The organism is Agromyces cavernae (assembly GCF_021044935.1).
In the GTDB taxonomy this organism is placed as follows: domain Bacteria; phylum Actinomycetota; class Actinomycetes; order Actinomycetales; family Microbacteriaceae; genus Agromyces; species Agromyces cavernae.
The window spans coordinates 1-52616 of sequence record NZ_JAJNMP010000006.1 but is presented as its reverse complement, the minus strand read 5'-3'; the positions used below and the strand labels follow the sequence as shown (position 1 = coordinate 52616).

The window sequence follows — 52616 nt, the reverse complement described above, 5'->3', positions numbered from 1 at the left end:
AAGCACGGCAACCGTGGCGTCACGCCTCAGCAGAAGGACGTGACTCCGGTCACTCCCGGCAGCCGTGGCTGGTCAGGCGCCGGCCGCGGCGCCAGCACCTACGTGCAGACGCCGCGGGAATGGCGCGGCACCACCGTTCAGGTTTGCGGCCTCTGGCCGTTCGCGGTGGGTGCGGGTACTCCGATGGTCGGAGTGCCGCTCGGCCGCCACATCCAGACGGGTGCCACGCTCTGCTGCGATCCCATCTCGTGGTTCCAGCGCGCCAAGCTCATCAGCAACCCGAGCGCGTTCGTGCTCGGCAAGCCGGGTCTCGGGAAGTCTTCGCTCGTCGCGCGAATGGCTGTCGGCCTCTCGGGCTACGGTGTCATGCCGCTCGTCCTGGGCGATCTGAAGCCCGATTACGTCGAGCTCATCCAAGCGCTCGGCGGTCAGGTCATTACCCTCGGCCGCGGCCGAGGGCACCTGAACGTTCTCGACCCCGGTGAGGCGTTGGAGGCCGCACACCGACTCCGGGATGCGGGGCACGAGAAGGAAGCGTCGCAGGTGCTTGCCGATGCCCACGGCCGTCGGCACACGATGGTCTCAGCTCTCCTGACGATCCTCCGGAAGTCGCCGCCGACCGACCGCGAAGAGACGATCATCGATCGTGCGCTGAAGTGGCTGGACGACAACTTCGTCGGCATTCCCGTGCTGGGCAACCTGCTCGAGGTCATCCAGCAGGGGCCGGTCGAAGTGCGTCAGGCAGCTCTCGACCGCGGCAATGAGCAGCGGTACCGGGAGATCACCGAGAACCTCGAGGCCTCGCTGATCGGCCTCGTCGGCGGCGGTCGCCTTGGCGAAACCTTCGCCCATCAGACCACCGCACCGATGAAGCGCGACCGGCCCGTCGTGTACGACGTGTCCGCCATCGACGACTCAGACATGGACCTGCAGGCGGCGACGCTGCTGGCCTGCTGGTCGGCGGGCTTCGGAACGGTCAACGTCGCGAACGCCTTGGCCGACGCAGGCCTCGAGCCTCGGCGGCACTACTTCGTCGTGCTCGACGAGCTGTGGAGGGCGCTCCGCGCTGGACGCGGCATGGTCGATCGCGTCGACGCCCTGACCCGGCTGAACCGTCAGCGCGGTGTCGGTATGGCGATGATCTCTCACACCATGAGCGACCTTCTGGCGCTGCCCACCGAAGAAGACCGCATGAAGGCCAAGGGCTTCGTCGAGCGCTCGGGCATGGTGATCTGCGGCGGTCTTCCGTCTGCGGAGATGCCGTTGCTGACGTCCGCGGTGCCGCTCTCGAAGGCCGAGCAGGATCTGCTCATCGGATGGCAGGATCCGCCCGCATGGGACTCCACGATCGGCGCCGAGGCGGAGCCTCCCGGACGTGGCAAGTTCCTCGTGAAGGTCGGTGGCCGACCGGGCATCCCGGTGAACGTGCAGCTCACTCAGGTTGAGCTGTCGCTCCACGACACGAACCGGCTGTGGAACGAGCAGAGCCGTGTCGGAACGACTCTTCAGGAGGCATCGTGAGTGTGCCCAACAATCGTCGCCGCGACCCCGGTGGAGCCGATCCTGGAATGCTCGCCCTCTTCGGGGTCGCCGGGCTTGCCGTCGTCGCCGCCCTGGTGGTCAACGTTGCTGTGCGTCTCGGCTACGAGCTTGAGGGAACGCCTCTCGAGCTCACCTCGAACCCGGCGACGCTCGTGTTTCAGGTCATCGGCGGCAAGGTCGCATGGCCCGAGAGCGGTACCTGGATCGCCGCAGCCCTTGGCGCGGTGATCTTGGCGTTGATCGTCGTCATCGCTGTGCTCGTCGGTCGCTACCGGAAGTCCCGCACGCGCGTCGACGACAAGTCCGCGTTCATGGGGCGCGGCCGCGACGTCGAAGGACTCTCACAGCGCAACGCGAAGGCAACGGCGATGCGCCTCGGCGTCGAGACGTCGACCGGCGTGCCGATCGGCCGGACGGTTGCCAGCAACCAGCCGATCTTCGGCTCGTGGGAAGACATGCACATCGATATCTGGGGCCCCCGTACCGGTAAGACGACCTCGCGCGCCGTTCCGGCGATCTTGGACGCACCGGGCGGCGTCATCGTCACCTCCAATAAGCGCGACGTCGTCGATGCAACGCGGGATGTGCGTGCGAAGTCCGGGCCGGTCTGGGTGTTCGATCCTCAGGGCATCGCGCTCGAGGAACCGACCTGGTGGTGGAACCCGCTCAGCTACGTCACGGACGAGGTGAAGGCCGCGAAGCTCGCGGAGCACTTCGCCTCCGGCTCGCGGGACCCTGGCGCGCGCACGGATGCCTTCTTCGACCCTGCGGGTCAGGACCTTCTCGCCGGGCTCCTGCTGGCTGCTGCGCTTGACCAGCGGCCGATCACGGACGTCTATCGGTGGTTGACTCGTCCCACCGATGAGACTCCGATCGACATCCTCGCGCGGCATGGCTTCACGCTGACGGCGGATCAGGTGTCGGGCGTCATCTACGCCCCGGAGAAGCAGCGCGGCGGCGTGTATGGCACCGCGCAGCAGATGGCCTCGTGCCTGACGAACCGGCAGATCGTCCGGTGGGTGACGGCGATGGATGTCGTGGACACGCGGCCGCAGCTCGACCCTGCCGCGTTCGTGCGCGATGGCGGCACGCTCTACTCGCTCTCCAAGGAGGGCAAGGGCACTGCCGGCCCGCTCGTGACCGCGCTGACGGTCGCCGTCGTCGAGGCAGCCGAAGAGCTGGCGGCGCGCTCGGCCGGCGGACGGCTGCGCACTCCCATCGTCGGCGTTCTCGATGAAGCGGCGAACGTGTGTCGGTGGCGCGAGCTCCCGAACCTCTACAGCCACTACGGCTCGCGCGGAATCGTCCTCATGACAATCCTTCAGTCATGGTCGCAGGGTGTGGAGGTGTGGGGCGAGTCGGGCATGAAGAAGCTTTGGAGCGCCTCGAATGTGAAGGTCTACGGCGGCGGCGTCACCGAGGTGGCATTCCTCGAGGACGTTTCGCGCCTGATCGGCGACTACGACCGGCGCACCTCGTCGTTGTCGACGGGCAAGAATGGCCGTGGAGTTTCGTATCAGAATCACCGCGAACGCATCCTCGATGTCGCGGACCTCGGCGCCATGCCCAAGGGGCGCGCCGTGGTGCTCGCGTCGGGCTCTCGCCCGACGCTCATCCGGTCGCAGCCCTGGATGACTGGCCCGTACGCCGAGGACGTCAAGGCCTCCATTCGTGCGCACGATCCTGAGGCGGCACGCACCCTCGATCAGGCGATGAACGAACTCGCGGCCGTCGCGGCCGCGGAAGGACAGGAGGCATCGTGAGCGACGACTGGGGAACTGACGACATGGAGGAGAGCACCCAGACCCCGGCAGGCAGGGCTGCTCGGTCGACGGCGTTCGGCGTCGACATCAGCGACCTTGCTGCGCAGCTCGTCGATGCGCAGGTCAAGGCATCCGTGAAGGCCGCTGTCGCGGATGTCGCCGCCGAAGCTGTGAAGGCCGCGCTGACCGAAGACGTGATGAATGCGTTGCGCGAGAAGGCTGCCGCCGACGCCGAGGCGGCAATCACTATGCAGCTCGAGGCGGAGGAGGCCGTCGAGGCGGAGCTCGACGGCGCGGGCGCGGCCGCGGAGGCATCGCCTGAGCTCTACTACGGTTCTGTCGACGAGTTCGTGCGCACCTACCTGCGCTTCGTCTACAAGCGCCGCGTCGGCACGAAGGAGTTCGTCTGGGCGGCTGATTGGTGGCGGTATGACGAGGCGGTGATCCGCCTCGAGGCGCTCTGGCGGGCGTGGGAGCATCTGCGGCTCGATCCCGCGACCGGGATGAGTGTGTGGTTCCGCGACCACGCGGACCACCACATGTCCGTGCTGCTGAGCGAGACCGGCCCCTTCGGCGCCGCCGAGGGCCTGCACGACGTGCGCCCTCAGAAGGGCGATCCGCTGCCGTACACGGACCCACCGGAGGGCATGTTCCCCGACGTCCGCGTGCCAGTCGCCGAGCCGGATGCCGCGTAGCGAGCAGCAAAGGCGAGAAGGGCCGCACCCGATTGGGTGCGGCCCTTCTTGTGTGCGTCGCCGAGCTACCGATTCAGGCCGGTCTGCTGTCGGCCGGCGCCGCGACCGCGCGACGGTCGCGCCTTGGGGGCACGCTTCGCAGTGTCCCGCGTCGCCTCGGTGGCCGGCTGTCCCTGGCTCACGTCGGCGCGCATGCGCGTGGCGATCGTTTCAGTGTCGAGCCCCTTCGTCTCGAGGTCGCGAGCTGTCGCCTCGCGGCGCTCAGCCGAGTCATACATCGGCGTGGCATCTGCCCTGAGCTGCTCGGCCCGATCTTCCTGCTCCTTGGCCATCCGCTCGGCGTCGGCACGGTCGAATGGATCCGGCTCGAACTCGGCTGCTTCGCGCGCCTGCTCGGCCGCCCGGTCGAGCAGGTCGGCCTCGGCCGTCAGGATGACCGCCTCGGCACGGTCTTCTTGTGCGCGCCGCCGCTCGGCATCCGTCTGAACGCGCAGCCGTTCGGCTTCCTCGATGGCGTCACGGAGTGCGACGGGATCGGGGTGGAGCTCGCTTGCGACCACCCCGTAGCGATCGCGCACCTGCTCGGTGATCGTGTCCTTTGCGCGCTGCGCTTCGGTATCCTCCCGAGCCCAGGCATTCGCAAGCTGGTAGCTGTCGCCGATGTTCTGCGGCGTCGCACGATCCCACCACTCGGAGCGGTTGACGTTCGCGAGCTCGGCGCGCGCGGCGAGCTGTTCGGCGTCGAACCTCGCGCGCAGTTCGCTCGCCTCTCGGTCACTCTCACGGCGGGCGCGATCAAGGGCGCGATCGCGCGCCATAGCGAACCGCTCTCCGACCTGTGCAGCCGTGGTCAGCGCCAACCGGAGCTGCCCCTCGAATGCGTCCTCCAAGCCGTCGTTCTCGTCGACCATGAGTGCCTCCCTTCCTATCGTTCCGTGCCGCGATCTGCGGTCGGTTTCGTCTCTCGTCGCGGCTCGAGCTTCGCTGGCACCGGCGAAGTCACGTCCGTCGCCGGCCGCTGGCCACCCTGGATGCGGAGCAGCATCTGCTCAGCCTCGGAGTCGAGCTTCGCCAGGGATGCGGCCGCGGGCGCGGTGGCATCCACCGTCGTCTTGGCGGTGGGGGTCAGCTCGTCGCGGATGCGGGTGAGTCGCGCTCGCACGTCCTCGACGATGTGCTGAGCCTGCCGGAGCTGCCCAGCCTTCATCTCTGCGTCATAGACCGCCTGCGCGAACCGAAGGAGCGAGCGCAGCAGTGCGGCCTGCGCGACGGCGCCCTGACCGCCGCGCGTTGCGCTCGCGAGTAGCATCGCGGCACCACCGATTGCAGTCAGGCTCGGCGAGTCCGGACGCCGTTCTTGCTTGAACGTCTGAGCTGACTTCGCCATTGCATCGGCTGCGGCGGCGAGCTCTCCGGGCTCGGTCTCGATCGCGTTCGACCACGCTGCGAACGCACCCGCGGTCTGTCGGGCAACGCGCGACCACGTCTCGCGATCCTCGAGCGGGACATCCCGGAGTTGCTGACGCAACTCGGTCAGCTCGGCGCTGTACCGCTCCCACATCTCGGGGGCCGGCTCGGCCGCCTCACGGCCAACCACCGCGACGCGGCGGCCGCGCATCGCGGCGTTCCATTCCTCCGCTGCGGCAAGTGCGTGCTGCGGACTGTCGGGCCAGCCATCACGGAGGCGCGGGAGCGAGAGGTCGCGTCCTAGTCGGAAGCCGCCGTACCAGATGGGGCGCTCACCGTGGTGGGGTCGCTCGGCTACCTTGTAGCCCTCGATGACGTCAGTGGTGCCCTTCGCGTAGTGCGGTCGCACGAGCAGTCCGTTGCGGCGCATCCGACGCACGAACTCAGCTTCGGACTCACTGGCAGTGGCACACCCGCGAACCAGACGTGCAATCTTGTGCCGTGGTTCCTCGACCGGCGTGGCCGCGAGGATCCTGGCTTGCCGATCGGCAGCAGGAAGCTGCGACCACAACGGAGCCGATGGCCCGAGCAGTGCGCGCTCCGCCTCGTACTTCGCGGTTGCCCGAGCGCGCGCGATGGCCGGCCGCTCGGCGGGCTGATATCCGCGGGTTGAGCGCTCGGCGCTGACAGACTCCAGTCGCTCGAGACCGTACTTCACCTCGAGCGCGCGCGACGCGCTTTGCGCTCGTCGGAAGTCCTGGTGGACGTTGGCCTTCGTGCCATCTTCGCGAACGAGGTTCACGGCGATGTGGATGTGATCGTTGCCGTTCTTCGAAACGCCGTGCCGCACCGCTACCCAGCGAGTCGGCGCGCGCGAACGGTCCTGGTCGTCGAACCCCATCGCGGTGATGAAGTCGCGTGCGATGGAAGCCCACTCCTCATCGGTGCGGATGCCCTCACGCACATGGGTCGAGAGGGAGCAGTGCCACACGTGGCCGCCCGAGACTTCGACGCTGTACGCAGTGCGCGGCTGGTCGAGATGGCGCGCGATCGCGAGCGCGCTCTCGTGGTCAAGCTGGCCGTCGTCGAACCACGCCATGATCGCCGGATCGCCCGCGACGACGTGCTGATCCTCGTGCTCGTTCGATCGACCCGGCCCAGCCAGGTACGTCATGAGGCCGGCCATACGGTCGCCCCGCTCGACGTTAGGAATCACTGCAGTCCGAGCCCGTCGATTGCGGTCGTCACGTTGGCGGCGATGCGGCGATGCGCCTTCAGCGTTTCGAGCAGCTCCGCCTGAATCTCGCCCGTCGCGTTCGTCGCCTTCGCGATCTGGTTGATGTTGTTCGACGACGCTGCGAGCAGGCGATGAATTCGGAAGAGCTCAGCTTGCGCGTCGCGCCGCTCGGTGACGGTCGTGCCGGCATTCTGCGCGAAGGTTGACTCGACGAGAAGGCGCGGGATCGTCACGCGCTGAGCCGCCGCCATAGCGGCGAGCCGGCCCTCTTCCTCGGGCGTCACCTTCACCTTGTGAAAGTGATGACGGCCGCCCTCGGCATTCGCACGTCGGCGACGACTGCCGGGCGCCTTCGGAGACGTCTCATCGGTCACTCTGTTGCCGCCTTTCATGCCTAGCGCAGCGACCCCGACAACGCGGGGCCACACCTCCAGTGTGCCGCATCCGCGACGCCAAGTCGAGGATGCAAGCCATTTAGGGAACCTAAATATATAGCTTGCTCCGCCTCCGGCGGTCATCCGCTCTGCCATCGGCATGAGCGGGGTGCTGACAGCGCTATGCGCTGGAAGCCGCCGCGTCACCGTGACGGGGTGCTGACAGCGCTATGCGCTGGAAGCCGCCGCGTCACCGTGACGGGGTGCTGACAGCGCTATGCGCTGGAAGCCGCCGCGTCACCGTGCGCAAAGCGCGGTCGTTCGTTGGCGGTGCCGCTTAAACTAGCGGCATGGCAAAGGAACCCAGTATTGAGGAAGCAGTCGCCCGAGCACAGCGCGGGCTCGACGAACGGATCGCGGTGATTCGGACGCTCGCAGAGACCCGGCAGAACCTCGCGGACGTGCACGCCCGGCGTGCTGCGCGCATCGCCCAGGTCGAGCGAGAGACGGCCGCAGAGGTCGCCGAGGCGGAGCGCGCCGACACTGTGGAGTACGACCGCGCGATCACTGCTGGGTGGACGGCCGCCGAGCTGCGCAAGATCGGATTCGGCGAGCCGGACAAGAAGGCTCGCGTGCGTAAGCGCGCCGCGGCGGCGAAGCCGAAGCTGGCTCCCGCCGTCGCGGCGGACGACTCGGCGACGAACGTCGCCGAGTCTCAGGAAGAGCAGCTCAGCGCCTAACGCATCCCCCTGACCACCTGTGGACGGCACGAGCTATTTCCTTCGGGCTCGTCCCGCCCACAGGTGGACAGCGGGACCCCGATCGTCCGCCCGCACACAGGTCGCACCGTCGCCTCTCAGGGGCACGCTGCGGTGACGCTCAGTGCGACCTGTGCACGGCCTCGTGAGGTGCGTGGTCGCCTTCCCCCATGAGCCGTGATCGTTACACGCTCCGAGCCCCCGTCAAGGGCGCTTCGCGTCGCTCTGCGATGCGGCTGCACCGCACCTTTGACGGGGGCTCTTCGTGTGTTCGGCGGCAGCTATCAGGGGGAAGGAGAGATGTGGGATCGAGTGCCGAACGAGTGCGCTCCTATCGCTCCGCCTCGGCACGCTCGTATGGCTTGCCCGGCCCATGCGTCGTGCGCGTCGTCTGCGTCGAGACTCCGCCCGTCGTCGGCCCGGACGGGAACGAAGCCGAGAGGATGCTGCTTCGCGTGGGGGCCGGGTCGGCCGGCTCCTCTTCGGCCGGCTTGTTCGACGCTTCCAGGGCGGCGTCGACCTCGGCGACGCGCTGCTGTGCGGCCTTCAGAGCGTCGGCGTGGGGGAAGGCTTTGCCGAGGCGTGCCTCGGCTTCTTGGGCTTCTCCCACCGAGCGCTCGATGCGCTTCTCAGAGTCTGAGATGTTGCGTGCGATCGCGGTCGTCTTGTTCTCGAGCGTGCGCACGAGACCGATGCCGGCGCCGCCGAGTTCGTCGAAGCGGACGTTGCCGCCCGAGTAGGGAACGCCCTCGAGCGCGAGGTGCGCTCGAACCTCGGTCTTCCACTCGACGGTGACCTGCTCGGAGCGCACGGTGATGGTGTGGCCGGCGATGGTGCCGAGCGTCAGCGGCCGCTCGGAGTTGGCGCGGATGATCGCGAGCTCGTTGCGCGATGCCCAGGCGGCGATCGCGTCGCCAGCGTCCTGTCGGCTGTCGTAGCTGCGGCCGTCGACGACCATCCGGAAGGCGTCGCCGCTGACGTCGACGGAGCGCGCGGACGCAGTTCGTAGTGCGGTCAGCATCTGCTCGTGCACGCCGATCGACTCGCGCGCGTTGTGCGCTCGGTGGCGGAGGGCTGCCTGTGCGCGGTGGTGCGCGGTCTCTTGACGTCGGAGCTTCTGGAACTCGGAGTCCGCGTTGGCCTTGTCGAGCACGAGCGGGTTGCCCGAGGCGAGCGCTTTCGCCTCCGCTGCCGAGAGGGCGGTGTCGCCGATGTCCTCGATCTCGCGGGTGTCGAGACGGCCGCGCATGATCTGCGCGATGAACTTCGCTTTGCGCCCCACGGTCTGCCACGAGTAAGCGTCGAAGGAACGCTCGACGACGTAGCGGTAGATGCCCACCTCGGCGTTCTGGTTGCCCTGGCGGATGCCGCGGCCGTCGCGCTGCTCGAGGTCGGCCGGCCGCCACGGGCAGTCGATGTGGTGCAGCGCAGTGATGCGCGCCTGCACGTTGGTTCCGACGCCCATCTTGCCGGTGGAACCGATGAGTACGGAGACGTGGCCGGCGCGCGCGGCCGCGAACAGCCGGCCCTTGGCCTTGTCGTCCTTCGCCTCGTGGATGAACCGGATCGAGTCGGACGGCATGCCGGCCTCCACGAGCTTCGCCTTGAGCTCGTGGTAAGCATCCCAGCGCTTCTCGTTCGGGGTGCCGAGGTCGCTGAAGACCATCTGCATTCCGCCGCGGATGGGACTCGTCTGGCCACTCACCTCGTCGCGGTACTCGTTGTTCCTGGTGCGCTCCCACTCCTTCACGATCTGCGTCGCTACAGCGTCGAGCTTGACGACGCCGGACTGCTCGGTGAACTGGTCGACGAGGCGGAGGTCGAGGGCCGCTTTGCGGCCGTCCGTGCTGATGACGAGCATGTTGTCTTCATCGGCGGTGACGGTGCGGTTCTGCACCGCTTCGGCGCGGTCGGCGATCTGCTTGATGTACTCGTCGAGCTCGGGCGTGGGGTCGAGCACGATCGTCTCGATTTCGCGCTTGCCGTCGCTGGGCCGCTCGCGGATGAGCGGGACGGGCAGCTTCAGGTCTTCGCCGGTCTTCACGTCGGCGAAGGTGTGCCACATGCGCAGCATCTCGGGCACGTTCTGGAAGCGTGCGAATCGGGTCTTGAGCCGGAACCCTCCGGCCGGTCCCATCTCCATCTCGGTGACCTGAGATCCGAACGTCGCGGCCCACCCGTCGAAGCTCGTCACGCCTGCCGCCTCGAGCAAGTCGGGGCGCAGGTAGCGCTGCATCACGTAGGCCTCGGTGACAGAGTTCGCGAGGGGCGTCGCGGTCGCCATCGTCGCCACGCGGTCGCCGTGGCGGCCGCGGAGGTACTCGAGCTTCATGTGCAGGTCAGACGCCTGCTGGCTGCCCTCGATCGCCGCGTCCTGGATGTTCGATGCGGTGGCGAGGTTCTTGTACATGTGGGCCTCGTCGACGACGAGATAGTCGATGCCCATGTCCTCGAACGAGACGCCGTGATCGCGCTCGATCGCGAGCATCTTCTTCTGCCGCTCCTCGAGCGAGAGGATCCGCTTCTCGATGCGCTTGACGCTCATCGCGTCGGCTTCCTTCGCCTCGACGAGCGCGGCCCGCATCTCGCTGATCTGGCCGTGGATGTACTCGGCTTGGAAGTCCGGCGAGATGCCGATCTTCTTGAACGCCGACTGGGTGAGCACGATGCCGTCCCAGTCGTTCGCGGCGGCGCGGGCGACGAACAGCCGGCGCTTGTCGCCGGTGAGCTCGTTGGTCGACGCGGCGAGGATACGGGCCTGCGGGTACGCCTGCAGCCACTCGCGCGAGAACTGCTCGAGCATGTGGTTCGGCACGACGATCGCGGGCTTGTTGATCAAGCCCATGCGGCGCATCTCGGTCGCGCCGACGATCATCTCCAGCGTCTTGCCCGCGCCGACCTGGTGGAACAGGCCAACGGCCGGTTCGGCGATCATGCGGGCGACAGCGGCGCGCTGGTGGGGGCGCAGTGTGAAGGTCGCGGCGAGGCCGGGAAGGGTGAGGTAGTCGCCGGCCTGCGAGTAGTCGCGCAGCACGATCGAGTTGAACCTGCGGTTGTACACGTCGGAGAGCTCGGCGGCGCGCGCCGGGTCTTCCCACACCCACTCGGAGAATCGCGCCTGCAGGGCGTCGGCTTTCTCCTGGGCGGCGGTGGTCTCGACGGGGTTGAGCACCTTCCGCTTCTTCCCGTCCGAGCCCTCAACCTCGTCGTGGACCTCGATGCGCCGCTGCTCCATGACGGCCTGCGCGATGTCGGCCGCGGGCCGGCGCATGGTGCCCCATTCGTCGGTGGCGAGCACGCCGGCACGGTAGCCGCGAACCTCCCACGCGCCGGGCATCGGGTTCTCGACGCGGATGCTTCGGTCGTTGAGCAGCTCGCGGAGGAACTGCTCGTGGATCTCGGGCGAGATCCACACCGATCCGAGACGGGCCTCGATCTGCTCGATCCCGATCGGGTCGGGAATCACCGCCTGCAGGGCTTCGACGTTCACGGTGAAGCGCGCCTCGGTCTCCGCAGCCGCGGCAGCGGCGTCGAGCTTCGTGCGCACCTCGCCCGAGAGGTACTCGGGTGCGTGCACGAGTTCACCGCTCGTCGGGTCTTCGTAGACCAGAGTGCCGAGCTGCGCGCGCGCTTCCTCGGCGTCGACGCCGAGCAGATGCGCGACGACCTCGAGGTCGACGCGGCCGGTCTCGTCGAGCGAGAGCGCGATCGCTTCGGCGGGAGTCTCCGCGCCCTGCTTGGCGGGGCGGGGCACGACGACGCGACGCAGGAGAAGCGACGCCGGTGCGCTGGTCTGCTCGGTCTCATCGAACCGCTCGAGGGCTCGCACGAGCGCGCTCTGCGGGTCCTGCTTGAACGTCGCGATGGCTCGCGGCGTGATGCGGGCGACGCCCTCCTCTCCTCGGGCCGGCTGGCCGGTCTGAGGGTCGATCACGACCGCGCCGGTCAGCTCGTCCAGCACTGGCTCGAATCGGCCTGTGCCGCGCGTCGTGAACCGGTTGATGGGCCCGAACTTGGCGACGTAGCCGCGATACTCGGCCAGCAGGGTCGCGCGCTGCGCGTCGAGCTCGCGGGTGTCGTCGAGTGTGCCTGCCTCGGCGTCGAGCAGTGCGCGGGCGCCGTCGCGAAGACTCAGAAGCGCGCGCAGCTCGACGGCCTGCGTCTTCGGCACTGCGAAGTCGCGGAGCGCGCCGCCGTGGGCGATCTTGAACTCGGCGCCGGCCGCGACGATCGTGCCGTCCCAGAAGCTGGTCTGCGCCGCGGCGGCCGCCGCGCGCTCCTGGACGGCGGCCGCAGATGCCTTGGTGAAGACGTCGCCACGCTCGATCGCGCGGCTGGTGATGTCCGTGAGTGCGCCATGCAGGCGCTCAGGGGTCGCGGCGAGGTCGTCGGTGCGAACCGAGACCGTCTCGCCGCCGTACATGCCCTGGCCGACGTGCAGCTCGCCGAGCACGTGCTCGGGGTGGATGTCGAAGTAGGTGTTGGTCCTGATGATCGTGCCGTCGACCTGCTGCGCGGTGACGGTCTCCCAGGCGACGTCGCGCGGCGGAACGCCAGCCTCGCGGCGGCGGAAGATGAGGAGGTCGGTGAGCGCTTCAGTGCCCGCGGCGCGGCGGTGCGCGCCCGAGGGCAGGCGCACGGCGCCCACGAGGTCAGCCATGCCGTTCATCTCACGCCGGGCGAACGGGTTCGTGGCGTCCATCGTGAAGCTGCTCGTCAGCACGGCGACGACACCGCCCGGACGAGTGAGCGCGAGCGACTTGATGATGAAGTGGTTGTGCATCGAGTGCCCGCCCGCGTTGTGCAGGGGGTCATGCAGCGCGACGTCGGCGAACGGAACGTTGCCGACCACGGCGTCGAAGTGGCCGCGCGGCATCCGGGTCTCGGCGAAGCTCTCGGTGCGGATGTCGGCGTGCGGGTAGAGGCCGCGTGCAATGACGGCCGTCGTGCCGTCGAGCTCGACGCCGAGCATCTGCGCACTTGCCGGCGCCATGCCGATGAAGGTGCCCGCGCCGCTTCCGGGCTCGAGCACGGTGCCGCCGTCGAAGCCAAGGCGGTCGAGGGCGGCCCAGACCTCGGCGACGTAGGCCGGGTCGGTGTAGTGCGCGTTGATCGTGGTGCGGCCGGCCGCGTCGTAGGCCGCATCGTCCAAGAGCGCGCGGAGCTGCGCTCGCTCGGTAGTCCAGTTCGATTTGGCCTCGTCGAACACCTCAGGGATCGCACCCCAGCTCGACCACCGAGCGAGCGCCTGCTGCTCGGCCGCGGTCGCAGGCCGGCCTTCCTGCTCGAGGCGGCGCGAAGTCTCGATCGCCTCGACGTTGGCCGCGAACCGGGCCTTGGCGCCAGACGGCGCGAGGTCGTCCTGCGACTTCGGCCGGAACGCTACTGCGCTGGGCTCCAGAACTCCCGCAGAGCGAGGATTCTGTTCGTCAGCTCCGTCTCGTCCATCTCGGCCGGCTCCCGGTCGAGCGTCACGAGCGGGAGCATCTTCTGCAGTCGGCTGCGCCGTGCTTCCTGCTCGTCCGACAGGATCGGCTCCGAGAAGCCCTCCCGCTCGGCTTCCTCGGTCGCGTCCTCCTGGATCGACTGCAGCTCGTGCTCGATCATCGTCGCGCTCGGCAGCTCGCCGAGCATCGTCTCGAGCTCCTCCGCGAGGCCGCTCGGCTCCGCCGTCACCGAGAAGACCAACTCGCTCAGCACCACGTCCTCGGCCTGCTTCCGGACCGCTTGAAGCTGCGCCACTTCCTCGAGGTACGGCAGATCGCTCGGCACCGTCTGCTCCAGGCGGGCGCTCAGTGCTTCGATCTGCGCGGCCGCGCTCTCCCCCAGCTCCGTGAAGAACTCCTCCGGGTTCTCCAGCGTCGCGTACCGGCTCGGTGCGTGCCGGCGCCAGTGCTCCTGAGCCATCAGCCCGTAGTGGTTCATGTTCGGCCTCATCTCCGCGATCCATCGCAAATAGGTCGAAGCTGAGCTGGCCACCGGCCAAGCTCTGCTCCGTAGCGGTCGCCGGGGCGCGTCGTGCAGCCTCGAGCTGTGCGTCAGCGTCCACTTCGGGGGCACCCCACAGATCGAACGAGAGCTGTCCATTCGGCACTTGCCGTTTACGTCTCGCCATGAGGTCCCCTCTACCGGCCGTTGCGCCATTGAGGCTAACAAGGCTCGGCGGAGCGGGTTGGGCACATGTGAGTCGTGTGTCACTGTTCGCTCCCCTCGGCGTTCTCCGGCTGCTCGAGCGCGCGGCGCACGGTCGTCGCTCCGACGTGCAGGACCGCGCCGATCTTCGCGTACGAAATCTTGTTGGCGCGCATCAGGCGTGCGGTCGCGATCTTGTCCTCGTCCATGACGGTGGGCCGGCCGCCGAGACGGCCCTCGGAGCGGGCGTACTCCAGTCCGCGGCGGGTGTTCTCGCGGATGGTGTCGACGCGGAGCTGCGCGAAGACGGCGACAACGCCGTAGAGGGCGCGGCCCATCGCAGTAGTCGTGTCGATCGGGGGCTCGGTCAGGCTTCGGATGAGAACGCCTCGCTCGTCGAGGTCATGGATGACCTGGATCGCCATCTTCTCGGTGCCCGCGATGCGGTCGAGCGCTCGGATCAGCAGAGTGTCGCCGCTGCGGAGGTAGTCCAAACAGGCAAGCCATTGAGGACGATCTGCGACGCGGCTCGAATCTCCGTCGTCGACGAACACCTTCTCGGCGCCGGCCGCGTGAAGTTCCGCGACCTGCGATTTGGGGTTCTGCTCGCGAGTGGAGACCCGCGCGTAGCCGATGATCGCCACTGCTCCCCGTCCCTAGTCTCGCCCGAGCCCGACGCTCGTGTCCGGGCCTCGCTGGGCGGGGCGAGTCGACGTCGACGCCGACGCCGTGAGCGCGGCCGTTGCCGCACGCGGATACGACGCCTGCAGGATGCTCGAGCGCGCGATGGCGTGCAACACCGAGGAGGTCGAAGCCTCCTCGCGTGTGATGGTCATCTGCTTGAAGACAGACACCATTGGCTCGAAGCTCGGCGCGGCACCGGGCGCGCGCGGCCGAGTGTCCCGTGCGCTGGCGTTCCAGTGGTCTTTGTCGACCTGAGTGCGGTCAAGTCCGAAGCCGGCCCGCTCGGCGAGGTGATCCATGAAGATTCGTGTGGATCTTCCGTTCCCCTCTCTGAATGGGTGGCACCAATTTGCGATCGTGAAAGTCTTCGCGGCGGCGAATGCGAACTGGTCCCGGTCCATCGCCACCCAGCTGTGGGACGCGATCGTTTGCGTCATCTCCTCGAGGTAGCGCTCGATGCCTTCGTTGCGCGGCGAGACGAACGCGAGCTCGTTGTAGGGGCTACGCATGTTGACCTGGCGGAACTCACCAGCCCACGCGTAGAGGTCTTTGAAGAGGTGACCGTGGATCGCGCGCAGATGATCAGCATCGAACGTGCGGGGCACCTCGTAGATGCCCGCGCGGAGCTGAGTCTCACGCTTCGCGGTCATCTTGTACTCGAACTCGCGGAGTTCCCAGAAGTCGCGGATGCCGGCCTTGTTGCGAAGAGTGTGCTCGTCGGGAGCGGGGTACTGGTAGTCCTCCCACTTCGCGAACTCAGCCACGAGCTGCGGCCTGCTGCTGCGCCCTCGCTCGTGCACGAGCGTCGTACTCAGCCTCGGTGAGGGCGCCGCGAACGAAGTCGGCGAGGTCGGCGACGTCGGCGCGGTTCGGTTCCCAACCCTCGAGCCACTGGTTGGCGAGGGTTTGCACGACGATCGTCCGCTGCTCAGTACTCAGAGGCTCGAACACCTCGGGCCAGCGGGTCTCGATGTCGAAGTGCTTCGGTTCGGTCATGGTCTCCATTGTGCGGCCGTGGCTGCTTCGCTTGGGGCCTAGACCAGCCGACAGCACGAAGAACACGTAGGCCGCGAATGCGTCCGTCTGGAGCATCCCACTCCCCTCCTGCTCGATCTCCCATTATCCGAAATGCGCCGAAAACGGTCAAGGAATAGGTTTCGGCGCGTCGAGGTTCCGGCGTGTGATTTTCGCCGCTGAATGGCGGCCTTCTGTTGCCGCTATTTGGCGGCTTGGTGTTCCGAAAGCCGATCCCTCACCGGAGCCAGGTCGCCAGCGTGACGCGCTAGCGTTTCGTTCCATGACTTTCTTGAATGTGATGCGGCGCCTTGAATGAATCAGGTCAAGAGCGGGCAGGGCGGGTGCGCACGATGATGTGGCTCGGTATCGTGCTCGGGCTGGCGCCAGCGTGGTTGTTCGTGATCGCGGCGTTCACCGGTCTGGGGCCGGCGACCGCGTCGCTCACGTTCGCGCTGCCGGTGCTCGCGGCGACGGCCGGCACGGTGTGGGCGTGGGTGCAGCTACGCCGTGCTGGGGCGATCGGACCGGAACGCGTAGTCGCGATCGTCGCGATTGTCCCGGGCATCCTCGGGTACGGAGCGTGGGTGTACCTCGCAAACCTCGGCATCCGATTCGGTGACGGCCCGCTGTAGCTATCCCCTGCTCGCTCCGACAGCGGAAGGGCGGCCCCACCCGTGGCGCCGTGGAGCAGTCGGCCATGCCGGGTGGTCGCGTGAGGCCGGGCCCCGGGTCATCAGCGTGTGGGTGCACCCTGCGAAGCACCAAGTCGGAGCGAAGAGGTGTGTTACGAGGCCAGACGACACGCTTCGGTCTCTCAGAAACGCGCCGGTTCCTGATCTCTACCATGCGCACTGCTACGATCAGATCCGATCTGACCTGCTCGATCCATCGAATTGTTCACATCGGGGGGCACCCATGACGCAAGACGTCTCACGCCGCAAGGTTCTGCAGGGTATCGCCTGGTCGGCGCCGGTCATCGCCCTCGCCGTGCCGGCGCCGGCATACGCGGCGTCGCCGGCGGCCTCACTCGAGCTCGCGCTCACCCAGTTCTCTCATGACGCCAACACCCATACGACCGTGTACGACGTCATCGTGACTCCCCGCGGCACCCCCACCACGGACGCCATCGTCGTGCAGTTCCAGGTTCCCGGCGCGTCCTCGATCGATTTCGAAGACATTCCCGGCATTTCGGGCATGACCCAAGTCAACCTCTCAGGTATCACCATCACGCTAGCCAGCATCCTGGTGCCCGTTCCGGTGAACATCTCGGTCGGCGCCCGCATCACGGTCGTCACCAGGGCAAACGCGTCCGTCCAAGCCACGGCAACCTCGCCTGGCTTCGAGCCAGCAGTGGCGACCGCCCCCCTCCCATAAAACAACGCGGCGCCCCGGTCGGCGAGCGTTCCGGTCTGACGTAACGGTGCTCGCCACGCGCCCGGTGCCCGGTGCCAACGACCAACACGCTCGGCGCACATGCCCCCAGACCGGCCGTCAGTCACGCACCCCGGTCACGAGCGCACGCACGCTGGTACCGACCGCACTGTTCCAGTGCTCGCCGAACGACTGGGGCAGAGGGGTGGTCTCGACTCAGGCCGTCACGTGGTCCCGAAACAGGTTGACATAGTCACATCTATCGGCGAAAGTCACACTCAGCGCCGTCTGTTGCCCGTTCCGCTTGGGTCCCTAGGTGACCGAGCGCAGGAAGCGACGCAGCTCGCGGGTGACTTCGTTTGGCGCCTCCACGCTGCTGACGTGACCCGGTCCGTGGAGCACGACGAGCTGGGAGCCCCGCACCACGGCGTGCATCGCCTCACCGACCGCGACGGGGGCTCGTACGTCATGATCGGCGTAGAGCAGAAGCGTGGGTACATCAACCTCGGGCAGCACGTGACTCTGGTCCTCGAAGCTGGCGCGGGCCATCGCCCGGAAGCCGTCCGGGCGGAACACCCGGACACGATCGACGAACGAAGCCACGACCTCGAGGTCGACCGACGGCGAAAACATCGACGGCACCATAGCCGCAGCAAACTGCTCGGGCGACAGTTCTGACACCTCCAGCGCCCGAGCCAGCCGCTTCTCGGCTTCTGCGTACCCAAGCGAGCCACGCCAGCCGGCGTACCCACCCACGATTGCGAGCGACGACGCGAGCCCGCGATGCCGATGGAACGTGGCCAGCACCAACGCACCGCCGAAGGAAAGCCCGACCAAGTGGGCCGGCGCGATCCGCAACGTTCGGACGAACGCTGCGAAGCAGTCCGCGTACGCGTCCATGCCGAACCCGTCCGGCGGGTCAGACGATCCGCCGGCTCCGGGCGCATCCCAGGCGACCACGGTGAACTCGTCAGCGAGCGCGTCGATCTGCCCGCCCCACGTCGAGCGACCGTCACCGACGAAACCGTGCGCCAGCACCACCGGCGGTCCGCTCCCGGCTAGCTCGTAGGCGATTTCCAGCCCGCCAACGTCCACGCGCATAGCCGCAGTCTAGGCAAATGGCAATGCGCACACTCTTGGCGCGCCGGCCAATCACCCCGGCTCCAGCGGCCAATGGGGATCGGCTACCGGACTCCGCGTGATGCGTGTTCAACGCCAAGGTGGCGTTGACAACGGTCACCCTGAATGACGTCTTCATCCGCGCCGCCCAGCCCTGACACGCAGGGCGGTCATGTCGTGTCAGATCACGACACCGAAGTTCGTGGCGATGCCGAACCCCACGCTCGCGAGGACCGCCACACCGGCGAGGACAAGCGCAGTGATCGTGACCGCCCCTGCTCGGGCGCGAACGGCGAGGATCGCAAACAGCAGAGCCAACGCGGAGAGAACCCAGACGCCGATGATAAACGGTGAGACGAGCAGGATGAACGCGAATCCACCGGCGGCGACGACGAGGAGGAAGAACAGCAACGGGGGCGCGGAAAGGACGATCGCGGCGATCGCCAGTGCGATGCCCCAGGAGGCGGGTCGGGAGGCCTCGGCTCGGGCCGGCTCAGCATCGGTCATGCTGGACGTTACCGCGGAAAACTCCTCACACGCCATCGGGCGCCCACCCGTGTTCGGCGAATCGCGGCGACGACACGCGTTCGAGGGAGTGATATCACCTCGTTACGGCGCTACTTTATGCTCACGCAACTCCGCGGAGTCAAAGGAGCCTCACATGGCCGGATCTCGTCCCGGCGGCGTCACTCTCGTCGCCGTCCTCGCCTGGATCAGCGGTGCACTGCAGATCCTCGGCGGCATCCTTGTCCTCGTCCTGCATACCGACGTACCGGGAGGGACTACTGCCGCGTGGGTCAGCATCATCATCGGTGTCATCACCATCCTGGTCAGTCTCGGCCTGTTCCGAGGCAGCAACGTCGCCAGGGTGATCGTTACGATCGTGTTCGTGCTCAACCTGGCGGCTGCGATCTGGGTGATGGTCGCTGTTCCGGCGCAGTTGTGGTCGGCGGTCATCGGCGGGCTCGCAGCGTTGATCGGCCTCATCCTGCTGTACTCTGCGCGCGCGAACGAGTTCTTCCGCGCCTGAACACGTCGGAAGGGGCAGACGGTGAGGTAAATCCGCATGAAGCGTTCCGCTGACCCTTCGGCAGATCCCGGCAGCCCGTCGCCCACCGCCACCGGTGTGGTGATGATCGCGATGGCGATCGCCGTATGGTGGCCCGCGTTCACGCTCGGGGCCTGGGGAGAGCTGTTCTTCGACCAGATCCTGACCGTCTGGGCGGCGTCGACCGCTGCATTCTTCTTCGTCGTGTTCGACCGTCGCCCGCAACGGCGCCGGGCGCTCAAGGCGGTCGCGCTGCTGCTGCCCAGTGTGTGGGTGCTGCTCGGGTTCATCGAAGCGAGCTCGGACGACCCGCTGACGCTTCTCGGTGATGCTGTCGGATTCATCGCGGTGTTCTTCGCGATCCCGTTCACGATCTGGATCCTGGTACGCGTGATGTGGCCGGAGTTCGGCAGCACCATCCCGATCGGATCGCGATGGGTCATCGTCCTCACGATCGCGGGGATCGCGGTCGCGTCGTTCCTGCTCGGGGTGAGCCATCCGAATTTCCTCACCTGCGACCACTTCGCGGTCAGCGGCAACTCCGAACCGCCCGGGTGTACGCCCGCCGTCCCGTGAATCGGGCCCAACCAACCTCATGGCCGGTACACCCGAGGGGTGCGAGGCGTCCGCTTTGGCGGTCGTTCGGGGAACAGCCGACTGCCCCGCAAGTGGATCGTCTAGCGGCACGCACTTGATCGCGCAGACCAGCTGAGCGGGCCGCTAGCCTCGAACGATGCAAGAGCACGAGCACGCGCTGACTGGCGGGAACGCGACGCAGGGCGTCGTGCGGGTCGGCGCGACCGTGCGCAAACCCTGGACCCCTGCCACTGCCGGCGTTCTCGAGTTCATGGGCGCGGTGCGGTCCGCGGGCGTCGATGTGCCGGAACCGCTGGGCCAAGACGAGCTGGGCAGGCAGGTGACCGAGTTCGTTCCAGGCCGCCTCGCCCTCGAACTGCCGTCGCTCAGCCCTGCCGACCTCGCTCGCGTCGGGCAGATTGTCAGAGCGATCCACGACGCCAGCGAAGGCTTCGTCCCACGAGCTTTCGCTGCATGGGACACGCTGATTCCTGCCCCGGACGATGAACTGGTCTGCCACAACGACCTCGCGCCGTGGAACCTGATCGTTGGCGACCGCTGGGTCTTCATCGATTGGGACGGCGCCGGGCCGAGCACCCGGCTCTGGGATCTGGCATACGCCGCACAGGCGTTCACCCTCTCGGACGCGAGTGAGGACCCGAAAGTTGCTGCGGAGCGATTGAAGGCCTTCGTCGACGGGTACGGAGCGACCACCGAATTGCGTAGCGAACTGCCGTCCACGATGGCGCGGCGTGCCGAGGCGATGTACGACCTCCTCCATGCGTCACACAGATCAGGGCGCGAACCGTGGGGATCGATGTACGTGAACGGTCACGGCGCGCACTGGCGGGTGGCGGCTGACTATGTTCAGCGAAGTCAGTCCACTTGGCTGGAGGCGCTCACCGCTCGCGTCCCGTGAAGGATCCCCAAGGGGCCTGCTGCAAGATGTTCGGGTGGCAAACTTCTTCGGGCGTCGACGCGAGGCGCTCTGGCGTGTCGATCAGTATCGAGGTCAGCGCTCGATTGATGTTCAGGCGACGCAGTTGGAGGCGCACGGGGTCTCCAAGCGCAGCGAGCAGAAGAAGATCCTGGCGGAGTGGGTCGAATTCCTCGCCGGGACGACCACGCGCGTCACACACCTCGACCTCGTGTGCCGCGTGCCTCAAGAGCTGCTCGATGCAGCCGGCGGGCAACCTCAACTGAAGTCGCTCTCGGTGAAATGGGGCCCATACTCGGACCTGGGTGTCTTGTCCTCGCTGGAGGAACTGCGCACGCTTTCGCTCGGCGGCGCCCGCGCGGTCACAGATCTTCGACCGCTCGCCACCCTTGACCGGCTTCAGACGCTCGTGTTGGACCAGCCATTCTCCGTCAGCAACCCGGAGGTGATTGGTCAGCTCCGGTCGCTCGAGACCCTTGCCTTCGGCAACGGCCATCTGGGTTCGGACCGGACGCTCGACGTGGTGGATCTCGAGTGGATCAGGCTGCTTCCAAACCTCCGCACTCTTCACCTTCCTGGGACCCGACTTCCTGCCGAGCAACTGGCGACGCTTGCAGCTCTTCCGAGCCTGGTCGAGCTGCAAATCCCGCTTCGCCGCGAATATCGGAAGACGGTGTTCGAACTCGCACACAGCAGCAAGCCGTTCGCCCGCCTTGCCAAGGAGTACGAAGCACTCGAAGCCCATCGGGCGGCTTCGCGTTAGCCCATCCCGCAGCGGGACTCATCGCTGAAGCGATCCGGGGCCGCTGGCGGCCTGCCCTCTGCTGTTACCTTGTCCGCGTGGATCAGTTTCGGGAGCACCCGTCCAAGGCATGCGTGTGGGATGGAACGCAGCTGGTTCCCGTTGCTGATGCAACCGCGGCGGAGTCGGTGGTGTGGTTCGTCCTGCCACCCGACCCCGACATGCCGCGCGACTATGCCGTCTGGGAGGCGCTGAACGCGACGCAGGTCGAGCATGATGTCTACCGTCTCTGCGCCTCGCCGGCCCTGTTCGCGCGAGTCGCGTTCGGCGACCGCGTCGACGTGATCAGATCGGGTGAGGGAGCGTTGGTAGTCACGTCAATTGCCGGCCGCGGGGGCTACACCAGCGCTCGACTCTGGTTCGAGGACGGGGGCGACACGTGGCGCCTTCCTGTGGAGAGCCTCGCTCAAGCTGGTTGTGTCGTCGACATCTACTCAGAACGACTCGTTGGGATCTCGTGGCCTTCGGCCCTCGATGAAATCATCCCCTCGCTCGAGCGCATGGAATCAGAAGGAGTCTTGATCTACGCGACGGCGTAAGGCCCGAGGATCCGCAAGCGGATCCCATGACGCCGTCCTTCAGCGCCTCATCCCGGTCCGATCTTCACGAGGCGGCATGCGAGCGGCAATCGTCGACGCACGCCCGGCCGAGCAGCCACGCGGCTCGGCGAAGCCCGGCTCATCCCTCGAGCTGTGGGCGGTGGCCAGTCGACGACTCGACAGCGTCGTTGATGTCGGCGCCGCCCTGCTCGACGAGTTCGGCGAAGAGTCGGCCGCTGACGACGAGCCCGTCGCGCACCGTGAACTGGGTGATCGCGCGCAGCTCGAACGGCTCACCCTGCTCGGTCGTGCCCCACCAGTGCCACTCGCTCCACACCACGTCCCCGTCCTGCACCGACGCCAGGACCTCGGCGCGCAAGTCGGGGACCCCGGTGAAGATCGCGCCCCAGTTCGCTTTCATCTGCGCCCGGCCGCCGAAACCTCGTGCCGGGTGGAAGGGCTGCTCGCTCTGGTAGTCGTGGTGCATCAGCGCCGCCATACCCTCGAGGTCATGGGCGTTGGTCCGCTCGACCATCTGCCGGATGACCTCAATACCGTTTGCTGCCATCTCGTTCCCCTTCCTCCGACCCCGCTCACAAGCGTCCTACGGCGAACTGCGCCTGACCCACCACCCCGTGGATGAATCCGACCCCTATTCGGCCACGCGACCGCGACGGCCAAGCGCGTACCCCGCCACAGCACCCAATCCAATGAGGCCCACGACCGTGACGGCGGCGCCGACGACTGCAGGCTGCGTCAGCACGACGAAGCTGCCCGGGACGAACACCGAATCGGACAGCGGCTGGTAGGCGAACCATCCGAACGACACGGATGCTTGGCTCGACACGACAACCAGCAGGGCTCCACAGAGGACGAGAACACCCAAGAGGATGAGCGCGACAAGTAGTGCTCCGGACATTCGCTGCACGTCGCCACCCTACTGATCGACACCCCCAACGCGGCCCCGCTCAAGGATCCATGAACGCGACGCTCGTGATGGCGCGCGGGCTTGTGCCATCCCTGCGTTCACGGCCCTAATTCGTGCATCCGAGCGCTCGTAGGCGTCCTTGAGCGCGGCAACCGTATCGGTTGTCGACCAGGCCGTTCGGCGGGCGGGCGGTCTTCGAGCGCTACCGACGCACGCGTCCGCGACGAGACCGACTGATCGCGGCATCCGATCATGCCGTTCCGGCTGCAGAACGACGATGTCATGCGATCAGGGTGTGGTGGCGACGCACCTGAGTGGCTACGCTGACGCCGCAGCAGAGCGTTTCATGGGGAAGCGAGGATGAGATGTCGATGTTCGATGCCACACAACCGATACATGGGGGTGCTGCCTTTCGCACGCACATCGATCCCTTCACGTTCCCGGAGGACTCGCTCGATCCCGATGAGACCTACGAGCTGATCCACACGGGGCTCATGCTCGACGGACGCGAAACGCTGAACCTCGCGTCGTTCGTGACCACGTGGATGGAGCCGCAGGCGGAGAAGCTGATCCACGACTCACTGCGCAAGAACCACATCGACCACGAGGAGTACCCGGCCGCGTCGCTCATCGAGGAGGCGTGCGTGCACATGCTGGGTCACCTGTTCCACGCGCCCGACTCTGCCGAAGTGGTCGGGGTCGCCACGATCGGTTCCTCGGAGGCGATCATGCTCGGCCTGCTCGCGCACAAGCGACGCTGGCGGGATCGGCGCCGTGACGCCGGGTTGCCGACCGACCGGCCGAACGTGGTGTTCGGAGCCGAAACGCACGTCGTGTGGGACAAGTTCGCCAACTACTTCGATGTCGAGATGCGAAAGATCCCGATGCGGCCCGACCGATTCGTGATCAGCGCCGACGATGTCGAGCAGTACGTCGACGAGAACACGATCGCCGTCGGTGTCGTGCTCGGCACCACCCATATCGGTGAGTCCGACCCGATACCCGAGATCAACGAACGGCTGCGCAAGATCAAGGCCGACAAGGGCTGGGACATCCCGATCCACGTCGATGGCGCCAGCGGTGGATTCATTGCCCCGTTCGCGCACCCGGACTTCCTCTTCGACTTCCGGCTCGAGCAGGTCGCGTCGATCAACGCGTCCGGCCACAAGTACGGGCTGGTGTACCCCGGCGTGGGGTGGTTGGTCATGCGCGACCGGTCGATGCTGCCCGAAGACCTCGTCTTCAGCGTCAACTACCTCGGCGGTGCCCAGCCCACGTACACGTTCAACTTCTCTCGCGGCTCGGCGATGATCCAAGCCCAGCTGTACAACTTCGTGCGCCTGGGCCGTCGCGGGTATGAGTCGATCGTGGCGAATATGCTCGACAACGCCCGTCACCTGAACGAGCGGCTCGAATCCAGCGGCTGGTTCGAGATCCTCAACCCGGGTCTCGCCGAGCCGGTGGTGACGTTCCGGCTGAAGGGCGATCCCGGTTTCGACGTCTACCACTTGTCGGCGCGACTGCGCGAGCACGGTTGGATCGTGCCCGCGTACAGCCTTCCACCGAACGCCGAGGACGTACACCTGCTCCGTGTGGTCGTGCGCCTGGACCTGAGCCGGCAGATGATCGACATCCTGCTCCGCGATATCGAGGATGCCTGCACGCACCTCGCGGCCGAGAAGCCCGGTGACCGCAAGAGTCCGACACCGGATCTCTGGACGGCGCCGGCCCTGCTCGCCGCTCACCAGAAGGCTCGCACTGGTCAACGTCGTGAGTGAGACTCGGCAGAGATGACGGATGCCGCGCCAGACTCGCCGCATTGTCGGCACCGTGCCGGGTCAGAGTTCGTCTTCCTGAAGCTCGCGACTTCATGCTGGCCAAGGTCACGGGCGTCGACCGAGGGCGAGCACGGGTGACCTCACGATTTCGGTCGTGCGCTTTTGCGATGGCGGCGAACTGTCGAGATCCCGGCCGGAGTTGGAGCCGCATCTGGTGAGGGTCCGCTGGTCGGAGTCACCTAGCACGCTGCGCTCAGTATTGGCGTTGCCCGGACGTCCGGTCCCGGAGGATGCAGTTCTGAGCCGCTGCCGCGAGGCCGGTGTGTGTGGCGGTGCTAGCCTCTGACTGGATCGGGCGACGTCGTCTCAGATCGTGAGGTGCCTATGGCTCGGTGGACCATGAGTCGCCTTGTCCGCAGCAGTGCGCGGTCACCTGCCGGGCGATTCGTGTTGCGAGTCGCCCGCGATCTGGCCGACCTGGGCCTTATCGATCGCGGCATGACCCTCGCCGCACACACATTCACGTCGGTCCTGCCGATCCTGATCGTCGTAGGCGCGTTGCAGTCCAGACTCGACCCCCGGACGGCCGCGATCTTCGCGGAGCACATGGGATTCGATGCGGCCACGGCCGAGACTCTGGAGAAGTCGCTGCCGGGAGGCGCTCAGGAGCTACGCGCGACAGGTGTTATCGGCGTGATCCTCCTCGTCATCGCCGCGACCTCGTTCGCGCGGGCTCTGGAACGGAGCCTTCGCAGGATCTGGCGCACGCCCGCTGTCAGCCTGAAGTTCGCCTGGCGGTGGCTCGCGGCGGTTACAGCGGTCGTCATCGGGATCGCGGTGGTCGTCGCGACGCGCATCATCATTCGCGATGAGGGACCTCTGCCCGTGATCGAGTTCATCGCCGAGGTCGTGCTGTGGGGCGCGCTGTGGTGGGTCGCTTCGTGGATCGTCGTCAATCGCCGGATCAGCCTTCGAGAGTTGCTGCCCGGCTCCGTTCTCGCGGGGATCGGGTTCGCCGTGGCCGGAAGGTTCGGCAGAGTGTTCCTGCCACCGCTACTCGCAGACTCGGCACAGCGATTCGGCGTTTTGGGCATGGCATTCACCTATATCGGATGGCTGCTCGTGCTGGCTTGCATTCTTCTCATCGCGGCGACGGTCGGTCGAGTCGTGCATCTCACCTACTCGGGGCGAGCATGGCGTCACACCGCTTCGAGGTTCCCAGCCGATGCTCGAACAGGTGGGATGTAGAAGCGAAACCCGATGCGCTTCCCTGAAGCACACCGCGGGAGATCCGGCGCAGCTTCGGGCCATGGCCGAGGAGTTCGAGAATCCGACGCCGCCGAGCTCGGCGCCCTGAAGCATAACGTGGCAACGAGAAGTGCTACCACCCACCCTTGGAGCTCGTCCCGAGAGGTCAACCCGCATCGCCGAGCCCCTACAGCTCCCTAGTCACCGCCCGCGAGCCGATCGTTTGTGACACGGCTCGGGACCGATCCGTGTGGGGTGCCGGCAGGTGAGCAACCCGCCACCCCGACCACGAAAAGAAGTGACGTGACCGAGTGCGGAGAGCGCCGCGTGTGCGCCTTCCTCGTACCCCGACTTGGGCCGGCGGGCAACTCTCCCGCTGAGATGCTTGCGTCGGTACGCTTCGATCAACACGATCGGAGGGCCCAATTGGGCATCATCGGCGAGGTCAAGGCAGCGCACGGCATGATCGAGTACTCGGACGCCGTCGGCGGACTGCCGTGGGAATTCACGAAGTTCCCGAACGGCACCCCGTTCTTCCGCCTGCCGGTCATCCCGCCGTACGCGGCGTTGATCGTCCCGCGTGCCCGGAAGTGGTGGCTATTTGCAGACCCGAATGGCGGCGGAAAGGCCGAGTTCGAGGTCCAGATTGGCGCCCTCTCCGAACCCGCTCGCCTGATCGTTGACCGAGCCATCACACAGCTCGCAATGCTCGCGTCGCAGCTCACGGCATCACAGAAACCCGACGCGGCCGACGCACTCGTCGCGGTGACATACATGTTCTCGACACTCACCGGCAACGCGCTCCTTCACGCCGGCGCAGCAGACCTCATTGGCTCGAACCGGGTGCGCCGCGGCGATGCCGAAGGCGCGCTGGCGTACCTCAGCGAAGCGCGCGACCTGTTCCAGCAGCTCGGCGATCCAGAGTACGTGAACGTCGCCGAAAGGGTGATGTTCGCCGAGCTCGTCACAGGGAAACTCGTACTCGAGGAAGACGAGGAAGACGAGGAAGACGAGGAAGACGAGGAAGACGAGGAAGAGATCGAAGTAGCCAGCAGCGTGTCGGTCGAGCCGGGAGATATGGAGGACGACCTTGTCGACGACTCTATTTCGCTCGAGGAACTGGACGACGTAGACGACAATCGCGACGACCTCTTTATGGCGGTTGACATCACAACACTGATCCGTGATGCAGGAGACGCGTTTAGGCCGCTCGGCATCTTCGGTGGCGCCGTAGAGGACTCTGGATCAGATGCTGGTTTTTGGCTGCAACTTGCACCGAACCTGGAGGCGCGACTCGAAGAGCGGGCCGAAGAAGGAGACGCTGAGTGGTACGTGTCAGTTGCCGCTGACGAAGGTGACCTCGAATTGGCAGAGTACGCTCTGGCACCTGCGTCATCGATTGTTGCTCTGAACGCAATGGTCTGCTGCCTGCTTGAAGAGGCAGTTCAGCTCCTCACGGAGAAGGATGACGTCTGGGGCGACATCACTGAAGCTGTCACGAGGATCTACCCTGGCGTACCCGTCGGGCGCGCCGTGATTCAGCTCGGAAATCTGGCATCACTACTCGCAGAGCAACTACTGACATTCGCTTCGCCAGAAGCCGATCTCGAAGACAGACTGCTGCGGGATGACGAGCGCATCGCCTTACTCCTCGACACCGACGAGCGACGCGCTCTGCGCATGTACTTCCGACAACTCGACAACCGCCTCGAAGCCTGGTTTCACAAGCTTGTGGCAGTCGCGGATCGTCCGACCCCCTGGTACCTAAAGCCCCAGTGACCAATTGGGATTCCTACCCAAGACGTCGTCTCTTGGTCCTGAAACACGCTGTCATCGTCAGCAGCCCGTCGCCAAGGCAATCCTGCGTGTGCCCGTGTGGGGGTCGTCCAGCGGGCCGCCGGCCGCCTGATCGGCACGTCGCGCAACCTTCATCATCCTGGTGCCCGTATACCCCGCCCGGTGAACCTGCCCGCCCAAGGCGCCTCATATGCGACACCGTTGGTGTCTCACAACCTTGGAACTGGAACACCCGAGACAGGCCCCTCGAGAGATGCCGACACGCCGCCGAATTTCGTTCCATAACTATTCCCAAAAGGACTGTCCCAAATCAGCCGTGCGAAACTGACTTTCGATACGGTGGGCGGATGGATATTGGGTACGCCCGCGTGTCAACCGCGAAACAGGATCTCGACCGGCAGATCGACGCGCTCCGCCGCGAGGGCATCCCCGCCAAACACATCTACGTAGATAAGAAGTCCGGGTCCACCACAAACCGGCCGGGACTCCACGAAGCCCTGGACCAGGCCCGCAATGGCGACGTGATCGTCGTGCACACCCTCGATCGGCTGGGCCGTACGGTCCGGGACACCCTGAACCTCATCCACGACCTGGCCGACCGTGGTGTGGGAGTGCGGAACCTCGCCGATCCGATCCGAGTAAACTCGGCCAACCCCGACGACCACATGTCACAGCTGGCCGTCGTCATGCTCGCACTCTTCGGACAAATGGAACGCACCTACGCGATCGAACGCGCAGCCCACGCGCGCGCGGTGGCCGCGAGCAAGGGCAAACGCATCGGCAGGCCCAGCGTGGTCGATCCGACGAAACTCGGCTACGCGGCGCACCTGCGCGACGAGGGACACTCCATCAGCGAGATCGTGAAGAAGACAGGCATCACTCGCTCCAGCCTCTACCGGCACCTGCCGCCCCGCCCACCACGGACGCTGACCGCTAAGAAGCAGCAGAACGCCTGAAACCCCCGGCCTGCGTCCGTGACGGTTTGTGCAGGCGACTCTGGGTCAGAATGCAGATCCGTGCAGACCACTTCGAACCTCCCCCGTGTCCGAAGTGGTCTGCACAGACCCCGTACTTCCGCGGGAGCTTGTGCAGGTGACTTCGGAGAATGACACGCTTCGCCGGCAGTGTTCAAAACGGTCGTTTGCGGACGGTGCTGCCGCGGGCTTACGTCATTACGCCCGAACTCGGCACGAGGACGCTACTCGCCGATCCCTCGGTTTTGCCACTCCCCAAAGTTGACGCCCGTAATCGTGTCGAGCCATGACGTGCGTCCATTCGCAGCACGGCCGGACACAACGGCAGCGGCAGCAGAAGGGGAAGAGAAGACCACGTCCTTTGTGAACCGCGCAAGTTCGTCGTTGTCTTGCTGGAGAGTGCCATCGCTCAGCAGGCTTTCGTGGAGTTGTTGGTAACCCGGGTGTCGGTGAGTGCCCACCCAGGCGGCTCGTGCAATCGACCCCTCGAGCACTGTGAACTCTCCGTCCACCTCCTGTGCCCGTGCTGAAATTCCATACCGTGGAACCTCGAAGCGAAACGTTGGAGATGTTCGCTCGGCGAGCACACGGCCCTCCGTAGATTCGATGACTGGGGCGATTAGAGGACGAGTCGGCCGCAATTCGGTGATACCCAGCACCGGAAGCACGATCTGGACCTGACTGAGGTAGTACTCCATGTCGGAGATGTCAGCCTCAGGCAGGTGGATGGGCTGCGGTGCAGTCCCGTTTAGCAGGATCGCACGACGTGCCCCGGCAGCGGCGCCAATGAGGCGGGCCTCCAGGTACCGGGCGTGAGCCTTAGTCAGGTTGGCGTCCTTGGAAGTCAGGACGACGACTCGATCCCAGAAATCCTTACCTCCGGCGTCTTCACCGCGGGCGTGCTGACGCAGCCGCACGGCGATGTCATCGCCTTCACCGATGTAGATGGCCTTGCCGGAGGCTGACTGAGACGCTGGATCATCGCCCAGCAGGATGTAGACGCCCGTGCGACGCACCTCGTCGCGCGACAGCAAATCCGCTATGTCTGACCGCGGAGCTGCGACTACGTGGCCGGTCCAGTTCATGATTTCAGCCGTGAGAAGACCACCGGGCGTTCCATCGACTAGATACACGCGGATCTGCTTTCCGTTGACCACGTGTCCCCCTGAGCGGCGCTGAAAGTCGGTTCCGTTTGTTCGCGTTCGACTTCCAGCAGTCTCGCACGACCGTATGCGGCCAAACGCGTTCCCGTTTAGTGCCATAAGCATCGACGGGATAAGGACGGGGGCCCAAGCAACCCAGTGGGCGCTAACTCAGACATTCGGATTCTGCCTGCTGCCGTCGCGCCTCAAGGGCCCGCGTCGACGAGGAGCTGCGCAGCCGACGATGGATGGCCGGTCGCGCAGTTCGAGTGTCAATCCGAGCGCGTTAGCGATCTTGCCAATCGTCGCCATGTTCACGTCATCGCCTCGCTCGACTCGAGCTACAGAAGGTCGGGAGACCCCCGCTGCATCGGCAAGCTCTGTCTGAGACCAACCGCTTGCCAGTCGCGCCGATTGCACGACCTGACCCAGGCCGTGTGCCTCACTGAGCCGCCGGCTCATGGCGACGCTGCCTGCTCGAGCTTGATGGTCTTCTCGGCACGTGCACGGAGAACACGGCCGTACTCCGTCATGCCATCCCAGTCCACGACCGGCTCGTCGCGCTCATTCGTCGTGACGGGCACCATGATGCGCTGCCGGCTCAGTCGGTGAAGCGTGAGCTTATAACCGAACCCGAACTTGGGAACGCATTGCTGCGTGAGCAGCGTGACCATCATCAGGAGCGCTTCTGCTGTCGCCGCGTCCGAGACTGGTTCGAGCGCCGTCACATCGTCGGACGCATTGAACGGCATCGGCTGGTACTTGGCATGACCGGTCCCCCCGTCACCGTTGTAGATGAGGGTGATCCAACCAGCAGGAAACAACGCCGGGACGTCCGCGAGGTCCACGATGCTGTTGTTGATCCTCGATCCAGCGATGAACGGTGTGCGGCCTGGCTTGCGATCTGCTGTGATGAGGCGCTTGCCCTTGTGCGCTCGGAAGATCCCATTCTGCTGTCCGGGTAGGTCGATGACGTACATCGGCTCGAACTTCAGATTGGGCAGATCCGTGTCGGCGTCGAAGCCGTCCGTTGTACGAGTGCTGTGCGTGCGCATGACAGCTGTGGCCATGAGTTCGGCACCCAGCCGCTCCATGCCGTCCCAGTCAACGATTTGCTCACCGGTGGTGTCCACCGTGACTGGAACCATGATGCGTGTCTTTCGAAGCCGGGCCATGGAGACGCCGTACCCCCACGAGAACTTGTTCATAGCACGCCGCATGATCGTCACGAGAACGATTCCAGACCGCTCGTTGAGCCGCTCGTGGCGGAAGAGGAGGAAATTCTGCGCAGTATAGAACGCCACTGGCTGGTAGAACGTCGCTTGTGTCTTGAGCGTGACAGTGATGCAGTTACCGGGTTCGGGAGCAACGTCTTGGTCAGCGACAATCGCTGCAATGCTGTTGGCCGACTGAGTCTGACTCAGGTACGGAACTGTGGGGTCCCCATTCTTGAGGTGCACCTTATCGAACCATGCGCTTGAGGCCTTCATCGACTCAAACACGTCGGTGATGAGCAATGGCGCAAACGTGAGTTCTCCGTAGATGCTCATGCCGTGACCTCTCCCAGCTCGTCTTCATCCGAGATAGGGGCAATAAGTTCGCCGAGGCCGTGCGTGTGCATGTCGACCTGCCACGTCACGAAATCCGCCACGGTCGCGTAGAAGTCCTCGTACGTCGCCGGCTGATCGTTGAAGTAGAAGTAACTGTGCTGCCACTCGTCGGTTGCCGTGACCTCAGAGCGCACGATGAAGTGCGTGTCGTCGGCTACGCCGTCCTTGATGACTTCGAGGACGTGCTTGCGGCGGTCGGCCGCGCGTCCGTCATCGACGAGGCCCACGTGCTGGCGGACCTTGTATCCGTCATCTTTGAAGTCGATGAATGCCGTCTTCTTCGTGGCCGGGTGCGGCACGCCTGCCGTGAAGAGCACCACGACGACGTGCGTGCCAATGCCGTGGAACGTGTCGGGGTTCATGGTGAGTACCGCGTCGAGCGTGTGCTCCTTCATGATCCGTGCCTTGAGTTCCTTGTCCTCTTTCGTCTTGCCGACCATGGCCGACTGCGGCGCGATCGCGGCGAGCCGACCACGCACCTCGAGGTGGGAGAGCGCATGGTGGATGAACGACAGCTCCGACAGGTGGCGAGTGTCCTTGCCCTTCGACTGCGAGTAGGGCGGGTTCATGAGGACCTTCGTGAAGCCCTCGAGCTTGCCGGGACGCTCGGGGTTGTATGGGAAGAAGTCCTCGTGGGTGACGTCGAAGAAGTTGTGGCGTTGGAAGTTCGCCTTGCCGTCTCCGCGCAGGATCATGTTCGTCGTACCAACGGCGAACAGCTTGTCCTGGAGCTCCACGCCGTGGAGGCGGAACCTCTTAATCTCGTCGAGCTTCTCGGTGAGCAGCTTCTCTTCGTGGCCGTAACGTGCGATCGCGTCATCGAACATCCGACGCATGGCCGCGATGAGGAATGCCCCCGACCCGGCGGTGGGGTCGAGAACGACGTCGTCGCCATTGACGTCGATCAGCTCTGCCATGAGATCGGTGATGTGGTGGGGTGTGAGCACGATCCCGAGCGAGTTGCCGTCAGAGCCGCCGTACTTGACGAACTCGCCGTAGAAGTTGCCTAGCACATCGAAGGCCGTGTATGAGGGGTCTGACACGACTTCGAAGACGTCGTGGTCGAGGATCTCGGTGAAGTGGCGCAGGGGGGTCTTGCCGAGGTCCTTGTTCTTTCGGTTGAGCAGCACGTGCCGTTTGATGAAGGAGAAGCGGTCGAGCATGATGCCGATCTTCTGCTTCGGGCCGAGATCGGCTTCGTCGCTCTCCAGGTACTCCTTGGCCGCGTTGTAGACCTTCTCGCCATCCTTGTAGCCATTTCGCTGGTCGCCAGTGAGGTCGTTCAGCAGCTCGGGGCGGTACTTGAGCGCGAGCAGAATGGCAGAGACGAGCGTCGCCTTGTTCTCGTTCTCCAGAGAAGCGTGGTTTCGCATACCTTCGTGAAGGATCGCAGCGACCTTGCGGATCTCCCGAACGTCACGCTCCTCTTGTGGGAGCTCACCGCGCACCGCGACGCGGTAGTACTCGTCGATGCTCTCGGGTGCGAACGTCGTGAGCGTCTCGAGACTCTCGAGCTGCTTCGGCGCGGCGCCGGTCTCGACGAACGCGACGGACATGTCGTAGTGACTCTCGGTCCCGGCGACACCGATCGCAAAGACCTTCTTACCCGTGCGCTGCGCGAACACGAGCGCGTAGTGCACCGCGCCGTTGAGGGCGTAATTCGCCCGGGCAGGGTACGTTGTATCGATCTGACCCTCGTCGTCAAGCGAGACGGAGTCCTCGTACCTTCCCTTGTCCTCGATGACGACTAGGAAGTCACCAGACTCGATGACGAACTCGGGTTTGCCGCGACCTGTACCGTTGGATTTCGAGGCACCGTCGAGTGCGTCGTAGATGTAGGCAGGCGCATCGGCGCAGCTCTGCTCCCAGGGTCGGGTGAACCCGATCTCCCGCAGCATGTCGCGGACGAACTGGTCGGTGGATCTTTCGTTGCCCACGGTGGTCGGGACCTCATTTCAACTTCGGACTTGTATCAATTAATTCACATATCCGCGCGCTGCGCGTGGAACTGTCCAGCGGACGGCGCGGGCACCGCCGCCGCCGTAAGTGAATGCCACTGTCTTGGTGACCCCGAGCGGGTTCCTCATGGGGCGTGCGCTAGAACATCCTCACGACCGAGCCGGACACGTTCGACTGGCTGGTCGACCTGATCGGCAAGCTCGGCGAAGAGGAGGACGCGTACCACGCGACCTGCTTGCTGCTCATCGACTACGGCGCCGAACTCGCCGCCGACGAGATGATCGAGGCGGCCGGCGTCGACGAGGCCGCGGAGGAAGCGTCGTGATCGTTCCGGCCGAGGAAGTCGACCAGCTTCTGGCCGAGCTTCCGATCGTACGGGTGATAGAGGGTGACACCGTCGATGCGCGACTTCACTCGAGCGTGTTCCTCGCTGCTCTGGTGAATCGGACGCTCGACGGCACCCCGATCACGCTGCACCGCGGGGCGCGCGAGCGGCGGAGGACTGCGACCGTCGTCTGATCACCGCGCGGGAGGCCGGCGGCCGAGCGCATGAGGATCGGACTACGGGCGGTGCTCAGTGTGCGGCTATTGCGCGGTGGCATCCTCTTCGACGGTGTCGGCTGCGACCTCAAGCGCCACACGGGTGAGTGTCTCTTCGGCGGGTAGAGCTGCTTGGGCGGATGCTGTCAGGTCGTACCTCGAGACGGCGACCGGCTGTGCGGTGCCGGCAAGCGCGTAGCGGACGACGGTTTCGTTCTTCTCGGCCACCAGCAGCATCCCTACCGTGGGCTGGTGCTTGTCGGGGATTCGCAGCCGGTCGTCCACAAGCGCGACGTAGAAGCCGAGCTGACCGGCGTCGCGCGGGTCGAACTTGGTCGTCTTGAGCTCGATGACGACGTAGCGGAGCTGCTCGACATGGAAGAACAGCAGGTCCAGGTAGAAGTCGTCGCCGTCGACCTCGAAGTGCACCTGTCGGCCGACGAACGCGAAACCTGGGCCAAGCTCTCGCAACGTTTCGATGATCCGCTCGACGAGCCGCCCCTCAAGATCACGCTCGGCCGCGTCGCTGTCCACAGCTAGGAAGTCGAGAACGTAGGGATCCCGGGTGATCTGCTGTGCGAGTTCGGAGTCTCGCTGCTCGAGCGCGACGCGGAAGTTGGAGGATGCCACCCCTTCGCGCTCGTGCAGGCGCGTCACGATCTGATGGATGAGCATCGCACGCGCCCACTGATGCTGGGCGTCCTTCCTTGCGTACCAATCGCGCAGGGTCTGATCTTCGAGCTTGTCGAGCAGCTGGATGACGTGGCTCCACGGCAATTCGCCAACAGCCTGTTGGCGAATTGCGGTCTCATCCGGCCAGGCGATCGCGAACCGGCGCATGTAGCGGAGATTCGCCGGGGAGAATCCCTTCATCGTGGGGAACTCAGCGCGGAGATCGGCGGCGAGCCGGGCCAGCACGCCGGTCCCCCACGCCTCCTGCGCCTGCCGGTCGATGATGGTCCGACCGATACTCCACCACAGGTGCAGCATCTCGTTGTTCGCCTGCCGCTGAACCCGATACCGTGCCTCGTGCACGCGGCGCTTGATCTCCTCGAGCGTCGCGGCATAGTCGGTCGGTTCCAGATCCGTCATGAGCCCCAGCTTCCCACCTAATCTCCCTGATCCCGCCGAGCGGGAAGGCCGACTCGGACCATCAAGCCTGAGCACGGTCATCTCACTTCACTCTCGCTCGTGCCGCAGCGCTTCATCCGATGACGCGCACGCGGGCGTGCTGCCCGTCACTCAGTGGGTGGCTCCTGTGTTGCGCCTCTCGGGCTGCGAGGCCCCTTGCCGGCGGCGCGGCGGGTTCCGGCCGATTCATCCCGGACCTGGCTGAGCTCGTCGCGCAGCTGGTCGATCTGACGGTCGTAGGTCGCGCGCAGGTCGTGCACCCGCTGCTCGCCGTGGCCGCGTTCGCGCTCGACGTCGCTGCGGGCAGCGTCGCGCTCGGCGGTGACGGTGGCGAGGTCGCCGCGCAGCTCGGCAGCTGTCTCGCGGGTCCGTTCGGCTTCGGCCCTGGCGGTGTCGAGCTGGTCGCGCACCTCGATGGTGCCGGCCTCAGCACGCTCGGCACGCGCCGTCTCGGCGTTTGCGCGGCTCTCGGCCGCGGCGGCGCGCTGCTCGGCGTCGAGCCGGTCGCGCTCCGCGACCTCGGCGCGCTGCGCCGTGGCATCGCGTTCCTGCTCGGTGCGGGCGAGCTGGGCCCCGACCGCCTCGAGCTCGGCGCGCAACTGGCCGGCTTCGGCCTGAGCTTGAGCCTGAGCGCTCTCGGCGTCCGCACGGACCGCGGCGAGCTCGTCTGCGAGCCGCTCCCCCGCTGCCCGAGCCTCGGTCAGCTCGCCTCTGGCGGTGTCGAGGTCCTCCGTTAGGTCTTCGACCTGACGGGTGGCTTCGGTCGCCGCGGCGTCGGCCTCGTCCTTCTCTGCTTCGGCGCGGCGTTGCGCCTGCTCGGCGCGGGCGGCGCGGGCGTTGGCTGCGGCGACCTTCTCGGCGGCTTCGGTGGACATGGACTCGATCTGCGCCTCGACGGCCTCAGGGTCGCTGACGGTGCGCAACTCCCCGACGAGGGTGGTGAGCTGTTGGCCGAGGTGCTCGATCATCCCGGCTACCTGACCGGTGATCTCGCTCGCCCGCTGTCGCGCCGCGTCTACCGGCCGCGCCTCGACGGCGGAGTCGCCGTCGCCGGCGGCGAGGCGCTGCCGTGCCCGCCAGGCGGCCGCGCGGTTGTGCTTGGGGTCGTCGCAGTACTCCGGTGGCCGGCCCGTCTCGGCCTCGGCCGGCATCGCCGGCCGACGGCACCCGGGAAACCGGCACGTGCGCTCTTCCGTCTGCTGCTCGCTCATATCGTCACTCTACCTCATAACGTAACGTAACGAAAGACTAAAGATGTAACGTAACGAAAGAGGGGGCCAGTCTTGGGTGCTGTTTAGGCGGTAAGCGGCCAGACCCGACTCTCGCCCGGCCGGCCGGTCGACGCCGGTGGCCGATTCGGTGGTCGGCCCGTCGGTGGTGGCGTCCTCGAGGACGCGATGCACGGTGTCGCGTGAGCGCTTCATGCGCCGGGAGATCTCGCGCTCCGACAGGGCTCTCGGACAGCTGGAGGATCGTGGCGCGCTCATCCTCCGTGACCGGCCGGCGCTTCCGGCCGGCCGGCCGGTCCGCCTCTGCAGGCACCTCGGCGGGCTGCGAAGCGCTGTTGGTCGGGCGTTGTGTCGGCCGTGACCGGGCCGAATGACCGGCCCCCGGTCTGACTACTCGTCGTCGCCGAATTCCTCGTCGTCGAAGCCCTCGCCCGCAGTCGAAGCGGCGGCGCGTTCGGCGGCTTCTGCCTCGCGCTGCGCCTTCTGGTCGAGGTGGCGGTCGATGACCAGCTGTTCGACGTCGGAGAGGGCGTATCCCCACTCCGCGAGGCGGGCGAAGTACGTGTACGAATTGTGGCTGGGGCGACGCCACGTTTCGCGGCTGGTCTGGTCTTCGATGGCGGCGAGCACGATGCCGAGGCTGACGTGCTGCGCCTTGGTCGGGCGGGATTCGACGAAGGCTGCAAGTCCTTCGACGAAGTAGCCCTCGGGGCGCTCGACGCCGAGCAGTTCGTGCGCGAGCACGTTGCCGTTGTTGCCTGCGCGGGAGACGTCGAACCGGAACTGCGAGAGGCCGGTCGCGATGAAGGCCGCGGCGTCCGCGGGGAGGGTCTTGCGGCTCAGGAACTCGGTCAGCCATGCCCGCCTCACCACTTCGGCAGGCGCCCAGGCCTTGTTGTTCGCGATCAGTTCGCGCCGCTCGGCCTTGTCCTCGTCGGTCATCGGCGTGCGCGCCTCTCCGCGGGCGTCACGCTGCTTGAAGCCGAGTGCCTTGGGGTCGGTGACGTAGTACTGCACGACGATCTCCCCGGTGCGCCAGTGCTTCGAGACGAGGGCTTCCACGCCCTCCTGACCCGTCAGGTGCTCGATCGTGATCTCTTCGCCTTCGGCGGTCGCGAGGTTTCCGACTGCGACGACGCTCTCGCCCCATCCGGGCTGCGCGGTGCGGACGATGAAGCCCTGTTCGGCGAGGTTCGCCTGAACCGGCGCAAGCTCGGCGTTGAGTTCGCGCTGGTCACGCTGCCGCTGCACCTCGTGGTCGAACTGCGAGGGCCGGGTGGTTGCGATCTCGACCAGTTTCGCGGTCGCCTGCTCGTCGTCCTCGAACTCGACAAGTGCCGCGGCGTGCTCGAGGTTCATCTGGAACTCGGCGACGGCCGCCGTCGCGGTCTGGCTCCCGGCGACGGCGAGGCCAGCCTTGATGCGGTCGTTCTTGGTGCCGGTGCGCTTGGCGATGGCGGTGACGCTGAGACCCTCGAACGAGAGTTGCTGCCACGCGGCCGCACGCTCGACGTCGGTCAGGGCCTCGCGCTGCTCGTTCTCGATGAGTTGCTCGATGATGCGGCGCACGGTGTCCTCGTCGCCGTCGACGAGAACGATCGGCATCGTCGCGATGCCCGCTTCACGAGCGCCAAGCGTGCGGCGCTGGCCCGCTCGCACGACGACTCGGCCCTGCTCGTCGCGGTAGCCGAGCGTCGGGACGAGCACGCCGTGGTACCGGATGCTCGCGATGAACTCGGGCGTCAGGGGTGCGCTGGGTCGAACGTTCGTCTCGATGACGATGCTGTTCGGGTCGATGTGCTCCAGAACCCCAGCGGTACGTGCGATGGTCTCGGTGTCCATTGTCTGCTCCTAATCTCCGCCAACCGTTTTTTTGGCCTGGCTGGCAAAGAGAATCGATAGTGAGTGGAGGCGGCGCAGTGCCCCGTAGGGAGCGGTTGCTAAGCGGAGCCCGGAGCGCAGCGGAGGGCGGAGTCTGCAAATAGCGACTGGAGGGGAACGGAGCCGACGGAGCGAACTACGGTTATCTGCCAGACAGGGCAAAAAGCGGAAAAAACGCGGCCGCGGAGCGGCCTCGTCGCCGGCCGGAGGCTGGCCGCGGCCGAAGGTCGCCCTGCGGCGCCAGCCGCAGCATCGCCGTTCCTGACCGCTCCCCCGTCGTGTGTCCGAGCCATCTCTGTGCCGACGAGTTGCCGCTCGTAAGATTCGAACGTATCTTCGATTTTGTGGGGCAGAACAAGCGATACGGCTCGGACGTCACGGATCTCGCGATCCTCGACGTGACGCTGCGCCCCGAGCCGATCTCGCTGACTTATCAGGAGGTCGGGGCGCCGAGCGCCGCGGAGTTGTTCCGCGTGAACCCGGCGCCCGAGCCCGTCGAGGTCGACGCCTGGGTGCGATTTCCGGAGACGGCCGTCGAGGTTCGCGCGAGGGCGATCGCTTGGACCGCCCGTGCGGTCCTGCTCGAGTTTGAGCTGCGCGACGGGCGTCGGCGTCGCACCTGGGTGTGGGCCGGGGCGGTGCGCCGGGTGCAACCCGGCGAACCGCGCAGCTGAACCTTCGACCACTGGGCTATGCCGCGAGGGCCGGAGCCGTGTCGGCCGCCTCGGCGTCCGGCCGGTCGATGGTCGGAACGATGGCCGCCGTCGGTTCGTCGGCCGCTTCCTTCGCCTCGGCGATGATCCGGTTTACGGTGTCGCGGGAGCGGCCGAACTCCCGTGCGATCGCGCGCTCGGAGTAGCGGCCGGTTGCCTCGGTGGCCGCTTCAGCGGCCGCGATGATCTGGCGCCGCTCCTCGTCAGAGACCGGCCGCTTGTGGCCGGTCGCCTCGACAGAGGCGGTCGGCTCGGTGGCCGTCGCGTCCCCGAACATGGTGAGAGCGTCGTCGACGACCGCCGTGTCGGGCGACTGCTCGTCGGCGGCGGCCGGTCGGCCGCTCCCCCGCTCGGCCATGGCGCGCTTGGTGCCGGTGCCGAGCTCGTGGGTGAGGGTGCTTGCGGCGGCGAGCGTGAGAACGGGAACCGCGGCGACGACCATGACGACCCAGAGAGGCGCGGCCTCGTATCCGAGCCCGACGAGCGAGTGGTAGGTGACCTGGCCCGCGATGCCGAGCCCGAGGCCGGCGAGCGACGACCAGCGCGCGAACCGGCGCGCCGAGGGGGCGATCTGCTTGCGGGTCAGCCACACGCCGAGGGAGAAGGCGGCGTAGGCCTCGAGTCCGAGCGGGAGAACGATGGAGAGGTCGAGAGTCCAGGGCAGGATGCCGGGGAGCATCTCGGTCGGGCCGAAGCCGCTCATGCGGCCGAGGGACACCCAGCCGCCCCAGATGGCGACGTAGGCGCCGATGTAGAGCGGGAACAGCGGCCAGCGCGAGTAGGTCTCGTACTCCTGCTCCGCCTCCGCTCCGTCCGGGTCGGCGGCCGAGGTGGTGGTCGACTCGGCGGCCGGGCGGCCGATGCGGAAGAAGTTGCTGATGCGGCTCATCGTGCTGCCTCCTGAATTAGTGCGGATGCGCACTAATTTATCAGAAATGATGCGGGAGCGCACCTGTAAGCTGAGGGTGTGACCACGAACGACCAGGAATCGGCCGGCCCATCGGCCGCTGGGGCCGATCCCGGCCCCGGCCCGGCCGGTCTTTACGACGTCGGCCGGTTGGCAGCGCGCCTAGGCATTACGCCGGCCTCCCTCCGGAACGCGAAGCTTCGTGGCGCGGACTGGCTCCCGTCGCCTGCAGGCGAGCTCAACGGCGGTGCGGTGTGGTCGGCCGATGACCTCGAGGGGATTGAGGGCCGTCGTCGGCCACGCGGTCGGCCACGGGCGGCCAACTAGCGACCGAGTAGCCTCGCACCATGTGCGGTCGATTCACGCTCAAGGAGCGGCCCGCGGACCTCGCGGCCGCGGTCGGCGCGCTCGAGGGAGACTTTTCGAGCTGGCAACCGTCGTTCAACATCCCGCCCACGGCGACGATCCCCGTGCTCGTGGAAGCGAAGCTCCCAGACTCGGAGACGTTCGGCCGACGCCTCGAACCTGCTCGTTGGGGGCTCGTGCCCGGTTGGAGCAAGGAGCTCAAGCTCAAGTTCCCGACGTTCAACGCCCGCTCCGAAGGCATCGCCGAGAAGAACACCTGGCGCGGCCCGCTCAAGTCGCACCGCGCCATCGTGCCGATGGACGGCTGGTCCGAGTGGACCGGAGAGAAGGGCGCCAAGATGCCGCACTTCATCCACCACCCCGACGGCGAAACGCTCGGCGTCGCCGGCCTCTATTCGTGGTGGCTCGACCGTTCAAAGCCCGATGACGACGACACCCGATGGACGCTCACTGCGACCATCCTCACCTCCGATGCCGTCGACGAGCTCGTGGGCATCCACGACCGATCCCCGGTGCCACTCCCCCGCGAACTCTGGGACTGGTGGCTCGACCCGTCCCTCGTCGGCGATCAGGCGATGGTCGACGACGCTGTGAAGGCCGCACTCCCGATCGCGGAACAGCTCGCCGTCTACAGCGTGCGTCCGTTCAAGGTCGGGCAGGACGGCCCGGCCCTCATCGAGCCGGCCGACGCATGAACTCCGTCAAGGCGTCACTCGGCCGACCGGCGCCGAGGCGCTCGAGGTTCGGCGCCTCGGCGAGTCCCGCCCGGCGCTCACCCGTCAGTACCTGTGGGAGCGGTTCCCAGCTGTGTAGCTGCGGTTCGGTGGTGAACCACGCCTCGCAGAACTCGACTGGCAACTGCAGAACCTCACCCATGCGACGACGCTACGCGGCTCATTCGAGGGCCGTCGCCGACTGTCCACAGGCGTAGCGTGAACGGACCTCAGCCCGCGATGTAGCAGGCGAGCAGCACGTAACCCTCGGGCACGAGCGCCTGCAGCGCTGCGTTCGCCGCCTCGTAGCTTGGGCCCTCGGCCTCGATTTGCTCGACGCGATCAGATCGGATCATGCCCGTTGCCGTAGTCACGCCGGCCTTCATCGAGAAGTGCGCCTGCACGAGCTCGTGGCCGGGCGGCACATACGGGGGCGAGGGCCTCGTAGGCCGCTCTACGATCGCTACCGGCCGCCTCAATCTTGGTCGTCTGGGTCGGTCGAATGGCCCCGGTCACGCGCATATGACGAGCCTAAGCATGGCCAGCCACGTTCCCGCGCCATGCTCGCGACCCGAACTTTCTGGAACTCACAGAGTCTGTCAGTCTGTAACTCACAATGTTTGGAACTCTGGAAATTCCAGACTTACAGGCTTACATAGTCACAGACTTACAGACTCTGGAACATCGAGACTTACAGGATTCTCGACTCGCCGACTCTGTAACTCTGTAAATCTCGAACTCACAGATTGGATCGAAGTATGAGGATCGTTGCACTCGTCGGCCAAAAGGGCGGCATCGGCAAGACCACCACGACGGTGAATCTCGCCGCCGTGCTCGCGAAGAACGCGAACCGCGTGCTCGTCATCGACGTCGACCCGCAGGAGTCAACGACCTGGTGGGCCGAGAACGCGGGGGAGCGGCTGCCGTTCGACTTCACCGCCAGCGTCGACGCCTCGAACCTCGCCAACCTGCGCGAGCTCGAGGACCAGTACGACGTCGTGCTCGTCGACACCCCCGGAAACCTCGAGGCCGAGGCGATCCTCGCCGCTGTGCTCGACGTCGCCGATTTCGTCGTCGTGCCCCTGGCACCCGAAGACCTCGCCGTGCAGCCGATCGTCCGTACCGTCCGCCAGCACATCGAGCCCCGCGGCCTCCCATACCGAATCCTGCTCAGCAAGATCGACATGCGCAACGCCGGCGAACTCGAGGACTGGCAGCGCCTCGTCGACGAGGGCCTGGAACTGCCCCGCTTCCAGCAGGTCATCCGCTACTACAAGACCCACAAGGACGCGCCGGGCCGCGGCGACGTCGTGACCAACTACCCGGACACTCGCGCCAACCGCAACGCGATCTTCGACTACAACGCCGTCGCGTTCGAGCTCGTGTCGCTCTGGGCGAACCACCCGGCCAAGACAGGGAGCAGGTAATGGCACGCAAAGACCTGGGGCTGCTGACCCGTCGCGTCGACGACATGAAGTCCGCGCCGGCCGACGCCGAGCCGACTCCGGCCGTCGCCACGGCCCCGGCTCCCGTCGCGGCCGCGCCTGCGGCGCCAGCCGCTGCACCCCGGAAGCCCGGCGTCAAGAAGCAGCCGCGCTCGGCGCAGGCACCGCGCTCCGGCGCGGTGGCCGAGGACTACGAGCGCAAGGAGACGTGGCTCCGGCCTGACCAGCAGGTCGAACTCGACCAGCTCGCCAAGCGGCTGCAGCGCGCGAAGGATCCCAGCGAGAAGACGCGCATCACCGCGAACACGATCATTCGCGTGGCCGTCGACGCGCTGCTCGAGCACGCAGACGAGCTGCAGGGCAACACCGAAGCTCAGATCCGTGAGTCTGTAACTTCCAGAGTTACAGACAAGTAGCGGCGCTTCGGTGCCGCGGCGAGAGTAGATGTCTTCGACGTCCCCACTGGGTGCAGGCCGGCCCCGGCGATGCCGGGCTGTGCCCATTGGGGGCGGGGGAGTCACCATGTCGTCGTCCCCAGGTGGGCGGGTGCTCCGTCAGCCGTCCACCTGTGGGCGCACGACCGGGGGAGTGCGAGGGCTCAGCCTTCGCCGCGGCGCTTGCGTCGTGCTGCCTCTGCGATCTCGCGATCGCTTTCAGCGCGCAGTCGGCTGAACTCCTCGGGCGTGAGCTCGGCCGCGCGCGCAGCCGCGGCACGCTCGGCATCACGCTCGGCGCGCTCGGCCTCGAGCTGCAGTGCGCGCGGCCGCCGTGGCACGGCGGGTTCTGCGGCGATGCGGTCGTCGACGAGCGCGAGCTGCGCTGCGGCGCGCTCGGCCTGCTCCGCGCGATACAGAGCGCGATCCTCGGTGAGCGTCGGCTCGGCGGGGTCGATGTACTCGGCCAGCAACCACCGGGTGTAGCCGAGCGGGTCGCCGACCTCGGACGGGTTCATGAACCGGTACGCACGCGGCGCCGCCTCGGGGCGCTGCCCGAACTTCGCAGCGTTCGCGCGGAAGCGCAGCTCCTGCTCAAGGCGACGGGTGAGGTCGCCGGCCTCCCAGCGCGCGGGGTCCACGTCGGCCTGCTCGAGCACGCGGGCGACGCTCGAGGGATGCACCTGGTGCAGCCAGGGAAGTCGATCGCGCACGGCGCGAGCGAACTCGAACATCTGGCGGCCCCAAATGACCCGCCCACGTCTTGACGTACCCCTCGAATTTTGCAACCCGCTGTCAGGGCTGTGCGGCCGCGGAGCGGACGCTCGTTCTTGCGCGCTTGCGCGCTGGTGTTTAGATCCCTTCGAAAACGCCTCTGGCGCTCTTAACCCTCCTTCGGAGGGTAGGTGGACAAAGCGAAGATTTCGCGGGGCCACCAGGTCGCGCTGCGAAGCCATGCGAAGCTGCCTGTTCCCGTGCCGGCGATAGGCCGCCGCACGCTCGCCGACCGTGAGGTAACGGCCCTCGACGCGCGTGCGGGCGAAGCCGAGCGCGTTCACGGCGCGCCAGAACCGTGTCATCGTGCGTTCGCTGCGCGCGACCGCGAGGCCGAGCCGTGCGCGGCCCACAGTGACGTTCCGGCCGGTGTCATAGTCGGCGTAGCTCGCGGCCTCCTTGGCGGCTGCGAGGAAAGTCTTCGGGCTGATGCTCTCGGGCCGGCCTCCGGGCTGCGTCCAGCGGAGCTGTGCGCGGCCTTCAGGCGACGCGATCGCCCAAGCCAGCAGAGTCACCCAGGCGAGGCGGTAACGCCACACAGGGGCCTCCTGAGAGCCGGGCGTGGCTTCCGGCGCCCACGACCGACGCCGGAAGCGCACGGTCGTCGCTCGAGGGCCGTTGTAGGGCCGCTTCGCGTGCTGCTCGGCGACGAGCTCAGTGACCCATTCGGCCGGTACAAGCCATGCCGGGCGGGTCGCTGAGTCGTCAGAATGCGCCTTTAGGACGGTGCGCGCTCTCGGCGCGTCGTGTAGCCCTAACGTCGGAACGACGTCCTTCTGAGGTACGATGAACGCACCTCCTCCCAGTGAGTAGGCACGGAAAAGCCCCGGCTCCATGCCGGTTCTTCTTCGGGAATCGCCTCGATCTGAGTCAGTCGCCAAACTTCAGTCAGATCAGGCAATGAGCTTCAGGCCCCGCCACGGCGGGGCCTCTCTCGTTAAGCCGTGTCGATAGGCAGCTCCCCGTCAGCGGCCGGCTTCTCAGGAAGCCAGACCGGATATCCGCGCTCGTCGAGCTGAAGGTTCTCGACCATGAGGTCGAAGAGCGCAGAGGGCGACATGCCGACATGATCGGCAATGCGCTTCCACTGGTCCTTGTTCGAACGCTCGACGTCGTAGCCGAGCGTCACGGGGTCAACCCGTGTTCCTCGTGGCAATCGTCGCGGTGTCATAGGGAACACTTAACCCTGACCATAGGGTTAAGACCCTCCGACACGCCGCCGCCGTACGACGATCGCTAAGCGGCAATCTCGATCGTGAGCGTGACGTCGCCCATTAGGAGCGCTTCCCCCTCGGCGATCACCGTCGGGGTGCCGGGTTCGAGCGCGGCGCCCGTCCCCTGGATGATGACGCCGTTGGCGGCGTTGTTGTCGGTGACGACGATCTGGCCGGCCTCGTCGACGTCGACGAGCGCGTGCGTGCGCGAGAGCGTCTGCTCCGGGCTTTCGATCACGACGGGAGTCCGTTCATCTTCGACTCGAGGATTCCTGCCGAGCGCGATCGATGCAGGCACGATGCGCTCCTGGTCCTCGCCGACGCGGACTCGAAGGCGCGGCGCAGCATCGCGGATCGGAGTGGGCAGCGGCTGGATCGGGACGATCCGTGCTGCCGCCTGCGCCTTGATCGCTTCTCGGGGCGTGAGGCCCGGTGCGATGGCGACGGTTTCGAGCTGCGCCAGCGGCGCCCGCAGACGCGGGGGAGCGACGGGGAGTTCGGTGCTCGCCTCTGCGACGATCGCGGCGGCCGTGATGGCCTGCCCGCCGAGCACGGGTACCTGGGCGACATGAACGGTGTGCGGCGCGACGACGACGCGCAAGGGGGCCTCGGCGCCACATGCGCCGCAGCTCGTCGCAGTGACGGGCTGGGGCTGCCGGCAGGCGCGGCAGTATCCCTGCTGGACGAGTAGGCCGTCAGTTGGCGGGATCGTGCCGTCAGCGGCGACTTCGTGCACGACGCCGTTCGGGCGGACGGCGAGACGCCAATTGGCAGGGCCCTCAACCACGTCCATCCGGACGGGGCGGCGCATGGTGGCCGCGAGTGCTGCGACGTCTGCGATCATGCCGACGCGCAGCGCGTCGATTGATTCCGCTGCACAGGCCCGGCTGATGCCGTTGGTCGTGAGTTCCCCCGTGGCATCCGGGTGCACGACCGCGCTCACGCGCGGCCAGTCGGAAACGTGCTCAGTCATTGGATGTCCCCTTCTATCCAAGCTTCACGCCGACCTCGGCCATGAAGGGCACGGGGTCGACGGCGTTGCCGTTGATGTTGACTACGAAGTGCAGGTGGCAGCCGGTGGATTGCCCGCTGGATCCGGTGCGGGCGATCTGCTGCCCGGCCTCTACCTTGTCTCCGGCTCGCACGAGGAATCCCGACCCGTACATGTGCAGGTACGAAGTCTGCACGCCGCCGCCGTGGTCGACGGTGATGGTGCCGTTCCCAGCGGAATCGAATCCGACTCGGCTGACGACGCCATCCTGCGCGGCCCAGATTGGGCCATCGCAGCCGCCGGCCTGCAGGTCGGTGCCGCGGTGGAGTCGCCAAACGCCTTCGGTCGGGTGAAGACGCATGCCGAATGGATCGGTGATCGGCCCCGTGCCGGGCATCGCCCAGCCGGACGCGCTGACCTCGCCGGGCAGGAGCGCCCCGTTCGAGCAGACTTTGTTGCCGTTGCCGCCCTGGAGGCCGGTGTCAATGCCTGAGAGGCCTTCGACGACGGCGACAGCCGAGTCCCAGAACTTCTCGTAGTGGTAGGGGTCGGCGTTCACCTGCACGCGGTGCGCGACGATCGTCGGCGCGAGCGAGTCGCGATCCTCGATCGTCGCGAGCTTCTTGAAGAAGTTCGTCGAGCTGATGTACGGGTTCATGCGGTCGTCATACGAGCCCCACGCGCCGTTCCCGCGCTGCTGGAAGAGCCCGCGGCTGTCTGGGCCAGCGGAATCGCCGCGATCGAGCACGATGAGGGACGATTCGCCCATCGACGTCATAACGCCGATGGTCTGGTCGCGCACGCTCAGGCCGAGGTCTTTCCCGGCCTGAATGATGTACGCGGCGTTGACGAGCTGTTCGTGGCCGTAGCCCGAGATCGTCGTGTCAGGAACGGCCTTCGGGTCGATGCTTACGCTCGACGACGGGCCGCTCTCGGGGTTGCAGGTCGCGGATGCGGCCGAACCAAAAAGCAGGATGCTGAAGGCCGTGGTGAACACCACGACGGGCACTGCAGCGATCGCGATCCAGCCGCCTGCTTTCTTGTCCATTCGTCAGTTGATCCCTTCAGGCGGAGTGATGCGCTCGGCTTTCCACGGCTCAGAGCCGGTCGTGCGGCTGAGGATCACGGTGTACGTCCCGACGTCCGTGGGGACGGCCACGGTGGCCACATACGCGCTCGTGTCGTCCACCAGTTCCGCGGAGCCTGTGACCTTGCGAGCGGGCACCGCGGCCGGCTGAACGTAGGCGTAGTCCTGGGTGGCCTGCTGGCTCAGCATCGGCGCGAGCTCGGACCACCAAGCCTCCTGCGCCATGTCTGGACGTGCGAAGGCAGCCATGACTGTCTCGGCAGCATCCCGAACAGAGGCGCGGTCAGCGTCGGTCCACGTCGCGACAGCCTCCTGCACGACTTCCTCGCCGGTGTCGGCATCGATCGTGCCGTCTGGGACGGGGGTGGCGAACTTATCGAGGTCTGTCGGCAGGACCGCGGCGCTGCTCGGCGCGGGCGGTGAACTCGAGGCGGGGGAGCCGCCAGGAGTAGACGCGCACGCCGACAGGGCGCCGACCGCGACGAGCGCGGCCGCGACACAAAGGGTGCTCTGCGCCTTCATCAGCCTTCTCTCGTGTCTGTCTGTGGCTGGTTCGAGCCCTGCTCGAGTGAGGCTTTCAGCTCGTCGCGGACGACGAACCACGAGCCGCCGAGCTTGTAGCCGGGGATGGTTCCCGCGCTGAGCCATTTGTAGACGGCTGGCTTCGTCATCCTCAGAACGTCTGCGACCTCACCAGGGGTGAGCGTCTCGGGCAGGCCTTCAAAGAGGGCGTCAAGGTGTGACGTCACGAGAGGCCTCCCACTGATCCACATGGCGACATTGTATAACTATTTCTAGGCTGTAGTGAAATATCGAAAGATATAGTACGATTTAGCATTATGTACCTCCCTGGTGGATGCGGAAGTCAACAGCCGCGTATTTCTAGGACGTCACTCATTATTGAGGGGATGCAGTCATGACCGACCCGATGAACCCTTGGGTTTCCCGGCCGGCGTTCACGCCCGCCCCTGAAACTCAGAACCCCAGTCCAGATGTCCCTACGCTTTCAGGACCGATCGCACCGCAGCACGGGATTCCCGTGCCTGATCGCGTCGATCAGCTCCCGACCCTTCAGCACCCGATGTCATCGGAGCTGTGGTGGGTGGGTACCCACGGCGGGGCCGGCGAGACCTCTCTCGCGGGCCTCGTGCCCGGATGGGCTGCGGCCAGCCACGGGTGGCCGCAGGTGCCCAGCTCGACCCTCCGCTCGAGGGTCGTGCTCGTGTGTCGCTCGAATGTGAGCGGCCTGCGATCCGCCCAGGCTGCGGCGCAGCAGTGGGCGGCCGGGATGGTCCCGTTCGCAGATGTGCTCGGCCTCGTCGTCGTGGCTGACGCGCCGGGGAGGCTTCCGAAGCCGCTGCGCGAGCTCGTGCAGCTTGTCGGCGGGGGAGTGCCCCGGTTGTGGACGGTTCCCTGGATTGAGTCGTGGCGTCTGGGAGGCTCGTTCAGTCTCCCCGACGCTCCGCGCGACGTTCGACAGCTTGTTGACGACCTCCGCGCAAATCTCCGATAACCCGGTGCCGCTTGGCGCCGCCTACCGAAAGGAAACCTGATGGAGGTCATTCACTCCCTCATCACCCTCGCCGCAGACCTGCCTGACCCGGCGCCGGTGCAGCCGCCCGGCACTGACGGGCTCATCACGATCATGGGCTGGCTCAAGTGGGTCGGCTTCTTCGCCGCGATCGCTGCACTGATCATCGGCGCGATCATGATCATGTTCGCCACGAACCGCGGCGAGGGCATGCAGGACGCCCTCATGCGGATCGGGCGACCGATCCTCGCTGTCATCGTGATCGCGGCGTCGACGGGTCTCGTCGGCCTCCTCATGGGGGGCTGACCAAACCCATGGCTACTCAAGACAACGAGCGGAGCGTATGGGGCCGGCCTGGCTTCATCATCGCTGCCGTCGTCGTCGGGGTCCTGGTGATCGCCGGCGTCGTGCTGGCGATCACCACCGCGGCGGGCAACGGCTCGATGGACGAGCCGGTGGCGTCGCCTTCGACCCCGCCCACCGCGACGGCCGACGCCGCGGACGAGAGCGTGTGCGGAATCGGCAGCATCGAGCTGTCCGGCACGCTCTCGAGCGCGCCGGAAGCCGAATGGGCATTCCAAGGGACGACGGCCTACCCGACCTCCTCGACGGCCGGCCCCGGCGTCACCTCGAGCACGGGCATCCGATCGTGCTTCGAACACTCGCCGACCGGCGCCCTGTTCATGGCAGCCAACGCGATCGCCCAGGGCAGCGATGGTGGCACGGGCACCGAATGGGCTGAGCAGGCACTCGGGCAGGGCCAGTACCGCGATGAACTGCTCACCCAGCTCGGCACGCCGAGCGGTGATGCGGGCACCCGCATCGACATCGCCGGCTTCCGCGTTCTCGCCTACGACGGCGCAACGGCGCGGATTGATCTTGCGGTCAAGGGGAGCGCAAACGGCACCGCCGTGACGCTCTCGGCCGTGTACGAACTCGTCTGGCAGGACGGGGACTGGAAGCTCAGCGCGGACACACAGACGCCGCTGGACATGGCAACCGTCCCCGACGTCGCCGGATACATCAACTGGGGAGCGTGAGTCATGGCGTGCGGTGTTCTCGACTTCAAGTGCGGGATGGAGGAATTCGCAAAGAGCACGATCGGTGATGCGATCGCGAACTTTGCGAATGCGGTGCTCGAAGCATTCGGCCAGAGCGTCGCGACGCTCGGCACGATGTGGGTGAACATCGGCACGCCTGACCTCCGTGGTTCAGGGTCCGAGTCGACCGCGATCGCGGCAGGCTCGCCCCCTCCCGGATCCGCTGGTATCGCCGAAGCGATGGGCTGGATGATGTGGATCGGCTACGCCGTCGCAGTCCTCGCGGTGATCGGTCTTGCGATCCACATGATGTTCCGAATGGGCCGCGGTGACGGCATGGTCACGCTCGGCAAGACCGGCTGGATCATCACCGGCATCATCCTGCTGGGTGCGGGATTCGGCCTCGTCGGCCAGCTCCTTCCGCAAGGGCCGCAGGGTGCAGGGGGAACGGTGCTCTTCCTGCAGTCGTCGCTGTGGTGGTACATGCTGGTGCTCGCTGGGGTGTCCGTGATCGTCGGCGCGATCCGGCTGATCTGGGAGCAGCGAGCGGAGCCCGGTAAGGAGCTGCTCAAGAGCCTGATCACGCTGATCGTCGTGGCCGGTAGCGGCGTGACGATCGTGAGCGTCCTCGTCGCCGCGGCAGATGCGTTCTCGTTCTGGATTCTGGAGGGCTCTCTCCAGTGCAACATCGCAGAGGATGATGGCACCTGCTTCGGTCAGAACATCGCGACGCTGCTCGCGCTGACCACCAACCCCGCGACGGGCGGGCTCGGCTCACTGCTAATCATCATCCTGGGGCTGATCGCGATCCTCGCGACGGCGTTCCAGATCGTGCTCATGGTTGCCCGTGGCGGGATGCTCGTCCTCCTCACGGGAATCCTCCCCGTTGCGGCCTCTGCAACGAACACGGAGATGGGCAGGAGCTGGTTCAAGAAGTGCGTCGCGTGGCTGATCGCGTTCATCCTCTACAAGCCGGCCGCGGCGATCGTCTACGCCGCAGCATTCCAGCTCGTCGGTGCCGACATCTGGCAAGACGACGGCACCGGCCTGCTGGCGGTACTCACTGGCCTGATGCTCATGGTCATCGCGCTCTTCGCGATGCCCGCCCTGCTGCGCTTCGTCACCCCGCTCGTCGGGGCGATGGCAGCAGGTGCCGGTGGGGCAGCGATGGCCGGGGCCGCGATGGCAGCCCTCCCGACCGGCGCCGCGGCGCTCGGAAAGATGGGCACGGGCGGCGGCTTCGGCGGCGGCGGAAGCGGATCGGCGGGCAAGAGCGGGCCGGAAGGTCCGACTGGCTCCAGCTCGAGCGCCGCGACCTCATCGCCGGCCGCTGCGCCGACTGGTGGAGCCGGAGCGGGAGCCGGTGCCGGCGCGGGAGCCGGCGCAGGAGCCGGAGCGGGAGCCGCTGCAGGCGGTGGCGCAGCAGCGGGAGCCGCTGCAGGCCCGTGGGGCGCCGCAGCAGGCGCGGCTATGGACGTAGCAAAGGGCGCCGGGCAGGCGGCTGCGAACGCAGCGCGCGGCCTCGGCGAGCAGTCAACTGGGGAAGGAATTGCAGATGGTAGCCGCTGACACGCACCGGGAGCCGCGCACGTACGGCAACTGGCGTGAACCGAAGTCGCCCGGACTCTTGGGCCTCGGCCAGACGGGCACGATGGCGCTCTTCGGAGCACTCGTCTTCATCGTCATTCTCACGTTCGCCCTCGGCATCTGGGCCGCAGTGATCGGCCTGGCGGTGCTCGCACTCGCGATCGCCTTGACGACCGTCCGAGACGCCGACGGCCGCAACGCGATCCAGCGAGCGGGTGCCCGCGCCGGCTTCCACGCCGCGCGATCGAGCGGCGCGAACCTGTACCGCAGCGGCCCTCTCGGGCGCACGGACTGGGGAACCACCCAGCTCCCCGGCATCGCCGCGGGTACCAAGCTCAGCGAACACCTCGATTCGTACAACCGGCCGTTTGCTCTCGTCTACGCCCCGTGGGCGAAGACGTACACCGTCGTGCTCGCTACTGAGCCCGACGGCTCGGCGCTCGTCGACCAGGAGCAGATCGACGCATGGGTCGCTCAGTGGGGCCACTGGCTCGCCAACCTCGGCGACGAGCCCGGCGTCGAGGCCGGTGCCGTCACGATCGAGACTGCACCTGACTCGGGCACACGCCTGCAGATGGAGGTCGCTGGCAACATCGACCCGAACGCCCCGGCGTTCGCCCGGGCGATGCTGCAGGAGACCGTGGCAACGTACCCGGCTGGGTCGTCCACGATGAAGGCCTACGTCACCATCACGTTCTCGGCTGTGCCGCATCAGGGCGCGAAGCCGCTCACTCCGCACGAGATGGGCCTGAACCTCGCGGCCCGCATTCCGGGCATGACCTCCTCGCTGCAGTCGACGGGGGCTGGCGCAGCCCGCCCCGTCGCCGCGCAGGAGCTGTGCGAGTTCATCCGAGTCGCCTACGACCCGGATGCCTCGGTCTGGTACGACCAAGCACGTTCGCAGGGCGAGATCCCCGAAGAGCGCTGGGTCGACGTCGGCCCGACTGCCGCTCAGGCGGACTGGGATGGCTACCGCCACGACTCGGCGTATTCGGTCACCTACGCGATGACCCAGGCTCCTCGCGGAACGGTCCAGTCGAGCGTCCTGTCTCGACTGATCGCCCCGCACTCGGACATCGCCCGCAAGCGTGTGACCCTGCTCTACAAGCCGATCGACGCCGCCCGCGCCGCGGGCATGGTCGACGCGGACGTGAACGCGGCCAGCTTCATGGCGACGTCGGGGAGTCGTCGCGGCATGGCCCGCGACTCCCTTTCGCTTGCGCAGGCGCGGGCGACCGCCGCCGAGGAGGCGCGCGGCGCCGGACTCGTGAACTTCGGGATGCTGGTCACCGCGACGGTCACCGACCTCGAAATGCTCCCTCGAGCTCGCGCGGCGATCGCGAACCTCGGCCCCACCGCTCGCATCCGTCTGCGGCCGGTCTACGGCTCGCAGGACTCGGCGTTCGCCGCCGCCCTCCCTCTCGGCCTCGTGCTCTCCAAGCACCTGGCCATCCCTTCCGCGACCAAGTAAGGACGACGACGATGGGCAAGAAAGCGAAGCACGGCAACCGTGGCGTCACGCCTCAGCAGAAGGACGTGACTCCGGTCACTCCCGGCAGCCGTGGCTGGTCAGGCGCCGGCCGCGGCGCCAGCACC

General features: G+C 66.6%; 52 protein-coding genes. 25 read left to right on the top strand and 27 right to left on the bottom strand.

All coding sequences use genetic code 11. The features are described from left to right. Positions 1-39: 39 nt before the first annotated feature. Genes LQ757_RS18995 through LQ757_RS18985 form a run of 3 tightly spaced genes read left to right on the top strand, consistent with a single transcriptional unit; the run spans position 40 to position 4000 of the window. A complete protein-coding gene (locus LQ757_RS18995) occupies positions 40-1521 on the top strand; it encodes a putative type IV secretion/conjugal transfer ATPase (protein ID WP_372459684.1) in 1482 nt (493 codons plus the stop codon). Beyond that, a complete protein-coding gene (locus LQ757_RS18990) occupies positions 1518-3305 on the top strand; it encodes a type IV secretory system conjugative DNA transfer family protein (protein WP_231048859.1) in 1788 nt (595 codons plus the stop codon). The genes LQ757_RS18995 and LQ757_RS18990 overlap by 4 nt, the downstream gene beginning before the upstream one ends. Then, the gene (locus LQ757_RS18985; protein ID WP_231048858.1) at positions 3302-4000 is read left to right on the top strand and encodes a DUF4913 domain-containing protein; all 699 of its coding nucleotides are present in this window, start codon (positions 3302-3304) and stop codon (positions 3998-4000) included. Before LQ757_RS18990 ends, LQ757_RS18985 begins: the two co-directional genes overlap by 4 nt. 65 nt (positions 4001-4065) lie before the next feature. Here the strand turns inward: LQ757_RS18985 and LQ757_RS18980 are convergent, their stop codons facing one another. The 3 genes from LQ757_RS18980 to LQ757_RS18970 are packed head-to-tail and all read right to left on the bottom strand — an operon-like array spanning position 4066 to position 7018. Next, positions 4066-4911 carry a hypothetical protein gene (locus LQ757_RS18980; RefSeq protein WP_231048857.1) on the bottom strand — a complete coding sequence of 282 codons (846 nt, stop codon included), beginning with the start codon at positions 4909-4911 and terminating at the stop codon, positions 4066-4068. Positions 4912-4925: 14 nt separating this feature from the next. After that, the gene (locus LQ757_RS18975; protein ID WP_231048856.1) at positions 4926-6581 is read right to left on the bottom strand and encodes a relaxase/mobilization nuclease domain-containing protein; all 1656 of its coding nucleotides are present in this window, start codon (positions 6579-6581) and stop codon (positions 4926-4928) included. Positions 6582-6619: 38 nt separating this feature from the next. Next, on the bottom strand, positions 6620-7018 hold the full coding sequence (locus LQ757_RS18970) for a MobC domain-containing protein (protein WP_231048855.1): 399 nt from the start codon (positions 7016-7018) through the stop codon (positions 6620-6622). A gap of 350 nt (positions 7019-7368) precedes the next feature. Here LQ757_RS18970 and LQ757_RS18965 point away from each other — a divergent pair, with 350 nt between their 5' ends. Continuing rightward, positions 7369-7758: a hypothetical protein gene (locus LQ757_RS18965; RefSeq protein ID WP_231048854.1), complete on the top strand. Its 390-nt coding sequence runs from the start codon at positions 7369-7371 to the stop codon at positions 7756-7758. A gap of 349 nt (positions 7759-8107) precedes the next feature. Here the strand turns inward: LQ757_RS18965 and LQ757_RS18960 are convergent, their stop codons facing one another. From LQ757_RS18960 to LQ757_RS18940, 5 genes are all read right to left on the bottom strand, one after another. Beyond that, positions 8108-12985, bottom strand: coding sequence for a helicase-like domain-containing protein (locus LQ757_RS18960; protein WP_231048853.1), 4878 nt, complete (start codon positions 12983-12985; stop codon positions 8108-8110). 173 nt (positions 12986-13158) lie between these two features. Further along, the gene (locus LQ757_RS18955) at positions 13159-13701 is read right to left on the bottom strand and encodes a hypothetical protein (RefSeq protein ID WP_231048852.1); all 543 of its coding nucleotides are present in this window, start codon (positions 13699-13701) and stop codon (positions 13159-13161) included. 269 nt (positions 13702-13970) lie between these two features. Then, positions 13971-14552 (bottom strand): recombinase family protein, encoded by a 582-nt coding sequence (locus LQ757_RS18950; RefSeq protein ID WP_231048851.1) that lies wholly within the window; start codon positions 14550-14552, stop codon positions 13971-13973. A 12-nt stretch (positions 14553-14564) separates the two neighbouring features. Beyond that, entirely contained in the window at positions 14565-15242 is a 678-nt protein-coding gene (locus LQ757_RS18945) for a Fic/DOC family protein (protein ID WP_231048850.1), read from the bottom strand. Positions 15243-15348: 106 nt separating this feature from the next. Further along, the gene (locus tag LQ757_RS18940) at positions 15349-15588 is read right to left on the bottom strand and encodes an antitoxin VbhA family protein (RefSeq protein WP_231048849.1); all 240 of its coding nucleotides are present in this window, start codon (positions 15586-15588) and stop codon (positions 15349-15351) included. Between the two features lie 371 nt (positions 15589-15959). Here LQ757_RS18940 and LQ757_RS18935 point away from each other — a divergent pair, with 371 nt between their 5' ends. Both LQ757_RS18935 and LQ757_RS18930 read left to right on the top strand, forming a co-directional pair. Beyond that, the gene (locus tag LQ757_RS18935) at positions 15960-16241 is read left to right on the top strand and encodes a hypothetical protein (RefSeq protein WP_231048848.1); all 282 of its coding nucleotides are present in this window, start codon (positions 15960-15962) and stop codon (positions 16239-16241) included. A gap of 283 nt (positions 16242-16524) precedes the next feature. Beyond that, complete coding sequence (locus LQ757_RS18930) at positions 16525-16983, top strand: hypothetical protein (protein WP_231048847.1); 459 nt, start codon at positions 16525-16527, stop codon at positions 16981-16983. Positions 16984-17292: 309 nt separating this feature from the next. Here LQ757_RS18930 and LQ757_RS18925 read toward each other — a convergent pair whose 3' ends face one another. Next, the gene (locus tag LQ757_RS18925) at positions 17293-18081 is read right to left on the bottom strand and encodes an alpha/beta fold hydrolase (protein ID WP_231048846.1); all 789 of its coding nucleotides are present in this window, start codon (positions 18079-18081) and stop codon (positions 17293-17295) included. Positions 18082-18279: 198 nt separating this feature from the next. Beyond that, the gene (locus tag LQ757_RS18920) at positions 18280-18642 is read right to left on the bottom strand and encodes a hypothetical protein (protein WP_231048845.1); all 363 of its coding nucleotides are present in this window, start codon (positions 18640-18642) and stop codon (positions 18280-18282) included. Positions 18643-18760: 118 nt separating this feature from the next. Here LQ757_RS18920 and LQ757_RS18915 point away from each other — a divergent pair, with 118 nt between their 5' ends. The 5 genes from LQ757_RS18915 (at position 18761) to LQ757_RS18895 (ending at position 22001) form a co-directional block, all read left to right on the top strand. After that, the gene (locus LQ757_RS18915; protein WP_231048844.1) at positions 18761-19129 is read left to right on the top strand and encodes a hypothetical protein; all 369 of its coding nucleotides are present in this window, start codon (positions 18761-18763) and stop codon (positions 19127-19129) included. Between the two features lie 36 nt (positions 19130-19165). Then, positions 19166-19723, top strand: a complete 558-nt coding sequence (locus tag LQ757_RS18910; RefSeq protein ID WP_231048843.1) for a hypothetical protein — start codon at positions 19166-19168, stop codon at positions 19721-19723. Positions 19724-19880: 157 nt separating this feature from the next. Further along, positions 19881-20642 (top strand): phosphotransferase, encoded by a 762-nt coding sequence (locus tag LQ757_RS18905; protein WP_231048842.1) that lies wholly within the window; start codon positions 19881-19883, stop codon positions 20640-20642. Between the two features lie 34 nt (positions 20643-20676). After that, complete coding sequence (locus tag LQ757_RS18900) at positions 20677-21423, top strand: leucine-rich repeat domain-containing protein (protein ID WP_231048841.1); 747 nt, start codon at positions 20677-20679, stop codon at positions 21421-21423. Positions 21424-21500: 77 nt separating this feature from the next. Next, positions 21501-22001: a DUF4265 domain-containing protein gene (locus tag LQ757_RS18895; protein WP_231048840.1), complete on the top strand. Its 501-nt coding sequence runs from the start codon at positions 21501-21503 to the stop codon at positions 21999-22001. Between the two features lie 139 nt (positions 22002-22140). Here LQ757_RS18895 and LQ757_RS18890 read toward each other — a convergent pair whose 3' ends face one another. Both LQ757_RS18890 and LQ757_RS18885 read right to left on the bottom strand, forming a co-directional pair. Next, positions 22141-22569: a nuclear transport factor 2 family protein gene (locus LQ757_RS18890; protein WP_231048839.1), complete on the bottom strand. Its 429-nt coding sequence runs from the start codon at positions 22567-22569 to the stop codon at positions 22141-22143. An 84-nt stretch (positions 22570-22653) separates the two neighbouring features. Then, positions 22654-22929: a hypothetical protein gene (locus LQ757_RS18885; protein ID WP_231048838.1), complete on the bottom strand. Its 276-nt coding sequence runs from the start codon at positions 22927-22929 to the stop codon at positions 22654-22656. Positions 22930-23300: 371 nt separating this feature from the next. On the opposite strand from LQ757_RS18885, the gene gad reads away from it, so the two are divergent. The 4 genes from gad (at position 23301) to LQ757_RS18865 (ending at position 28708) form a co-directional block, all read left to right on the top strand. Then, positions 23301-24707, top strand: a complete 1407-nt coding sequence (gad, locus tag LQ757_RS18880; protein ID WP_231048837.1) for a glutamate decarboxylase — start codon at positions 23301-23303, stop codon at positions 24705-24707. 498 nt (positions 24708-25205) lie between these two features. Then, complete coding sequence (locus tag LQ757_RS18875) at positions 25206-25955, top strand: YhjD/YihY/BrkB family envelope integrity protein (protein WP_231048836.1); 750 nt, start codon at positions 25206-25208, stop codon at positions 25953-25955. Between the two features lie 426 nt (positions 25956-26381). Beyond that, positions 26382-27734, top strand: a complete 1353-nt coding sequence (locus LQ757_RS18870) for a hypothetical protein (RefSeq protein ID WP_231048835.1) — start codon at positions 26382-26384, stop codon at positions 27732-27734. A 365-nt stretch (positions 27735-28099) separates the two neighbouring features. Further along, positions 28100-28708 carry a recombinase family protein gene (locus LQ757_RS18865; protein WP_231048834.1) on the top strand — a complete coding sequence of 203 codons (609 nt, stop codon included), beginning with the start codon at positions 28100-28102 and terminating at the stop codon, positions 28706-28708. Between the two features lie 242 nt (positions 28709-28950). Here the strand turns inward: LQ757_RS18865 and LQ757_RS19495 are convergent, their stop codons facing one another. From LQ757_RS19495 to LQ757_RS18845, 4 genes are all read right to left on the bottom strand, one after another. Next, complete coding sequence (locus tag LQ757_RS19495) at positions 28951-29883, bottom strand: GIY-YIG nuclease family protein (protein ID WP_231048833.1); 933 nt, start codon at positions 29881-29883, stop codon at positions 28951-28953. Between the two features lie 156 nt (positions 29884-30039). Continuing rightward, complete coding sequence (locus LQ757_RS18855; RefSeq protein WP_231048832.1) at positions 30040-30330, bottom strand: helix-turn-helix transcriptional regulator; 291 nt, start codon at positions 30328-30330, stop codon at positions 30040-30042. Next, positions 30327-31418, bottom strand: coding sequence for a restriction endonuclease subunit S (locus LQ757_RS18850; RefSeq protein ID WP_231048831.1), 1092 nt, complete (start codon positions 31416-31418; stop codon positions 30327-30329). The genes LQ757_RS18855 and LQ757_RS18850 overlap by 4 nt, the downstream gene beginning before the upstream one ends. After that, positions 31415-33415: an HsdM family class I SAM-dependent methyltransferase gene (locus LQ757_RS18845; RefSeq protein ID WP_231048830.1), complete on the bottom strand. Its 2001-nt coding sequence runs from the start codon at positions 33413-33415 to the stop codon at positions 31415-31417. Before LQ757_RS18845 ends, LQ757_RS18850 begins: the two co-directional genes overlap by 4 nt. A gap of 343 nt (positions 33416-33758) precedes the next feature. On the opposite strand from LQ757_RS18845, the gene LQ757_RS18840 reads away from it, so the two are divergent. Then, positions 33759-33956 (top strand): hypothetical protein, encoded by a 198-nt coding sequence (locus tag LQ757_RS18840; RefSeq protein WP_231048829.1) that lies wholly within the window; start codon positions 33759-33761, stop codon positions 33954-33956. 66 nt (positions 33957-34022) lie between these two features. Here the strand turns inward: LQ757_RS18840 and LQ757_RS18835 are convergent, their stop codons facing one another. From LQ757_RS18835 to LQ757_RS18825, 3 genes are all read right to left on the bottom strand, one after another. Then, on the bottom strand, positions 34023-35069 hold the full coding sequence (locus LQ757_RS18835; protein WP_231048828.1) for a PDDEXK nuclease domain-containing protein: 1047 nt from the start codon (positions 35067-35069) through the stop codon (positions 34023-34025). A 146-nt stretch (positions 35070-35215) separates the two neighbouring features. Further along, positions 35216-36319 (bottom strand): coiled-coil domain-containing protein, encoded by a 1104-nt coding sequence (locus tag LQ757_RS18830; protein WP_231048827.1) that lies wholly within the window; start codon positions 36317-36319, stop codon positions 35216-35218. 408 nt (positions 36320-36727) lie between these two features. After that, positions 36728-38179, bottom strand: a complete 1452-nt coding sequence (locus LQ757_RS18825) for a ParB/RepB/Spo0J family partition protein (RefSeq protein WP_231048826.1) — start codon at positions 38177-38179, stop codon at positions 36728-36730. Positions 38180-38562: 383 nt separating this feature from the next. On the opposite strand from LQ757_RS18825, the gene LQ757_RS18820 reads away from it, so the two are divergent. Beyond that, the gene (locus LQ757_RS18820; RefSeq protein ID WP_231048825.1) at positions 38563-38892 is read left to right on the top strand and encodes a hypothetical protein; all 330 of its coding nucleotides are present in this window, start codon (positions 38563-38565) and stop codon (positions 38890-38892) included. A 16-nt stretch (positions 38893-38908) separates the two neighbouring features. Here the strand turns inward: LQ757_RS18820 and LQ757_RS18815 are convergent, their stop codons facing one another. Next, positions 38909-39820, bottom strand: a complete 912-nt coding sequence (locus tag LQ757_RS18815) for a helix-turn-helix domain-containing protein (RefSeq protein WP_231048824.1) — start codon at positions 39818-39820, stop codon at positions 38909-38911. 365 nt (positions 39821-40185) lie between these two features. On the opposite strand from LQ757_RS18815, the gene LQ757_RS18810 reads away from it, so the two are divergent. After that, entirely contained in the window at positions 40186-40899 is a 714-nt protein-coding gene (locus tag LQ757_RS18810) for an SOS response-associated peptidase (RefSeq protein ID WP_231048823.1), read from the top strand. 248 nt (positions 40900-41147) lie between these two features. Here the strand turns inward: LQ757_RS18810 and LQ757_RS19280 are convergent, their stop codons facing one another. Further along, positions 41148-41273 carry a hypothetical protein gene (locus LQ757_RS19280; protein ID WP_255681792.1) on the bottom strand — a complete coding sequence of 42 codons (126 nt, stop codon included), beginning with the start codon at positions 41271-41273 and terminating at the stop codon, positions 41148-41150. A 402-nt stretch (positions 41274-41675) separates the two neighbouring features. On the opposite strand from LQ757_RS19280, the gene LQ757_RS18805 reads away from it, so the two are divergent. Both LQ757_RS18805 and LQ757_RS18800 read left to right on the top strand, forming a co-directional pair. Further along, entirely contained in the window at positions 41676-42344 is a 669-nt protein-coding gene (locus tag LQ757_RS18805) for a ParA family protein (protein WP_255681791.1), read from the top strand. After that, positions 42344-42778, top strand: coding sequence for a hypothetical protein (locus tag LQ757_RS18800; RefSeq protein ID WP_231048822.1), 435 nt, complete (start codon positions 42344-42346; stop codon positions 42776-42778). The genes LQ757_RS18805 and LQ757_RS18800 overlap by 1 nt, the downstream gene beginning before the upstream one ends. Positions 42779-42960: 182 nt before the next feature. Here LQ757_RS18800 and LQ757_RS18795 read toward each other — a convergent pair whose 3' ends face one another. The 6 genes from LQ757_RS18795 to LQ757_RS18770 form a co-directional block, all read right to left on the bottom strand. Beyond that, a complete protein-coding gene (locus LQ757_RS18795) occupies positions 42961-43530 on the bottom strand; it encodes a hypothetical protein (protein WP_231048821.1) in 570 nt (189 codons plus the stop codon). 977 nt (positions 43531-44507) lie between these two features. Further along, entirely contained in the window at positions 44508-44699 is a 192-nt protein-coding gene (locus LQ757_RS18790) for a hypothetical protein (RefSeq protein ID WP_231048820.1), read from the bottom strand. Positions 44700-44806: 107 nt separating this feature from the next. After that, a complete protein-coding gene (locus LQ757_RS18785; RefSeq protein WP_231048819.1) occupies positions 44807-45757 on the bottom strand; it encodes an FHA domain-containing protein in 951 nt (316 codons plus the stop codon). A 13-nt stretch (positions 45758-45770) separates the two neighbouring features. Continuing rightward, positions 45771-46823, bottom strand: coding sequence for a M23 family metallopeptidase (locus LQ757_RS18780; protein ID WP_231048818.1), 1053 nt, complete (start codon positions 46821-46823; stop codon positions 45771-45773). A 3-nt stretch (positions 46824-46826) separates the two neighbouring features. Next, positions 46827-47384, bottom strand: a complete 558-nt coding sequence (locus LQ757_RS18775) for a hypothetical protein (protein ID WP_231048817.1) — start codon at positions 47382-47384, stop codon at positions 46827-46829. Next, the gene (locus tag LQ757_RS18770) at positions 47384-47635 is read right to left on the bottom strand and encodes a helix-turn-helix domain-containing protein (RefSeq protein WP_231048816.1); all 252 of its coding nucleotides are present in this window, start codon (positions 47633-47635) and stop codon (positions 47384-47386) included. Before LQ757_RS18770 ends, LQ757_RS18775 begins: the two co-directional genes overlap by 1 nt. Positions 47636-47778: 143 nt before the next feature. Between LQ757_RS18770 and LQ757_RS19555 the strand changes: the two genes are divergently transcribed. The 5 genes from LQ757_RS19555 (at position 47779) to LQ757_RS18750 (ending at position 52491) form a co-directional block, all read left to right on the top strand. Next, on the top strand, positions 47779-48375 hold the full coding sequence (locus LQ757_RS19555; protein ID WP_372459682.1) for a DUF6668 family protein: 597 nt from the start codon (positions 47779-47781) through the stop codon (positions 48373-48375). Positions 48376-48414: 39 nt separating this feature from the next. Beyond that, the gene (locus tag LQ757_RS18765) at positions 48415-48699 is read left to right on the top strand and encodes a hypothetical protein (protein WP_231048815.1); all 285 of its coding nucleotides are present in this window, start codon (positions 48415-48417) and stop codon (positions 48697-48699) included. An 86-nt stretch (positions 48700-48785) separates the two neighbouring features. Further along, positions 48786-49433, top strand: a complete 648-nt coding sequence (locus LQ757_RS18760) for a DUF8175 domain-containg protein (RefSeq protein WP_231048814.1) — start codon at positions 48786-48788, stop codon at positions 49431-49433. A gap of 36 nt (positions 49434-49469) precedes the next feature. Continuing rightward, entirely contained in the window at positions 49470-51002 is a 1533-nt protein-coding gene (locus LQ757_RS18755) for a TrbL/VirB6 family protein (protein ID WP_231048813.1), read from the top strand. Then, on the top strand, positions 50989-52491 hold the full coding sequence (locus tag LQ757_RS18750; protein ID WP_231048812.1) for an SCO6880 family protein: 1503 nt from the start codon (positions 50989-50991) through the stop codon (positions 52489-52491). The genes LQ757_RS18755 and LQ757_RS18750 overlap by 14 nt, the downstream gene beginning before the upstream one ends. The last annotated feature ends 125 nt before the right edge of the window (positions 52492-52616 follow it).

Excerpts from the sequence above, each read along its gene's own strand:
- LQ757_RS18980 (WP_231048857.1), bottom strand. The coding sequence starts at position 4,911 with ATGGTCGACGAGAACGACGGCTTGGAGGACGCATTCGAGGGGCAGCTC.
- LQ757_RS18975 (WP_231048856.1), bottom strand. The coding sequence starts at position 6,581 with ATGACGTACCTGGCTGGGCCGGGTCGATCGAACGAGCACGAGGATCAG.
- LQ757_RS18965 (WP_231048854.1), top strand. The coding sequence starts at position 7,369 with ATGGCAAAGGAACCCAGTATTGAGGAAGCAGTCGCCCGAGCACAGCGC.
- LQ757_RS18955 (WP_231048852.1), bottom strand. The coding sequence starts at position 13,701 with ATGAACCACTACGGGCTGATGGCTCAGGAGCACTGGCGCCGGCACGCA.
- LQ757_RS18945 (WP_231048850.1), bottom strand. The coding sequence starts at position 15,242 with ATGACCGCGAAGCGTGAGACTCAGCTCCGCGCGGGCATCTACGAGGTG.
- LQ757_RS18940 (WP_231048849.1), bottom strand. The coding sequence starts at position 15,588 with ATGACCGAACCGAAGCACTTCGACATCGAGACCCGCTGGCCCGAGGTG.
- LQ757_RS18935 (WP_231048848.1), top strand. The coding sequence starts at position 15,960 with ATGATGTGGCTCGGTATCGTGCTCGGGCTGGCGCCAGCGTGGTTGTTC.
- LQ757_RS18930 (WP_231048847.1), top strand. The coding sequence starts at position 16,525 with ATGACGCAAGACGTCTCACGCCGCAAGGTTCTGCAGGGTATCGCCTGG.
- LQ757_RS18925 (WP_231048846.1), bottom strand. The coding sequence starts at position 18,081 with ATGCGCGTGGACGTTGGCGGGCTGGAAATCGCCTACGAGCTAGCCGGG.
- LQ757_RS18920 (WP_231048845.1), bottom strand. The coding sequence starts at position 18,642 with ATGGCGTGTGAGGAGTTTTCCGCGGTAACGTCCAGCATGACCGATGCT.
- LQ757_RS18915 (WP_231048844.1), top strand. The coding sequence starts at position 18,761 with ATGGCCGGATCTCGTCCCGGCGGCGTCACTCTCGTCGCCGTCCTCGCC.
- LQ757_RS18910 (WP_231048843.1), top strand. The coding sequence starts at position 19,166 with ATGAAGCGTTCCGCTGACCCTTCGGCAGATCCCGGCAGCCCGTCGCCC.
- LQ757_RS18905 (WP_231048842.1), top strand. The coding sequence starts at position 19,881 with ATGCAAGAGCACGAGCACGCGCTGACTGGCGGGAACGCGACGCAGGGC.
- LQ757_RS18890 (WP_231048839.1), bottom strand. The coding sequence starts at position 22,569 with ATGGCAGCAAACGGTATTGAGGTCATCCGGCAGATGGTCGAGCGGACC.
- gad (WP_231048837.1), top strand. The coding sequence starts at position 23,301 with ATGTTCGATGCCACACAACCGATACATGGGGGTGCTGCCTTTCGCACG.
- LQ757_RS18875 (WP_231048836.1), top strand. The coding sequence starts at position 25,206 with ATGACCCTCGCCGCACACACATTCACGTCGGTCCTGCCGATCCTGATC.
- LQ757_RS18865 (WP_231048834.1), top strand. The coding sequence starts at position 28,100 with ATGGATATTGGGTACGCCCGCGTGTCAACCGCGAAACAGGATCTCGAC.
- LQ757_RS18855 (WP_231048832.1), bottom strand. The coding sequence starts at position 30,330 with ATGAGCCGGCGGCTCAGTGAGGCACACGGCCTGGGTCAGGTCGTGCAA.
- LQ757_RS18850 (WP_231048831.1), bottom strand. The coding sequence starts at position 31,418 with ATGAGCATCTACGGAGAACTCACGTTTGCGCCATTGCTCATCACCGAC.
- LQ757_RS18835 (WP_231048828.1), bottom strand. The coding sequence starts at position 35,069 with ATGACGGATCTGGAACCGACCGACTATGCCGCGACGCTCGAGGAGATC.
- LQ757_RS18830 (WP_231048827.1), bottom strand. The coding sequence starts at position 36,319 with ATGAGCGAGCAGCAGACGGAAGAGCGCACGTGCCGGTTTCCCGGGTGC.
- LQ757_RS18825 (WP_231048826.1), bottom strand. The coding sequence starts at position 38,179 with ATGGACACCGAGACCATCGCACGTACCGCTGGGGTTCTGGAGCACATC.
- LQ757_RS18815 (WP_231048824.1), bottom strand. The coding sequence starts at position 39,820 with ATGAGCCGCATCAGCAACTTCTTCCGCATCGGCCGCCCGGCCGCCGAG.
- LQ757_RS18810 (WP_231048823.1), top strand. The coding sequence starts at position 40,186 with ATGTGCGGTCGATTCACGCTCAAGGAGCGGCCCGCGGACCTCGCGGCC.
- LQ757_RS19280 (WP_255681792.1), bottom strand. The coding sequence starts at position 41,273 with ATGATCCGATCTGATCGCGTCGAGCAAATCGAGGCCGAGGGCCCAAGC.
- LQ757_RS18805 (WP_255681791.1), top strand. The coding sequence starts at position 41,676 with ATGAGGATCGTTGCACTCGTCGGCCAAAAGGGCGGCATCGGCAAGACC.
- LQ757_RS18800 (WP_231048822.1), top strand. The coding sequence starts at position 42,344 with ATGGCACGCAAAGACCTGGGGCTGCTGACCCGTCGCGTCGACGACATG.
- LQ757_RS18795 (WP_231048821.1), bottom strand. The coding sequence starts at position 43,530 with ATGTTCGAGTTCGCTCGCGCCGTGCGCGATCGACTTCCCTGGCTGCAC.
- LQ757_RS18785 (WP_231048819.1), bottom strand. The coding sequence starts at position 45,757 with ATGACTGAGCACGTTTCCGACTGGCCGCGCGTGAGCGCGGTCGTGCAC.
- LQ757_RS18780 (WP_231048818.1), bottom strand. The coding sequence starts at position 46,823 with ATGGACAAGAAAGCAGGCGGCTGGATCGCGATCGCTGCAGTGCCCGTC.
- LQ757_RS18775 (WP_231048817.1), bottom strand. The coding sequence starts at position 47,384 with ATGAAGGCGCAGAGCACCCTTTGTGTCGCGGCCGCGCTCGTCGCGGTC.
- LQ757_RS18770 (WP_231048816.1), bottom strand. The coding sequence starts at position 47,635 with ATGTGGATCAGTGGGAGGCCTCTCGTGACGTCACACCTTGACGCCCTC.
- LQ757_RS19555 (WP_372459682.1), top strand. The coding sequence starts at position 47,779 with ATGACCGACCCGATGAACCCTTGGGTTTCCCGGCCGGCGTTCACGCCC.
- LQ757_RS18765 (WP_231048815.1), top strand. The coding sequence starts at position 48,415 with ATGGAGGTCATTCACTCCCTCATCACCCTCGCCGCAGACCTGCCTGAC.
- LQ757_RS18755 (WP_231048813.1), top strand. The coding sequence starts at position 49,470 with ATGGAGGAATTCGCAAAGAGCACGATCGGTGATGCGATCGCGAACTTT.
- LQ757_RS18750 (WP_231048812.1), top strand. The coding sequence starts at position 50,989 with ATGGTAGCCGCTGACACGCACCGGGAGCCGCGCACGTACGGCAACTGG.